Here is a 55,390-nt window from a genome sequence, read left to right as displayed (position 1 = left end):
CGCGGATACCGACTGAGCGGACGCCACCCTTTTTCCCGTCCAGTTTCCAGCGTCGCGCAGCACCGTTGTCTTTGGCGACGCGCAGGCCGAGGTCGAGGGTTTCGTCATCACCGTCATTGGATGCGATGTGATTACGGATGTTCCTGCCGAACTCGTCAGCTAAATCTTGGGCGTAGGAGACGATGGCGATGCGACGGTCAGGGTTGCGGGTGAGGAACCAGAGCGGCCCGATCGTCGTGACGCGGGTGCTCTTGCCTTCCTGGGGCGGCAGGTTGATGATCAGCCGGTCAATCTCCCCCGCTTCGACCTTCACCAGGTACTCGTCAATCAGGTCAAGTGCCGAGGTTTGCAACGTGGTCGGCTCGATCGCTTTCGCGAGAGCTCCGGGAGTCGCCCAATCATGCTCTGGTATCTCGAAGGCTCGGGCCGCGTACTCCGCCCAATCGAATGCGGCGGACACGGCAGCACCTCCAAGAAACACTTACCTTCTACGGGCAATCCGGCTTATAATCATCTGGACGACATCGACCCGAACGCCTGAGGCAAGTACGGTTCGTTTGCAAGCCTCTGGTGTCTACGGACACTACGCCCAAAGGTCATCGAGCCACCGGTGAATAGCCGGTGGCTTCTAATGTTGTTGACGGCGGCTGGCCTACTCGCATCAATGTTTGGTTAGGGGTCGCGCCGTCAAGTTTGGTGGGGCAGGTTGGCCTTGGGCTGTTGAAGACTAGGTTTCCCTACTCGCAGCCGTCATGGGCGCCTTCACACATTGGTGTGTTTACCCCGAGTTCTCCACCGAGGGTTCGAACCTCGATCTACAGGACCAAAACCTGTCGTGCTGCCAACTACACCAGCGGAGATGGTGGTCCGCTTCAATTCGGCGGGGACCATGCCGACCCGTCCATGGGGTGACGGGATTCTACTGGCCATGAGCAAACCAGTGTCGTGCGCTACTCAGTCGTGAGCTGGTGGGGACATACCCGGTAGCGCTCCCCCGGGCTCGTGTGCCTGGGGGCTATTTGGTTGTGCGTGCTGGTGGTGCCGGTCATGGCAGACTGCTCACGCCATGGGGGTGCGTGGCTCTGCTCTCGGCGTTCTTATTGTCGATAAGTGGTTCCGCCTGCTGCGCAGATCTTCACTGGTCACAGTTCTTCGATCTTGGCTTTTAGCCTAGTGACACTTTGGCCGTTTAGCAACTGCTGATAGCAATTGATGTAACGGGTAGTTGCTTATTTGCGCATAACTATGAGAACGTCCGCGGGACTGTGGCCCTCCTGTCGTGTTTTGAGGTCGCATCGGGGGTGGAGTTTGCCGCGGTGCACCCATTGCCTGGCGGTGGCGTATTTGATTGGGTAGCCGGCATCATTCAAGGCCCGGACGACCACGCTCAGTGGTGCGATGTGGTGCCAGGCTTGGGCGAATCGTTCGGTGATGCGGTCGGTGAGGTCGTGTTCTCGGTGGCATTCTTTGCAGCGTCCGGTGGTGGCTGTTTCGTGGCCTTCAACGGTGCCGGCGCAACGGGTGATGACGTTGGTGGCGTCATCCATGAGCAGTGCGCCGCACTCCCCTAGTGGGCGTTTCTGGATTGGCCGGTCAGCTGCTGAGATGACGCGTCGTTCAAGGTCGCGGAGCTCCTGGTAGATGTCGGCGACGTACTCACGCTGGCGCAGGGTGTGGGCGAGGGCGCGTAGGTATTCGGCGGCGTGGAACGTGCTGGTGAAGATCCGCAAGCGGTCCGGTTCCTCGCGTCCGTTCACCCAGTGGGCCAGCTCGGTGAGTCGACGCTCGTATTCGCCAAGCCGTTCAGCCATGTCCAAGTTCAACGGCGCACCAGGAGCGCTAGTGCCAGCGGACCCGACACGGGGCTGCACACCCTGATTCGCCAACGTCGCCGCAGCGGTCCGCAACGTCGCCGGCACACGATCCAGGACGGCACGGAACCGGGTGTCACAGTGGTTGCACAAGTACAGGCCGGCGGCCGTGGTGTACTCACAAGCTAGGCAAGCCATCAGCACCCCTCCTTCGGGTAGTTGATTCGTTCGATGGTAATCGGTTCGATGTATCGGTAGGTTGTGAACCCACGTTCGCCGGTGTGAACAACGAGCCATTCACCGTTGATTCGGTGGCGGCCGGTCATCTTGTAGTAGCGAATTCCCGGTGGCGGGAAGCTTGGCTTGAACGCCTCACCGTTGACTGATGGCTGCCAGTAACCCTCTTGCAAGTAGTTGAGGTCAACTATTGGTGTGCTCACTACTCCTCCTTGAAATGGATTTTGAGTGTTCTCCCGTCGTCCTGCAGATAGATCTTCACTCCCGGTTCACCGTATCTGATCGTGTCCCGCTTGCCGTTGCGGATCAGTTCGATGCATGTTGCTTTTAGAAAGTCAACTGACTGGGATTCGATCAACCGGTTTTTTGGGAGTAAATCCACTAGATGGCTTGGTGTTCCGAACCTGTTGGTCATTACGGCAGTACCGCCCACTCCAATGGGACCAGTTGACTCATTGGCTTGGATGGTGATGATCGCGTCTACTGGAATGGACAAGAAGTACGCCTCTGGCCCGCTCGATAGGTTCAGGTATTCCGCTCTCAAGTCCACGGTTTGGGCGTTGCTTTCGATCTTCTTGATCGTGGCGTAGGTTGCGCCGAGTTTTATTTTCTTGCCGATGTGCATGCCTGAGAGTTCTTTGGCAGTGATGTTCATTGCTGCCCTTTCTGGTCGATCACACTGCGGTAGAGGTTCAAGCCTGGTGGGGTGTCGACGCCGGTGATGGTGACGGGGTGGGTTGGTTCGATGGTGGTCTGGAGTATGCCGTTAGTGACGAGGATTTCGATCATTGTTTTGCCGGGACCGATCTCGTAGCGTGGCATGGTTTCGCAGAGGCGTTCATCGTCGATCAGGTTGGCTCGGTGGCACACACTGGTCAGATGTCCGGTGACAGTGTGCTCTTCGAGGTCGACCGTGATCGCCTTGCCGAGGTCTGCGCCGGATAGGTGGCGGGCTTCACGGGTGGTGGTCACGGTGTTCCTCCAATGAGGTAGTAGACGATGTATTGCGGGATTCCTATCCACCAAAGCGCCAGTACACAGATAACGGAGGCGAGCCCGAGGAAGAAGAACGTAGCTAAACCTCCGTTGCCCATGCCGAGGCTTGCTATCCATCCGCAGATGATGAATACGACGATGCCGAGGACGATCTGGATGACACTCATGGTGTTCCTCCGGTGAGTTGGCGTAGGGCGTTGGGGACGATGGTGGGGAGCATGTCAGCTTGGATCTTGGAGAGATTCAAGGCGGCGAAGATCTGTTTCAACGCGACCACAACGAGTTCTGCTTTTTGCTCTTCGAGTTCGATGCGCCGTTGTTCAATACCGGCTTTGAGTGCCATTGTGGTGAGCTTGGCGAAGTGTTCGCGTTCTTTGGTGTAGAGCGTGTACCAGGTGTTGAATCCTGCTTCTTGTACGGTCATATCAACTGGCCCTTGGGCACCGATACCAACTTCAGTCTTTGTTATGCCCCATACAAGCTCGTTAGGTTCAACCTCGGATACCTTCGTGCGGAGCCATTGGACGTGTGCGTGGCTGATCCGGATCTCTTGCAGCAGTGCTTGGGCGGGGTCGATGTCTGGGTATTTCTCGGTGATTCCGAGTGTGCCTATGGCGTGGTTCAATTCTTGTTCCGCGATCCTTGCTTCTGCTGCTGTTTTGGCTTTCGGGCTGTTGCCTCCGTGCCGGCCGCACCGTACCCCGCCTGGTACTGGTGAGGATCCGCACGCTTCGTCCTTGCCGCGCTTCTTCGCCCCACAGATCAGCTTCCCGTCACGCTCCTGCCCTGGGGCGTAGGTGGGTTCGCCCTTGTATCGTTTGATCGCTTTGCCCAGGTTCTCAGCGGTAACTCTAACGACCATTGGCGAGTTCCTCCTTGTACTGGTTGGCGCGGTCACGAAGCCACGGACGGATCTGTAGTGCGGATGCATGTGGCGGGAAGTCCCAGTGAACTGGCGTTTGATCGGCCGCTTCACGTAGCGCTTCTGCTTTCGCTTCGGCGCGGACAGTTTCCAGCCAGCGGTTGAACTGGGCAGCGCGACCGGGAATAGGGTAACCGTCAGTGTCGCTTGTATAGAACGTTCGTATGGTCGCAGTGTCCGGCGTGAATTCCCCGCCGTGGGTGGTCGCTGCGACCTTGTCATTAGCGGACATCAGAGGACTCCTTTCGCTTCGTCGTTACCCAAGTAGCACCAGCCGCAAATAATCCCGGGTGTTTCGTCACACCAGCAGAAGTCCTTGTCATTCATTACCCATCCACCGGCCTGTAAAGAACACGGGCTTCACCATCGCAGCGCCATCTCAAAACTGCACCGGACGATTCCAGGTTTTCTCCGTCGTCTCGGTCGGAAGGGTCAAGAGCCATCCACGGGGCGTGAGCGTATCCGCATTTGAGGAACAGCTCGGGATGCCCAGGATTCCACCGGCCACCCGTCGCCATGATGACTGTTCCGTGTGGCAGGGCGTCGAGTTCTTCCACGCTGTTCACTACCGGCTGGGCGACGGCGAGAACAGCGCGTGCGTTGCCCCGGTAGTGTTCCATGCTGGTTTCGGTGAGGTCTTCCCAGTTCGGCGGTTCTGGGCATTCAATGCTCGGGGTGTGGTACTTCCGTTCACGCAGGAACAACGCTTTCGCGCCAGCTTCGATCGCATCCGGATTTAGCGGGGGCTGGTTAGTTGTCATTGCTGTATTCGTCCCATCCGTCTGCGACGTCTACGAAAGCTGTTTTCATGGCGCTGCTGGCTTCTTCTTCGGTCAAGTGGCCTTGGGCGATCAGGCTGTCCATTTCGGAGTAGAAGCTGCTCATTGCGTCGTCTACGCCCTGTTGAATGTGGTCGCGGATCCGGGTTGGTCGGGGCTGGTTCTGGACGTGGATGGTGTGGCCTTGGCTCTCTGGTGAAGCCCAGTGCTGGTTCTTGTCCGCTTCGGTGGGCATCGGTTTACTGCAGGTCCGGCAGAATCCGTAATCTTGACCAGGTGTCGGGTCGAATAGGTTGCTCATTTGGTGTCCTCGAATTCGATTGGTTTGGATTTCTCCACGGTGACTTCACAACCCCATTCGCGGAGTTGCGCGGCTTTCCTGGTGGCTGCGTGCCGTGATAGCCAATGCTTACGGCGGGCCACCGGTACCACCATGGGAGGGTCGGTTTGGATATGCACGCCCGCATAATTTGATGGGTACTCGTAGGCCTGCCCGTACCCTGCCTCTTGGTAGATCCATTCCCCGAAATCCCAGTCCATGAAATCGGGTAGCGGTTCCGCCACTGCGTCCCCCGAATATGCGTCTATGCATTCCTGCCAGAACTCCTCCGGCTGCTCATCGAACGGCGCACCGTCCTGGGTGGGGTACTTGTGGACGGTCACTCGGTACAGGTGCAGACTCATTGGGCTTCTCCTGCTGCTTTGATGATTTGGGTTGCGATGATGACGGCTTGCTCTGGTGTCATGCGCATGTAGGTGTTGTTCGGCATCTGCCATATCACTTGGTTGCCGTCGGCGTAGATTTTCCCGGCGCGCTGGCGGGACTCATTCGGCGCGAGGTCACTCATTCGGCTCACCGTCCAAGGCTTCTTGGAAGTCGGCTACGGTGCATTTGCAGCAGTCGCCGTCCGAGTTGCACATGCAGGTCAGGCATTCCGGGTCGTACTGGTGGATAACCTCCCGCACCCTTGCTACCTGCTGTTCAGCCTGTTCGAGGCAGGACAGGAGTGCGAGGACAGTAGGCGGATCGAACGTGGCGATGTGGGTGGCTAGCGGCTCGCGTTCTTCCTCGTTGATCCCGTCCTGTGCAGCGATCATGGCCACATGCTCACCGCCGCTGGAGACGTACCAATGATCACCATGCCAAGGCCCAGTGGTGCGGGGTTCCCAGTCCCCAGCCGGAGCGGCTTCTGCGATCTTGCGCAGAGTGTCCAGGTTGGTGGCGTGCGGCCCTGTGCTGGTTGTTGGCACCCCCATGCTGCCTACACCCGGCACAGAGCCAGAATGCATTCGGCGCTGTTCGCCTGAAGGATTGGCCGTTGGTTGAACTTTTTTGGATGGCTGGCTCATTTCGCACCGCCGTGTGCTGCGTAAACGTTGGCCACGCACTTAGCGAGCGGTGCCGCTGCTGGGTGGTTTGGTGCGTGATCCGCCGGGATCGGGTGCGCTTCCAGGCAGTCGCGTAGGTCGCGTTCAAACTCTGGGCTGGTGCCGTACAGGTCAGCCTTCACCTCGTCGATGGCGACAGGTGCCGTGTCCGCTACCCGGTCAGCCGGCGCACAACCAGCCAGCGTGACCATGGCGGCCGTGACGGCTACCAAAGATTTCTTGTACATGATGGTTCCCCCTCCCCCGCCTGGTTTGCTACCAGCGGGAGTGTTGTTTACTTATCGACAGTTGCAACACTAGCAACTATTGGTTGCAATCACAACCAGCAAATTATGCGTCCAGCGGTTGAATGACCAGCACGAGCTTTTCGGAACCGTACCCGCCGTGATGGACGAACGGGCCGGCCAGGTGGGTGGTGTTGTCGTCTGGGATCAGCCCGTAGTCGACCAGCCCGTCGATCACAGGTTTCAATGTCGGCATAAGATTGTGGGGGTCGTACACTCGGCGGGTTTTCTTCCACACATATGCGTCGACCTGGACCCGCATCAGCCCTTTTGGCAGCCGGGCCTGGCGCGCCATGATGTGCGCACCATGACGCCAGGCCTGGGCGCGCTTGTTACGTGGCGCCCAGTGCTCTTTCTGGTTGAGGTTGAGCCAGTCGGCGAGTTTGGGGAGTTCGAGGGTGAAAGCTTCGGAAGCCGTAGAATCCATTTTGAGAGCCTCGTTTCGTGCTGAATGGGGAAATGCCCACTGGGCGGGTGTTCGCTTGTTCTTGCGCACGTTCTGCGCTTTCTGGTGGCGCATCTAGCGCTTGCTGATAGCAACGGTTGGCACAAAGAGTTTTAGAATGGGGCTACGCCCCGGGTTGTTGCGGAAGGTATTCTTCTCCGTGCTCGGGGCTTTTGAGTGCTTGGAGTGCTTGCTTGACTGCTTGGGCGCCGAAGGCGTTGGGTTTGCCTTCTGCGTGGATTCGTTTGCCGAGCATGTTTTCTGGTCGTTCTCCGAGTTTGATGTCGGCCCAGCAGCAGGCGCAGGTGCGAGCATCGTAGGTCGGGTGTTCTTCGCAGGGTGGTTCTTGGTGGCGTTTGTGCCGGGATCCGGTGGGTGCGGTTTGGTCCCAGTGTTGGCCGGTGGCGGGGTACATGGCCGGGGTGTGCTTGGCATGTGATCCGTCTGGGGCGAGCTGGGTGGTGTAGTGGGCTGCTGCTCGGATGGCGTGGTTCATGTCGTGGGCTGGGATGCCTTCGTTTTGGTTGGCTTTTTGGAGGATGCGGGCGATGCCGTTGGATTCGAAGTCTGGGCGCATGGCGGCGATCATGCGGGTGAGGCGTTCGCCTTGGGATTTGGTGAGGATCATGGATTCTCCTTCATGGATTTTTGCATCAGCATCGTTGCGTGGTCTCGCGTTAAGTTCCTGAACGAATGCTGCTTTTCTTGATTGAATTTCCAAACAGAAAGATGAGAGTTCGAGGTGACCACTTAACTCTTGGTCTTGGTCTTGGTCTTGGGCATTGTTCCGAGCGTGTTCTTGTCTGCGTTTGGAACATGTTCGGAACGCGTTCTAGACACCGTTCCGAACATTGCTAGAACGGTGGCTCTCCCCCACGCTTGGCGCGTTCCTCCTGCTCCTTTTTGAGCTTGTGCTTCTCTTTGCGCGCAGCAGCATCAGCCTTATCCTTGAGAACCTTCTCCTTGGTTCGCTGGTATTCGCCCCACGAAAGAAACTGGTATCCATCTGGAATTTCTTCCCAGAGCCGCACTTCGACAAGGCGTTTGGCGAGAGCTTTCCCGCGGGGCCAGGACTCGATGAACCATGTGGGCACGGCGCCGTCCGTGAGGTAGTCGGTGCAGTAGGTGCCGGACACGAGCCAGAGCCCCATTGCTTCGAGTCCTGCGACACGCATTTTCGGGTGAGAGTGCATCTTGTCGTCTGCGTTGAACCAGGCCACGGTTATCCGTCCTTTCCGTCGATGGTGTGGGTGATTTCGTGGAGCTCGTTTTGTGTGAGCCCGTCGAGTGGGTCGGGGCTGTATGCGATGACACCTTCGGTTTCGGCTACCCAGAAGAGGGCTTCCCGTTCGAGCTTGATGTCATCGTCAATCCAGATCGCAAGGCTGGGTTGCTCCTTGTTGAAGTCGTCGCGGATAGCTTGGAGTTTCCACCAGTGAGCTCCGCCCCAGTCGGTGAGGTCGCCGCCGAGAACTTCCCAATCCCAGCCGAAGAGGCCAATTGCTGGGCAGAGGTTCTTTGGTGCGTCTTCTAGCCATGTGGTGAGCCATTTGATTTCAACGTTTTCGATTTGTGAAATTGCGTTGAGCCAGCCGATGAGTTCCTGGGCGTACTGGATCTGGAAACTACGGACGGTGACGCGTCGGAAGTCTATGAATCCGGTGCGTTTCTGGGATGGGGTGCCGCTGCGGATTGCGTTGATGACACCGTCGACGTCGAGGTAGATGATGGTGTTCATGGGACTCGCACCATGTGTTCTGGGAGGACGTGGACGGGGTTCTTGTTGAGGTTGTAGGCGACGAGGTAGGCGCTGATGTACTTGGTTGGGACAGCGCTGGATCCGTATTCGTAGTCATGTTCGACCCAGTTGTTTTGTACGGTGCGCCGGCCAACAATCACGCCTTGAAGCTTTTTTGGGATCGGCACCCAACGCTTCTCTGTTGCCCCCGAGTACAGCCCGTTCGTTGTGAACTTCTTGTGCGTTTCTGGGTCCCAGGTTTGTTTGTTCAGGCGGTGGCTGATTTCGACTCGATCGCCAAGTTTCCAGTTGCTCACTGTTCCACTCCTCCGGTATAGCGTGCGATGACTTCGGTGCCGTTGCTGTATGCGTCGTATGCGCCGGCGGGGCGGAATGATGCGAGTCCACCGTTTTTGATTTGCCAGGTCATGTTGTATGCCGCGGCGAGGGTGGTTTTGTCGGTGACCTTGACCCACACACCGGGGTTCTTGCGCATGTGTTCGGCGTGGTCTTTGTGGCTTCGGCGTTCGCGGACGTGGGTTGGTCCTGGCCGGTATTCGTAGACTGCACTCATGGCCTCTACTGCTCCTAACTATCTATTAGATTTCCATCATAGCAAGCGCTGATAACACAAATTGCTATCAGCACTTGCATCTTGTTTCACGCTAAAAATACGGCCGTTGAGGCTTATCAAGTAGACGTGTCCAGTGCCAGCCGCCGGCGTGTTCGTAGTATCGGACGTGCTCCGCGGTTGTTCCTTTCTCGGCGATGATCTCTGCGCGTAGCTGCTTTGCTGTGCGTTTGTCTGGCGCCCAAACTTTCGTGCAGCACGGGTCTGGGCATTGGGGCCTTGGCGAACGGTGGGGATGCGGTTGCGCGGTCATGCTGCTAGCAGGCTTTCTACTGCGATGGTGCCCAGGTCGCGGGCTGCTGGCGGGGTGACGCTGTTGCCGGACTGCTTGACCTGCTCACGCTTGTTCCCGGTCATCTGGTAGGTCTTGGGGAACGCCATGCCGGCCATGATTTCGTGTGGCTCCAACATGCGGAACTCGCACTGGTTGATATCCTCCGTAGTCCATTCAGTTAGCCCGTGGTGGTTTCCTCCGGCGGTGAGTGTTCCTAGCGGGTCGCTGGCTGGCCGGGAGCTGTTCGACAGTTGGTTCTCCGCAGTGCCGCGCATGGTGGTGACCATGGCGAACCGGTCCACGGTCGGAATCGTCGGGATCGCCCGCGATACCGGGTGGGTCACGCCGTTGCCGTAGTACTCCATCAGCATGTGATGCCCAGGCGTGGTCAACAATCCGGTTTCGTTGCGGGTGGTTTGCGTGCGCATCACTTCATCGGATGCTTGTGCCCACTTTCCATTGCGCCCTTCGACTGGAACCAGCAGGCTACGGGTATAGCTTGTGGTCTGGGTCGCGAATGGTTCATCGGTGCGGGTGATGATGTTCGAACCGCGTACCGCGTCGATGGCTAGACCGACTGGATCGACCATGCAGTGCCCGGCACCTTCAGTGGTGAGGGTCTGCAGAGTGTCGCTGGTGGAGTAATTTCGGGCACGCCCGGATCGCATGAGGGACAGGAAAGGTTCGGTCTGTCCGTACTTTTCCAGCCCTGCCCGGATGCGTGCCAGGGTCTTGTCTGCCAGCGGTCGTGCACGGTCTCCGATCTTCTGCCCACGAATCGACCAGTCGATGGCGTGCGCTGCCGGCAGCCAGCCAGGTTCGATGATCTGGTTACGGCAAGAGGTGTTCGGGCAGCGGTAGTTGTACTGTGCGCGGTACCGGCCCCAGCGCTCGTTGGGCTTCTTGAAGATCTGCATGGCCCGCACTGTTTCATCGCAGGTTGGGCAGTACGCCATGGGGCGTAGCTTGTCGAAGTCCGGGCAAGGGTTGCCCTTGAGCCAGAACATCACGTACATGCGGTCGCGTGACTGCGGGGCTGGCAGTCCGCCAAGCTGGGCGTGCATCGAGTTCATGTAAACGATGTGGTGGTTGTAGCCCAGGGAGCTCATGGCCATCAGCCACGCATCGAACATGACCCACTTGGCCGCGTCCACAACGTTCTCGGTGATAATCAGCTTGTACTTGTGCTGTTCAGCGAACCGGGGCACATCCCACATGGTTGCGCGGGATTTCTCGGCAGCTTCGTCAGCGATGGAATCCCCGAACAAATCCGGCTGGTTGGTGATCCGCTTCCTCCCCTTGGCCACCGAGTGATTAGTGCACTCCGGTGACGCCCAAAGGATATCCGACGATGCGACGTAGCGCGGGTCAGTCACCTGGATATCCGCAAGCACGTGGTCAGTCGATGGGTGATTCAAGCTGTGGGTCTCCACGGCGCGTTCCCAGTGGTTCATCGCCGTTTTCACGGTCACACCGGGAATCTCTAGCAGCCCGGTGGATGATCCGCCGGCACCGCAGAACATGTCAGTAATGGTTAGCAATTTCGTTTCCCCTTGAGCTGAAGGACCGCATTGGCCCGAGTGATTTCTTCGAATGTGAGCCGCTCGTAAACCAGCCGCGCACTCGTATGGCAACCGCATTCTTTCTTGGTCGCGCACACCTGGAACGGAGTCCAGCAGCAAGACTTCTTGCAGAAGCTCATGATGCTTTCTCCAGCCAGCCGTCAGCCATGACGAACCTCTTGCAGTCCTTGCAGAAGTACTCGTCAACACCATGAGTGACGGCTTTCTCCACGCCGCACCGGTCGCATTCCCGCGCATACTTGTGGTCTACGATCCGGGTCGGCGGGACTTCGGCTACGGGTGACTCGACGATGACAACGAGTGCTGCAGGGCCGGCGCCAGGGATCTCATTTCCTAGGCGGACGAATACTTTCGGTTCGCCGATGGTGATGACTCCGTGACGGCGTGCGACCTTGGGCAGGTCGGCGAGGGCTTCGGCCTTCAGTTCTTCGTATGGGATCGTGCTGTCCACGACTGGCCACACTGCTTGAAAGACACTCATTAGGCTGCGTCCTCTGCGTCTCGTACCAGTGCGTGGTCGGTGATCATGCCCGGCTGGAAGCCGAACCAGTCAGCGATCAGCGTGTTGTGGATGTCGTAAACGGTCACGTACGGCATAGTCGCTGAAACACCGAGTTCGGCTGCTCGTTCGCGGATCGCATCTGCAAGCTGAACCTTGTCAGCTGCATCGGCTTGGATGGTTTCGTATTCGACCCCGGCTTTGTCCAGGACGCGCTTTGTGCTGCGGCATTGCTGGCAGTTTTGGGTGGTGTAGGCGGTGACGATTGGCATGTTTTCTCCTGAAGATTGTTTTGGGTTGGGGTGGCCTGGTCCGACTGCTGGCCAGGCCACCCGGGGTGTTTACTGAGGGTTACTGCTTTGGCGGGATCTCATAGGTGAGAGAGCACTTCTTGCAGACAAGCCACCCGCATAAACGCTTCCTGCAATGCGGGAGTGAATGGTTGGCTGCTGGGCGCTTGCAGCGTGGGCAGATGATTAGTGTTGCCATCGCTTTAGAACGGTGGCTCTTTCTGGGCTGGTGGATTTCCCTAACCCCCACCGGCAGCCGGCGGGCTGTTCCAGCCACCACCGCCACCGCCGTGGCTGGTGCGCCCTGCAGCACCTTCACCGTTGCCCCGCTGAGTGCGGGTGACCTTGGCCGAGGCGAAGCGCAACGACGGGCCAATCTCGTCTACTTCCAGTTCCATGACGGTGCGCCGTTCGCCTTCCTTGGTGTCATAGGAACGCGAGCGCAGGCGCCCCTGGGCAATGACGCGCATGCCCTTGGCGAGGGTTTCGGCCACGTTCTCCGCGGCTTCCTTCCACACCGAGGCCCGGAGGAATAGCGCTTCACCGTCTCTCCACTCATTGGTCTGGCGGTCAAAGGTGCGTGGAGTCGAAGCAATCGTGAAGTTTGCAACCGCCGAACCGGCTGGGGTGAAGCGCAGTTCGGGATCCGCGGTCAGGTTCCCAATTACAGTGATCTGAGTTTCGCCAGCCATGGCTAGGCCACCTGTCCGTCGATGATGGTGTATGCGTCTTCGATGTCGTCGCCGACTACTTCGAGCCAGATCTGGTATCCGTGTTCCTGCGCGGTTTCCTCGATCAGTGCGAGGCTGTCAGAATCCAAAAGGGATCCGTCTTGGATGCGGATGACTTTCAGCTTCGGGTTCAACGCGATGGCCATGGCCATGCTCACGCGGATCTGTTCTGCACTGGATGCTTGCTTGAATGGGACGCCCTGGTAAGTGACGCCTTCATCGGTGAAGCCGAGCCCGTCGACCGGGAATTGTGCTGATGCGAGTCCGTCGGCTTTGGTCTTGGCGATCTGGTCGAGCATCGCGGTGAGCTGGTTTGCTTGCCCCTTGGCTGCTTCAAACTGGAAAGCCAGCGCCCCACGCTCCTGAGCCTTGCGCACAAGCCGGTTCGTTTCCTCCGCCCCATCAATTTGGGCTTGGATCGCAGTGAGGTCGATTGGCTTGGCGTTCGGGTCCACGCTTGCCAGTGCTTCAGATAGATCGTTCTTGGCCTTGGCCAGTTGTTCTTCCAGCTGCTCGATCTCTGCTTGCAGGGTCTCGACGAACTGCTGGCTCCGCTGAAGAACTTCGTTCTTGTTTCGTGCCTCGTGGTATTCGCTGAGCAATCCGGAAACGGAAACCTCCGCGGATGGCAGGTCTGCAGGGAGTTCACCGAATTGTGCGAGTGCGGATTCGAATTCCTTTACCCGCCGGTTCACCGCAGTGCGTTCTTCGAACACCTGCTTGCGTTCGGCTTCCAGCTGGTCGGGATTGAATGGGAGATCGACCAGATCCAGAAGTTGGGCCAGCTGCTTCTTGTCATCAAGCAGGGTGAACGCGAGCGGATCCATAGAGAGGTTGCCGACCAGCTCGTCGAGCTTCGCTTGTGCCTTCGGGTACTTCGCCCCGTCCTTGCTGGTGAGGGTGAGACGTGAACCGGATGGGGTGAAGACCCGGGTGACGGTCAGTTCCTCGGTTTCGAGAACAATCTCGGCCCGGTCTTCCCCGTCGCGGATCGGCTTCGGGGTGGTCTTGGAGTTCGCTCCGCCCAGGGCTGCAGCGATGCTATCGAGCACTGAGCTCTTGCCCTGCCCGTTCTTCCCAGCAACGATGACCAGGTTGCCGTCCGGATCCGGCTTGATTTCCACATGCTTGGCACGCTTGTAGTTCGTGGTGGTTAGGCTGATGACCTTCATGATGTTTGACTCCTACTTGTTGTTGGTGGGTGCCCGGCCCCCAAGACTGGGCACCCACCGGGTTTGGTTAGATGTTGCGGTTAGGCGAACTTGGATCCGGCATCGACGATGCGGGACACCATTTCCTGCGGTGCGCCTTCGGCTACGGCACGGTTCCAGAGGGTGAGCAGTGCATCCCGGCTGCTGCTGGCCTCGGCGAGTTCGGCTTCCCAGTCGGTTTCCAGCACGGCGGCCGGGCCGTCGTCCTGGATCTCGCCGGTGGATTCATCCGCAACCGGTTCTGGTTCTGATGCTGGGGCGGGGCGCGCCGGACGCGCCGGACGCGCCGCGTCCTCCGCCTTCTTCTCGGCAGGCTTACGGGTGAGCTTGCGAGTCTTCACGGGAGCCTCGGCTGCTGCTGGCTTCTCCCCCATGTCTTCCAGTTCCATTTCCTCGGCGCTGTACGGCATACCAGCAAGCACGTCTGGTGCGATGGTTCGGCAAGCTTCTGCCTGCGCCTTGGCGGTCAGCATGGCAATCGGGTCGGACTGGTACTTGCTGTTCGACGTGTACCCGGCGGTCTTGGCGCGGCCAATAGTCCAGGTGAATTCCTGCCAGCGTTCCTGCCCCTTGCGGCGGCCGGCCACAGTCACAGATTCTGGGGTGGCTTCCGTGCGGACCACTTCGTGGCCCTGAGCCATGACCAGCGCGGTCATCGTCCGGGCGTACAGGGCTGGGCGGCCGTGGACAACGAAGATGTTCGACAGTGCGTTCATCGGGTCAAGGCCGAGGCTCTTGCCGGCGAGGATCGCAGCTGCTGCGGCTTCCGGCTTCCCCATGAAATCTCTGGGGACGAAAGCGGTCTTGCACAGGGCGGTTCCGAGCTGGTGTGCGGCGCCCAGCTCGGCGGCCCACTCTGCGAGCTGGATGGTGCCAGTGCTGGTCGGGAGGTTGGTCGGGGTGGCGACTTCGCCTGCGGGGATGAACGGCTGGATGCTCATTGTTTGACTCCTTGTGGTGGTTAGGCGGCGCGGATTTGGCGTGCCCGGATTTCGGTGATCATGTCCTGCAATGCAGTGACCAGGGTTTCGGCGTCGTCCACGGGGATGATGGCTTCGAAGTCAGGGCGGTGGAGCTTGGGGAGCTTCCCCCATACGGCGTGCTTGTCCGTTGGTCCCATATCGACTGCGATCGCATCGTCCTCGTAGTAGAGGGAAAGCTTGCTGTGCTGGGCTTCGCACTCGAACCTGTAGGCGCTCATGCTGCTACCTCCATTTCGGTTGGTGGGTTGATGGGTTCGAGCTTCTGCTTGCCCCGTGCTTTCGCGTCCTCGTGGACTGCCTTGGCGTGCAGGAACTGCTGGAAGTGTTCGTCAATCTCCGCCGGCGACGTAGCCAACGGGTACAAGCTGGTGCCCAACGGTGAACCCTCATACCGGGCGTTGATGCCCTCACGGTCCATGGGGGTGACGTGCCCAACGAAGTTCTTTATGACTTCCGGCATGGGAACTTCCTTGCCGCCGTCCATGTAGAACTCGGCACGGGCATAAGCTGCTGTCTGCAACGCGGTTTCCATGTACACGCCCTTGGACGTTTTCAAGTCGATCTGGATCAACTTGCCAGCATCGATGTCCGCCTGGGACATGAGCAGTGGCGACGTAGCCAAGAGGTCAACCTTGCCCGAGTACCAGTGCTCACGATTCGCCAGCACCACTTCCACCAGGACGGGTGTGATCTGCCACCGGTCAAGGAAATCCAAGTACCCTTCGATGAACCCGACCAGATCCTCTGGTGCGTCGACTTCGCCAGTGGTGGCGAGCTTCTCCGCGAGGTCGTGCACCTCGGTGCCACGCTCGGCAGCGCTGTCGCGTTCCTTGTTCGGAAGCAGCTGCAGGAACTTGATGGACTGGTCCCGGTCGCCAGCGAGAAGTTCGGAGACCTTCCCTGCGTTGTCCGGGTCGGTAACGAATTTGGCGACCACGCCCGGCGCCCACCAGATCAGTGCTGGCTTCGGGATACCGCCACCCAAAATGGTGGTGACCCCACTGACTGGTTTCCCATCCAGGCGGTAGCGGTGGGATGCTTCGTTGAATACGAGCGACATGATCTATGCCCCAATCTGTGTGTTGATGAATGCTTCGAACAGGAACGCCAACCCGCACAGGGCGACGATTCCCAAACCGGCCAAACTGACCATGACTCGCTCCCCCAAGCTGGTGAGCTTCAAACCGTTGCGTTCCATCCACCGGCTCATGCTGCGTACTCCTGCCGGCGCAGGAACCGTTCGATGCTGGATTCGCGGATCTTCCACGTTCCGTGCCGGTTAGCGGATGAAAATTTGATGCCGACCAGGTCGCCACGGCGGAGCATCTGGCGGACTGTTTCCGGATGCGAACGAAGACGTTCAGCGGTTTCCGGGACTGTGAGCAGCGGGTCTGAGTCTGGTTTAGCCAAGGTGATCCCTCCAGGTCCTTCCGATCCATTCGTATTGGTGTCCGCCGTTGCGGGATTTGACCCGGCTGTTGGCGTTGGCGACTTTGGTGATTAGACCGCGGCGTTGCGCGGTGGTGAAGATCGGGCCGACCATGTTTTGGTGCGGTGCTGGCCGTCCGATTTCGGCGCGAAGGGTGTCGGCCGTGAACCGCTTGCCTTGGCGGGCGAGCTTTTCGACGATCTCCAACGCTTCTTCGCGCCATGTGGTGTCTTCAAGGGCCATTGGCTGTGCAGTCACGGCGTGTCCTTTCGTTATTTCTTGCGTGCTACTACCAGAGTTATGCCGCGCAAGTGCTGGTTGCACTTTCGGGGTCGAAGAGGACGGTGACGTCCACTCCGATGACCTCCGCGATGCGTTCTGCGGTTTCTGGTTTGCAGCTGGTCTTCTTGCCCGAGGCGAGCTGGCTGATAAATGCCTGGCTTACGTCCGCACGGCGGGCCAGCGATCGCTGGGTGATCTTGCGGTGATCGATGGGCGAGCCGTTGCGGTAGGCGTCCATGTCTTCCCTGGTGTAGATGAAGGTTCGTAGTCTCTGCGCGGATGATAAACGCATATAGGTTCCCTCCTGCCACTTTCGTTTGGTTCTGAATGGGGACATCTGTAAACCTTTCTAGTTATCACTTCTTGCAACTGCTGGTAGTAATAGTATGCACTACTGGTTATCACTAATGCAACCTCTAGTAGCAAGATTTTCAACTAGATTGCTGGGTTCCGCGTGATTCCGGGGTTTATTTGGTTATCACCAAGTGGCAAGTGCGGCAGAATTAGGGGTTATCAGGTAGAACACGCGTCCGATGGCACGCAACCCCCAACCCGACCGAGGATTCAAAACATGAACACGAACCCAAACCAAGGCATTCGCGAACTAATCCTCAACAAGCGCGGAGACCGCAGCCTCGAATCCCTATCCAAAGCCTGCGGTGGTGTACCCACCCGAGCAAACCTGGACCGCCTGATCAACCGCCCCGTACTGAGCTGGCCCAAAGAGAACGCCGTTATCCTCGGCCTAGCCAAAGGCCTGGGCGTGCGAGTCATCGACGTCGTCACCGCCTACGCCACGTCACTCGGCCTACCCGTCGACACCGACACTTCCAGCCTCACCCTCCCGGGCGCCGGCAACCTCCCGGAAGCATCCCAGCGCATCATTCGCGAAACCGCTGACAACATGCTGTGGTGGCAGGAGCAGTCCGTCATAGCCAATGGCGATCCGGAGGCTATAGGTGAAGTGCGCCAGCTCTTCCCTGCTGACCGGATCGCGGCATCCAAGGGTGAGCCAGGCGTGGACCCGGAGCAGCTTCCCGAGTAATAGATGGCCGACGATTTTCTAACTGTCGGACCCTGCCCCTATATTCGAACATATGTTCGAAGTAGTTCTTGCGCGGCTTGCCCCGCGCATCGTAGAAACTGACCTTCCTGACCAGCTCTGGGGAGCATACGACCTGCTCACCCACACGATCTTCCTCCGCCCACGCCTCGCACCCATACAACGGCGCTCCACGCTATCCCACGAGACCGCACACGCCCTCCTAGGCCACACGGGCCACCACCCACGCCAAGAACGCGCAGCAGAGGAACTCTCAGCCTCCTGGCTAATCCACCCCACCCAATGGGCCGCGGCAACCCGCATCTACAACACGGCCACACCCTTGGCCCACGAACTCGACGTGCTACCCAGAGACACCCACGCATACATGCGCCTACTCAAGCGCACCCAAAAACAGGAGAACCACCCATGGCCACCGGCAGAATAGTCGACCTATGGCACCGCAAAGACCGAACCAGAACCAGCAGATACGGCACCGGCAAACGCTGGCAAGCCGTATGGACCGACAACACCGGAAAAGAAACCAAACGCTCATTCGACTACAAGGATGCCGCACAGGCGTGGCTGGATTCCCGAACCATCGACGTTGCGCTCACCCCAGGCGGCACGAAACAGCCAATCCTATTCGAGGACTACTTCAAACTCTGGTGGAAGAAGCAAGCCCACCAACGACCAAACTCTCTGCGCACCATGGGATCGCACTGCAAAAACTGGATCGAACCATCATTCAAAGGCCACTACTTGCACCAAATCGAACAAGCTCAGGTGCAACGCACGGTCTACGAGTGGCAGGCTAAAAACGCCCTGTCGACAACCAAGCTTATGTACCGATACACGTCGCAAATCTTCGGCGAAGCCGTGCATGACAGATACCTGCGCGAGTCCCCATGCAAACGCGTCAAGTTCATCCAAGATGAGGAACCTGACGATCTACCGGAATTCACTTTGTCCTCAGAAATCTTCAAACAGTTCTGCGCTCTGGCAAAGCCACTCTTCAAGATCGCCGCACAGATCGCAGCCGCGACGGGGCTACGCCCTAACGAGCTCATAGGACTCACGGTGAAAGACATCGATTTTCCCCGCTCGCTAATCAAGTTGACGATGCAGGACGCGTCGCCGAACGTGAACACCGTCCGCCGCGGCCCGCTGAAGACGAAGTACTCGCGGAGAAGCATCAGCTTCGGGCCCGAGGTCCGCGACCTGCTCAAAGCACTGTGTGCCTCACCAGGCGCCGAAGGCCGGCTGTTCCACGTTGACGGCACGCCAGCACTGTATTGGAGGTTCGAGTCGGAGTGGTCTCGTGTGCGCGATCTGCTGCCGGAGATTGGTTCTGGCTGGCATCAGTTGCGGCACTTCCATGCCAGCCTGTTGATCAGTGGTGGAATGTCACCCGTGGCCGTGGCTGCCCGGCTGGGTCATAAGGACGCGACGATCACCCTGCAGAAGTACGCTCACCTCTGGCATGAGGACGTAGGGAGCATGGCTAGGATTGGTGATTCCGTGGTGGCGTTGGGGCGCTCTACCGCTACAGAAACGCCACAGGTCGCATAGTTGCCAGTGTTTGCAAGGGGTCTATGTCTACGCTGGATAGAAATTGATTGAAACTCCCCAGGAGAGGATCACAGTTGAAAAATGGTGATTTGGCTCAATTCAAGACGCTACAATCGCCTGCCCGGCGGCTAGCCATGCACCTTTGCGGCTTCACGCTCCCATCGGATTCTGCTCCTCGAACCGATCTTCCGCAGGCAGCCCCCGCCCCAACCAGCGTTTCCCGCGTACCGTTGCAGCACGCCAAAGTCGACAAGCCGGGAGCCTTCGATGGAATAACCCCGCGCGGCGGGAGAACTCATCCAGTTCCAAATGCCCAACAGCATTTCGGCAGATTGCGCGCGGTCCCCCGGACCCTGCTCCCAAATGAACAAAGATGGCAACTGATGGCCGCTAGTGGAACAAATCTTGTTCTTTGTAGCGTTGGCTGGTTGCCGTGCACCGGCTGGCAGAAGTGCCCGGCCACCCATATCCCCCGGCTGCCACCTGCGCACGAATGCGCAGAATGCCTGAGCAATTCGCTCACGCCGTGGCATGAATAGCCGTATCAAGTCCACCTTCTGCGCAAACCGAATAATTCTGTGTCATCTTGCTAAATCCAACGCCCCAATACGCCTTTTCGCGATAGAGTTGACTCAGATTGCGCCGTCGCGACCTGCATCCCTCTGAATAAAGCACAGCCGGAGGAAGCAGGAGGCGACGGCGTATTGCGTGTCAGCGGGAGATATCTCCCGTCCAAGCCTGAATGGAAGGAACGCCGCTGTGGCGACTGAATCCTTAGTAGAAGAATTCTCACTGACCGAGTTGGACCGTAAGGCCATCGACACCACCCGTGTCCTGGCAGCCGACGCCGTCGAAAAGGTTGGCAATGGCCACCCCGGTACCGCAATGAGCTTGGCTCCGGCCGCCTACTTGATTTTCCAGAAGCACCTGCGCCACGATCCGAAGGATCCGAACTGGATCGGCCGCGACCGTTTCGTGCTTTCCCCGGGCCACACCTCGCTGACCCTGTACCTGCAGCTGTTCCTCTCGGGCTACGGTCTGGAGATGGAAGACATCGAAGCGCTGCGCACCTGGGGCGCCAAGACCCCGGGCCACCCGGAGTTCGGCCACACCGCCGGCGTTGAGATCACCACCGGTCCGCTGGGCCAGGGCCTGGCTTCCGCCGTTGGTTTCGCCTACTCCCAGCGCCGCATGCGCGGCCTGCTGGATCCAGCTGCCGAGGCAGGGACCAGCCCGTTCGACCACACTGTCTACGTCATCGCTTCCGATGGCGACCTGCAGGAAGGCGTCACCTCCGAGGCCTCCTCGCTGGCCGGCCACCAGGAACTGGGCAACCTCGTTGTGATCTACGATGACAACAAGATCTCCATCGAGAACGACACCGACATCGCCTTCACCGAAGACGTGCTGGGCCGCTACGAGTCCTACGGCTGGCACACCCAGCGCGTGGACTGGACCGTCACCGGAGAATACGTCGAGGACATGGCCGCACTCGATGCTGCTGTGCGCGCCGCGAAGGCCGAGACCTCCCGCCCATCGATCATCAGCCTGCGCACCATCATCGGATGGCCATCGCCGACCAAGCAGAACACCGGCGGCATCCACGGCTCGAAGCTGGGTACCGAGGAAGTTTCCGGCCTGAAGACGATCCTGGGCTTCGACCCCGAGAAGAACTTCCAGATCGAGGACGATGTACTGGCTCACGCCCGCGAGGTCGTAACCCGCGGTGCGCAGCTGCACGCCTCGTGGAACGAGACCTTCGAGGCCTGGAAGTCAGCCAATCCGGAAGAAGCCGCCCTGCTTGAGCGCCTGCAGGCTGGCGAATTGCCAGAGGGCTGGACCGAGAAGATCCCGACCTTCGAGCCAGGCTCCACCATGGCTACCCGCGCCGCGTCGGGCAAGGTCATCAACGCGATCGCCGATGAATTGCCAGAACTCTGGGGCGGCTCTGCCGACCTCGCCGGTTCGAACAACACCACCATCGAGACCGCGAAGTCCTTCGCTCCCGAGCGCCGCTCCACCGATTCCTGGTCCGCCAGCCCGTACGGCCGCGTGCTGCACTTCGGCATCCGCGAGCACGCCGCCGCCTCGATCGTGAACGGCATCGTGCTCTCCAGCCCGACCCGTGCATTCTCCGGAACCTTCCTGATCTTCTCGGACTACCAGCGTCCGGCGATCCGCTTGGCCGCGCTGATGGGTGTCCCCTCGATCTTCGTGTGGACCCACGACTCCATCGGCCTGGGCGAAGACGGCCCGACCCACCAGCCAGTGGAGCAGCTCGCTTCGCTGCGCATCATCCCCAACTTCGACGTCGTCCGCCCAGCGGATGCCAACGAAGTCGCCTACGCATGGCGCGGCATCCTCGAGCTGACCGGCACCCCGTCGGGCATCGTCCTCTCCCGCCAGAACCTGCCAATCTACGACCGCGCGGCCACCGGCTTTCGCGGCGCCGAAGGCACGCTGAAGGGCGGCTACATCCTCGCCGAGGCTGTGCGCGATGGCGCGGAGACCACTCCGGATGTCATCTTGCTGGCCACCGGCTCCGAGGTCGAGCTGGCTATCGAAGCCCGCGAAGCCCTGGCTGCCAAGAACGTCGCGGCCCGCGTCGTTTCGCTGCCGTCGCTGGAATGGTTCGCCAAGCAGGACGCGGCCTACCGCGAAGAGGTCCTGCCGGCAGCCATCACCGCCCGCGTTTCGGTTGAAGCCGGCGTGGCCCAGGGCTGGCGCGAGCTGGTCGGCGCGCACGGCGAAATCATTTCGCTGGATCACTTCGGCGCTTCCGCCGATTACAAGAAGCTGTACTCCGAGTTCGGCATCACCACCGAGGCTGTTGTAGCCGCTGCCGAAACCTCCATGCAGAACGCTGCCAAGTAAGGAACCGAAGTAAAGATTATGAGCAACCCGAATACCCAGGCCCTGTCCGATGCCGGCGTCTCCATCTGGCTGGACGACCTTTCGCGTGAACGGCTGACCAGCGGCTCGCTGGCCAAGCTGATCGAAGAGAAGAACGTGGTCGGCGTGACCACCAACCCGGCAATCTTCGCGGCATCGCTGTCCAAGGCAGAGGTGTACGGCGAGGCCATCGCCGAGCAGAAGCACCGCTCGGTGGAAGACGCGATCACCGAAATCACCAGCGACGACGTGGCAGCTGCCTGCGACCTGTTCAAGGGCGTCTACGAGTCCTCCCAGGGCTTCGACGGCCGCGTGTCCATCGAGGTCGATCCCCGCCTGGCTCACGAGACCGCACCAACCATCGCCCAGGCCAAGGCCCTGTACGAACGCGTGAACCGCGAGAACGTGCTGATCAAGATCCCGGCAACCGTCGAGGGCCTGGAAGCCATCACCGAAACCATTGCCGCCGGCATTTCGGTGAACGTCACACTGATCTTCTCGCTGGAACGCTACCGCGAGGTCATCAACGCCTACCTGCTGGGCCTGGAGAAGGCCCACGCTGCCGGCGTGGACCTGTCCAAGATCCACTCGGTCGCTTCCTTCTTCGTTTCCCGCGTGGATTCGGAAATCGACAAGCGCCTGGACGCCATCGGCACCGATGCCGCGGCCGCCGTGCGCGGCCAGGCCGGCGTGGCCAATGCCCGCCTGGCTTACCAGGTCTTCGAAGAGTCCTTCGCTTCGGCACGCTACGAGGTGCTGGCAGCTGCCGGCGCCAACGTCCAGCGTCCGCTGTGGGCTTCGACCGGCGTGAAGGATCCTGCCTACCCATCGACCCTGTACGTGACCGAACTGGTCGCGCCTCAGACCGTGAACACCATGCCGGAGAAGACCCTGGACGCCACCGCGGCTGAAGCCGAGGTGCGCGGCAACGCGATCGCCGGCGGCTACGATGCGGCCAACCGCGTGCTGGACAAGCTCGCTGCACTGGGCATCGACTACAACGAGGTCGTGGACCTGCTCGAGGTCGAAGGCGTTCAGAAGTTCGACGTCGCATGGAACGAGCTGCTTGAGGACATGGCTGTGGCATTGAAGGGAGCCAAGTAGATGGAGCTTGGTCTGGTAACCTCCGGCGAGGCCCTGGCCTCCGTCGATGCGTTGCTCCCGAAGCTGATCGAAGCGAAGATCGGCAGCCGCATCGCCGCCCAGGACCCGACCATTTGGGGTCCTGAGGCAGAAGCTGAATCGGCCATCCGCCTCGGTTGGGTCAACCCCTTCGAGGCAGCTGGCAAACTGATCCCGCAGATCCTGGATCTGCGCGATGAGCTGCAAGAAGAGGGCCTGACCCGCATCGTGCTGTGCGGCATGGGCGGCTCCTCGCTGGCTCCTGAGGTCATCACCGCCCATGACGAGGTGGAACTGGTCATCTGCGACACCACCGATCCGTCGATGGTCAAGCAGATCGTGGAAACCGACCTGCAGCGCACCGTCGTGGTGGTTGCTTCCAAGTCGGGTTCCACCGTGGAAACCGATTCGCAGCGCCGTGCGTTCACCGCAGCTTTCCAGGCTGCCGGCATCGATCCGGCGACCCGCTTGGTGCTGGTCACCGATCCGGGCTCGCCCATGGATAATCCTGATGGCGTGCGCGCGGTATTCACTGCGGATCCGAATGTCGGCGGGCGCTACTCGGCGCTGACCGCTTTCGGCCTGGTCCCTTCGGGCCTGGCCGGCGCGGACATCGAAGCCCTGGTTGAAGAATCCGGGCTGATCAACGATGTGCTGGCTCTGGACGACGAGGACAACCTCGCGCTGCACCTGGGTGCCGCCATGGCTACCGCGGGCCGCGACAAGCTGCTGATTGCCTGTGTGGGCGATGCCCTGCCGGGCTTCGGCGATTGGGCCGAGCAGCTGATCGCCGAGTCCACCGGCAAGGAAGGCAAGGGCGTGCTGCCTGTTGCCGCGCATGTGGATGCACCGGAGCTGGCGAACCCGGCTCAGGACGTGCTGCCGCTGTTCGTCTACGACGCGCTGCCTGAGGATTTCGACGAGGACGCCACCGCCGTGCACTTCAGTGCACCGCTGGGCACCGCCTTCATGATCTTCGAGTACGCCACCGCCGTGGCCGGCTACCTGCTGGGCATCAGCCCCTTCGACCAGCCTGATGTCGAGGCCGCGAAGATCGCCGCCCGTTCCATGCTCGATGCTCCGGCGCAGAGCGCTCCGGATGCAGTGGACGGACCAGTTGAGCTCTACGGCACCGGGGCCAAGACCTTGGAGGCGGCTGTGGAGCAGCTCGCCGCGCAGCTTCCGGCAGACGGCTACCTTGCCATCCAGGCATACCTGAACCGCAATGCGGACCAGGAGCTTGCCGCGCTGCGCGATCTGCTCGCCAAGAAGACCGGCCGTCCAGTCACCTTCGGCTGGGGTCCGCGCTTCTTGCACTCCACCGGCCAGTACCACAAGGGCGGCCCGGCACAGGGCGTGTTCTTGCAGGTCACCGCGGATCACAAGGAAGACCTTGGGATCCCGGAGCGTCCGTACTCCTTCGGCGGCCTGATCACCGCCCAGGCGATCGGCGATGGCGCAGTACTGGCTGACGCCGAACATAACCGCCCAGTGCTGCGCGTGAACCTCACGGACCGCGCCGCCGGAATCGCTGCCCTGCTAGAGGCAGCGAAGTAAGGCACTATGAGCAACCCACTACGCGACGCCCGCGACCGGCGGCTTAACCGCATTGCCGGTCCGGGCGCGCTGGTGTTCTTCGGAATCACCGGCGACCTTGCCCGCAAGAAACTCATGCCAGCGGTCTACGACCTGGCTAACCGCGGACTCCTTCCCCCGAATTTTGCGATTGTCGGCTTCGGCCGCCGCGACTGGACGGCACAGGACTTCGCCGACCAGGCCCGCGAATGGATCCTCGCCAGCGCCCGCACCCCCTTCAACGAAACCGTGTTCGCCCAGCTGGCCGCCGGCATGCGCTTCATCTCCGGCGCCTTCGACGATGATGGCGCCTACGAGAAGCTGGCCGCGACCCTGGACGAACTGGCCGAATCCCGGTCCACCGGGCGCAACCACGCCTTCTACCTCTCGATCCCGCCGAGCTGGTTCGAGGTTGTCTGCCAGAAGCTCTCCGAGCACAAGCTGGCCAAGGACAAGAACCCGGGCTGGGAACGCGTGGTCATCGAGAAGCCCTTCGGCCACGACCTGCAGAGCGCCCGCGAACTGAACGAGATCGTGGAGTCCGTGTTCCCGCCGGACGCGGTGTTCCGCATCGACCACTATCTGGGCAAGGAAACCGTGCAGAACCTGCTGGCTCTGCGTTTCGGCAACCAGATGTTCGAGCCGCTGTGGAACAACAAGTACGTGGACCACGTGCAGATCACCATGGCCGAGGACATCGGCATTGGCGGCCGCGCCAGCTACTACGACGGTGTGGGCGCGGCCCGCGACGTCATCCAGAACCACCTGCTCCAGCTGCTGGCGCTGACCGCCATGGAGGAACCCATTTCCTTCGACGCGGACCACCTGCGCAGCGAAAAGGAGAAGGTGCTCACCGCCGTCCAGCTGCCCGAGGACCTGGGCGCGGCCAGTGCCCGAGGCCAGTACACCTCTGGCTGGCAGGGCGCCGAGGAGGTCGTCGGCTTCCTCGACGAGGAGGGCTTCAACCCGAAGTCCAAAACCGAGACCTACGCGGCGGTGCGCCTGAACATCAATACCCGCCGCTGGTCCGGGGTGCCGTTCTACCTGCGTGCCGGCAAGCGCCTGGGCCGCCGCGTCACCGAAATCGCGGTGGTCTTCAAGAAGGCGCCGAACCTGCTGTTCACCGACCACAAGGACGACGAATTCGGCCAGAACGCGTTCGTGATCCGCGTGCAGCCCGACGAAGGCGCGACCATCCGCTTCTCCTCCAAGGTGCCCGGCACCCAGATGGAGATCCGCGATGTGACCATGGACTTCGGCTACGGCAACGCCTTCACCGAATCCTCGCCCGAGGCCTACGAGCGGCTGATCCTCGATGTGCTGCTCGGTGAGCCGCCGCTGTTCCCGCGCCATGAGGAAGTCGAGCAGTCCTGGCGCATCCTGGATCCTTTTGAGGAGTTCTGGGCCTCGCAGCCCACCCAGCCCGATCCCTACGCTCCGGGCTCCTGGGGACCCGAAAGCAGCGATGAGCTGATGGCCAAGGATGGAAGGACCTGGAGACGACCATGATGATCGATCTTCCCAACACCACCACCTCCAAGGTGGCCAAGAAGCTGATCTCCTCGCGCCGCACCCACGGCGTGGTAGCGCTCTCCCGCGTGATGACCCTGGTGGTCATAACCCGCGAGGGGTTCGCCGAGAACGCGATCGAGGCGGCCAACCTGGCCAGCCGCGAGCACCCCTGCCGGATCATCGTGGTGGTCCGCGGCAACAAGTCCGAGGCCAACCGGCTGGACGTGCAAATCCGCGTGGGCGGGGACGCCGGCGCCTCCGAGGTGATCGTGATGCGCACCTACGGCCCGGATGTCGTGGCCGACGAGGCGCTGATCTCCGCACTGCTGCTGCCCGATGCGCCGATCGTGGCCTGGTGGCCGCATGGCGTGCCGCAGGATCCGGCCGGCACCGCGCTGGGCAAGCTGGCGCACCGCCGCATCACCGATTCGGCGGAAACCGAAGACCCCACCGCCGCGCTGTTCAGCCGCATCGAGACCTACCAGGCCGGCGACACCGACCTCGCCTGGACGCGGCTGACCCTGTGGCGTGCCCAGCTGGCGAGCATCATCGACCTGATCGGCACCGAGGGGCTCTCGGGCATCACCGTGAAGGGCTCGGATAATTCCCCGTCCACCACCTTGCTGGCCGCCTGGCTGACCCTGTGCCTGGACGTCCCGGTGACCATCGCCGCGGACAAGTCCAATGGCGGGCTCTCCAGCGTCCGGCTGGCACGCGAAGCCGGCGACGTGGAGCTTTCGCGCCCTTCCGGCGCGGTAGCCCACCTTTACCTGCCCGGATCGGCCCCGCAACGCATCTCCCTGCCACGGCGTTCGGTGGCCGAATGCCTGGCCGAAGAGATGCGCCGCCTGGACGCCGATGACGTCTTCGGCGAGGTCATCGCCAAGGGCCTGAACCTGACCAACCTGAGGAGCATCAGATCCAGTGATCGCTAGGCAAATACTGATCCATGAGAACCCGGAAGCTACCGCCCACGCCATTGCGGCCCGGCTGATCACCGCGATCGCCGATGCACTGGCCGCCCGCGGAGTTGCCCACGTGGTGGTGACCGGCGGTTCGCTGGGCATCGCCGCCCTGGAAGCCGTCGCGGCCAACCCCGCCAAGGCCTCGGTCAACTGGTCGCAGGTGCACTTCTGGTGGGGCGACGAGCGCTTTGTCGCCACCGATTCAGCAGATCGCAACGTGCTGCAGGCCGCAGCCCTGTTCGACGCGCTGGATGAATTGGGCCTGGACCGCGCCACCGTGCACGCCATGGGCGCCAGCGACAAGTACGAGTCCGCCGAGCAGGCCGCCGCGGCCTACGCCGAGGAACTGGCCGGGGAAGCCGAAGACAGCGCCTTGAACCCCGCGTTCGATGTGCTGATGCTGGGCATGGGCCCGGACTCGCATGTCGCCTCGCTCTTCCCGAACCACACCCGGTCCGATGAGCCAGGAGTCATCGCGGTCCACGACTCCCCCAAGCCGCCTGCGCACCGCGTCACGCTCACCATGGGCACCATCAACACCGCCAAGGAGGTCTGGCTGATCGTGGCCGGTGCCGACAAGGCGCCGGCGCTGGCCAAGGCCCAGCACGAGGTCAACGAGACTGCTGTCCCGGCCTCCGCCGTGCACGGCACCCAAGCGACCCGCTGGATCATCGACCGCGCCGCGGCCACCTTGCTCTAGCCTGCACCGCATCGCCGGTGCCGCGATCCTGCACTCCAGGATCACGGCACCGGCCTTTGCTTTCCCCTCGCCACCTGCCCGAAAGGTTCCCATGCATTCCGCCCCGCTGCCCGATGCCGCGCAGCCATCCCGCAAGGTCACGGTGATCGGCGCCGGCGTCATCGGGCTCTCCACCGCCCATGAGCTGGCTGCCGCCGGCCACCAGGTCACCGTCATCGCCGACCAGCTGCCGCTGCAGACCGTCTCCGCGGTGGCCGCAGCCATCTGGTTCCCGTACCACTCGGAGAACTCCGCAGCCGCCGATCTGCTGCTCGCCCGTTCGCTGGCACGCTTCGAGGAGCTCTCCGGCATCAAGGAAACCGGCATCGACCTGCGCCGCGGCCTGAATCTGGAAGCGTCCCCGGAGGAAGACCGCTCTTGGGCACAGATCATCGCCAACGCCGCCGAAGCCCCAGCAGAAGACATCCCGCGCATTGCCGCCGCCGGCATGCGTGCCACCGTCCCGGTGATCACTATGCCTCTCTACCTCTCCTGGCTGCATGAACAAGCCTTGGCCAAGGGCGTCAAGTTCATCCAGCGCACCATCGAATCCATCGACGAGTTGCAGGAGGAGGCCGACGCCGTCGTATTGGCCGCGGGCCTGCGTGGCGGCGAACTCACCGGGGATGACGGCACTGTCTACCCCATCCGAGGCCAGGTGATTCGCCTGGCAAACACCGCAGGGTTGGTCCACTGGCTCTGCTATGACGAGCATCCCCAGGGCGTCACCTACATCATTCCGCGCCGCGATGACATCATTGTTGGCGGTACCGACGTGGCCAACGACTTCAACGCCGAGGTCGACCCGCAGACCGCCACCGACATGCTGCGCCGTGCCATCGGCCTGGTCCCCCAGCTGGCCGGCTGCGAGATCCTGGAGCACAAGGTGGGGCTGCGCCCGGCACGCGAGACGATCCGCTTGGAGCGCGTCGACGGGCACGCGGTGCCTGTCATTGCGGCCTACGGCCACGGCGGGGCTGGGGTCACCCTTTCTTGGGGTACCGCACAGCGGGTCGTGGAATTGCTCGGTACCTAGCAGTACCAGCGGCAAACCGGCAGCCACGCGTTTTCCGCGTGGCTGCCGGTCTGCTTTAACCGGCGGCGGGACTGTGGCAGAACGGACCAGGCGCTCCCGCAGGTCCGCTATCAACTACGGGCCAAGTGACGGGAATCACCATTGACACCCGCTTTTCCGAGCGTATTATTTCATTCGTACTACTCGTCCCACGGTTTCGCGAGACGTTATTTCGACCATTGCGATCTCCATGAATCTTCCCAATGCGCGGTCCGCCGCGCAGCACAGCGTGCTGGCCAAACCCGCACGCGCAGTAGCCGTCGCCTTTGCCGGCGCAATCCTCATTGGCGGATTGCTCCTGTCTTCACCGGCGGCCAACACGCAAGGCACCTTCACATCCTTGGTGGACGGGATCTTCACCGCGACGTCAGCGGTGTGCGTCACTGGCCTGACTGTCTTGGATACGGCAACCCACTACACCCTCTTCGGCAAGATCGTCATCCTGGTCCTGATCCAGGTCGGCGGCCTGGGCCTGATGCTCGTCGCATCGTTGCTGAGCATGCTGGTCATGGGCCGCATCGGCTACCTCACCCGGCTCTCCACGCAGCGCGAAAGCTCCGCCGTTTCGGGCGCCGACGTGCGCACCTCGGCATTGATGATCATCAAGCTGTCACTGGCCATCGAATCCGCAGTGGCCCTCGTCTTGGCCCTCCGCTTCTGGCTGGCCTACGACTACGAACCCGCCAGGGCGATCTGGCATGGCCTGTTCCATGCGGTCTCTTCCTTCAATAACGCGGGATTCGCCCTCTACTCGAATAACCTGATGGATTTCGTCGCGGACCCGTGGCTATGCATCCCCATCAGCATCGCCATCATCCTCGGCGGCTTGGGCTTCCCGGTTCTGGTCCAGCTCAGGCATCACTGGCGGAATTCGCTGAAGTGGACGATGAACACTCGCCTGGTCCTGCTCATGACCGCATTGCTGCTGCTTGGCGGCACCATCTTCATCACCGCCATGGAATGGTCCAATCCGAAGACGCTGGGCGAGCTTGAACCTGCCCAGCGGATCCTGGCTGGATTCTTCCAATCGGTGCAGACACGTACCGCTGGCTTCAATTCCATCGATATCGGCGCGATGCATCCAGCCTCCTGGCTGGGCATGGATGTGCTGATGTTCATCGGCGGAGGGCCTGCCGGCACCGCCGGCGGCATTAAGATCACCACGGCTGCGATCCTGCTGTTCATCATCATGACCGAACTTCGCGGCGAGACCGCCGTCAATGTCCTAGGCAAGCGCCTGTCCCGCTCGGTGCACCGGCAGGCCATCACGGTGGCGCTGATGGGCGTAGCGGCGGTATTCGTCGGCACCATGGGCCTGCTGCTGCTGACCGGCTATTCCCTGGACCGCTGCCTCTTTGAAGCCACCTCCGCATTCGGCACCGTCGGGCTGTCCACCGGCATTACCCCGGATTTGCCGGACCCTGCCAAGGGCATCCTCATTGCATTGATGTACCTGGGCCGCGTCGGGGTCCTCTCGCTGGGCTCCGCGCTGGCCCTGCGCGATCGAAAAGCGCTCTACGAACTCCCCAAGGAAAGGCCTTCAATTGGCTAAGCTACTGAATTTTCGAAATGACGCCAAGGGCCTGTCTAAGGCGGACTCCGTTGCAGTGATCGGGCTCGGGCGATTTGGCGAATCCCTGGCCCTGGAACTGATGAAGTCCGGTACCCATGTCCTGGGCATTGACGTGCACGAGAACATCGTCCAGTCCCTGAATGGGGAATTGACTCAGGTGGTTCGCGCCGACGCCTCAAGCCGGGAAATCCTTGAACAGCTCTCGATCCACGAGTTCGACCGCGTGGTGGTTGCCGTAGGCAGCCACCTGCAGTCATCCATCCTGTGCTGCTCGCTCTTGGTCAGCATGGGGATCCCGCAGATCTGGGCCAAGGCGCAGGACGATCGGCACGGTCTGATCCTGGAGCAGCTCGGAATCCACCACATCGTCTACCCGGAGAAGGATATGGGCAAGCGAGTCGCCCACCTGGTGCGCGGATCCATGATGGACTACCTGGAAGTCGATCCAGGCTATGCCATGGTGAAAATGAGCGCACCAGCCACATTGCACGGTGTGAAACTCAGTGATGCCGGGGTACGCAATAAATACCGGGTGACCATCGCTGCCACGACCAATGCGGCCGGCGAATGGAAGAACACGGACGGAAACACCGTCCTGCAGACCGGAGACAAGATCCTCGTGCTGGGATCGATTGCCGATACCGAGAAGTTCGGGCAACTGGCCTGAGACGCGCAATAGGCGCCTTCCACATGATGTGCAAGGCGCCTATTGACTGCTACGGAAGGGTACTGCCTAGGCTTCGATGCTGAATCGCAGGACCAGAGCGAGGCCGATAATCACGGCACCCCAGATCAGACCAAGAATAATGGTGATGCGGTTCAGGTTGCGCTCGGCTACACCCGAAGATCCCATTGAGCTGGTCATGCCGCCGCCGAACATGTCGGACATACCGCCACCACGGCCCTTGTGCAAAAGGATCAGCAGGGTCAGCAGGACGCTTGTAATGCCCAGCAATACCTGCAAAATGATCTTGATAATATCCAAGTCGACGGTTCCTTAGTTAGATTCAGTCGGTGACGAGATGATGCTCGAACCTGACAATATTAGCAAATTCCTCGGCATCCAGGCTGGCACCGCCAACCAACACGCCATCAACATCGCGTTCGCGCATGATCGATGCGGCATTTGCTGCCTTAACACTACCGCCATAGAGCAGTTGAGTCTTCTCGGCAATCTCTGCACCGAAGCGTTCAGCCAGCGCACCGCGAATTGCGGCGCACATTTCCTGCGCGTCAGCTGGTCCGGCAACTTCGCCCGTACCGATGGCCCAGACTGGTTCGTAGGCGATGACCAGGCTTGCGGCCTGCTCAGCGGTTACGCCTTCCAGCGACTGAGCCAACTGGTCCAGGGTGAATGCCACATGCTCGCCGGCCTTGCGTACTTCCAGGCCTTCGCCGACGCAGAGCATCGGGGTCAGGTCGTGGCGGTAGGCAGCAGCCAGCTTGGCGGCAATCACCTGGTTGGTTTCATTGTGGTACTCGCGACGCTCGGAGTGGCCTACCAAAACGTAGGTGCAGCCGAGCTTCTTGAGGAACTGGCCCGAAATTTCACCAGTGTACGCACCTGAGTCCTGTGCGGACAGATCCTGGGCACCGTAAACGATATCCAGTTTGTCGCCCAGGGTCAGTGTCTGCACGCCGCGGATGTCGGTGAAGGGAGGGAACACTGCGACCTCGGCACGATCGTAATCGTGCTCATGGTCCTTCAGGGTCCACGCCAGCTTCTGCACCAGGGTGATGCCCTGGACGTGGTCCATGTTCATCTTCCAGTTGCCGGCAATCAGCGGCTGGCGCACAAAGGCGCCGTTCTGCGAAATGGTCATTATTAGCCTTCCAATGCGGCAACACCCGGCAGGGTCTTGCCTTCGAGGTACTCCAGCGAAGCGCCGCCACCGGTGGAGATATGGCCGAAGTCATCCTCCGAGAAGCCCAGTGCGCGCACGGCTGCAGCGGAATCGCCGCCGCCTACGACGCTGAACGCTTCCGAGTCCGCCAGAGCCTGCGCGACGGTACGGGTACCTTCGGCGAAAGCAGGGATCTCGAAGACGCCCATCGGGCCATTCCAGAACACGGTATTTGCGCTGGTGATGTAGCTTGCGAACAGTTCAGCGGACTTTGGTCCGATGTCCAGGCCAAGGCCGTTGGAGCCGAAGCTGGCTTCTTCGATCATGTCTGCGGCCAGCACCTCGTGCTCTGCGTCGGCACCGAACTTGCTTGCCACTACGACGTCGCTAGGCACGATGATGTCGCAGCCGAGCTTCTCGGCCCGCTGCAGGTATTCCTGGCAGGTCGCGATCTGGTCTTCTTCAAGCAGCGAGCTGCCAATGGCGAAGCCCTGCGCCTTGAGGAAAGTGAAGGCCATGCCGCCACCGATCAGCAGCTGATCGGCCTTGCCCAGTAGGTTGTCGATGACAGCGAGCTTGTCCGATACCTTGGACCCTCCGAGCACCACAACGTATGGGCGCTTCGGGGCCTCGGTCAGGGTCTTGAGGACCTTGACCTCGGTAGCAACCAGGTCGCCCTGGTAGCTAGGGAGCAGACTGGCGATGTCGTAGACCGAAGCGTGCTTCCGGTGCACAGCACCGAAAGCGTCGTTCACGTAAGCGCCGTTCTGACCGGTCAGCGCAGCCAATTCCTTGGCGAACTCTTCGCGCTGCGCATCATCCTTGGAGGTTTCGCGAGCATCGAAGCGGACGTTCTCCAGAACCAGCACGGAGCCCTCTTCGAGGTTTGCCGCCAACTGGCGAGCGGAGTCGCCCACCACGTCTTCGGCAACAGCTACGTCGAAGTCAGCCAGTTCGTCCAGGCGGTTAGCCGCAGGAGCGATGGAGTACTTGGCATCGACCTGGCCCTTGGGGCGTCCCAAGTGGGCCATTACGATGACCTTTGCGCCAGCTTCAGCCAGCTTGCCGATGACTGGCAGCGACGCGCGGACGCGGCCATCATCGGTCACAGTTGCACCGTCGAGCGGTACGTTCAGGTCACTGCGGACCAGAACGTACCGTCCGCGGACGCCGTTGTCAGCGATCAATTCGTCAATGGTGTGAGAAGACATGTCTCTAGGTTATCGACTAGAGGCTGGATCCCACGAATTCAACGAGGTCAACAAGTCGCGAGGAGTAGCCCCACTCGTTGTCGTACCACGCGACGACCTTCACGCTGTTGCCCATCACGGTGGTCAGACCGGAGTCGAAAACTGCCGAGTGGGGGTTGGTCACGATGTCCGAAGAAACCAGTGGATCGGTGGAGTACTCAAGGTATCCGCTCAATGCACCCTCGGCAGCTGCCTTCTCGAATGCTGCGTTGATTTCTTCCACGGTTGCGGTGCGGGCCAGGTTCACGGTCAGGTCGGTGGCCGAACCGGTTGGAACGGGTACGCGCATAGCGTAACCGTGCAGCTTGCCCTTCAGCTCTGGGAGCACCACGCCGATGGCCTTGGCGGCACCGGTGGAGGTCGGGATGACGTTCAGTGCTGCGGCACGGGCACGGCGTGGGTCGCTGTGCGGCGCGTCCTGCAGGCGCTGGTCTGCGGTGTAAGCGTGGATGGTGGTCATCAGGCCATCAACAATGCCGAATTCTTCGTTCAGCACCTTGGCTACTGGAGCCAGGCAGTTGGTGGTGCATGACGCGTTCGAAATGATGGCGTGGTTTGCAGGATCGTACTTGTCCTGGTTGACGCCCATCACGATGGTGATGTCTTCATTCTTGGCAGGAGCCGAGATGATGACCTTCTTTGCGCCAGCAGCTACGTGCTGCTTGGCGTCTTCTGCGTTGGTGAAGAATCCGGTCGATTCAATGACGACATCGACGTTCAATTCGCCCCATGGAAGGTTGGCTGGCTCGCGCTCAGACAGAACCTTGATACGGCGTTCTCCGACGACGATGGTATCGCCGTCCACGGATACGGGCTCGCCCACTGGGCCGAGCACGGAATCGAACTTCACCAGGTGAGCAAGCGAATCGATTGAACCAAGGTCATTGACGGCGACGATTTCAATGTCTGCCTTATGGGCCAGAACTGCACGCAGGAAGTTGCGTCCGATACGACCGAAACCATTGATTCCAACACGGGTTGTCACGTGACTATCTCCTCTAAATGGGATGATGATGCCACGACCGCACGCGAGCGGAGGTGGCCTTCTTTAAGAGGACACTCCGTTGTGCCGTGCTTGCGGATCCCAACGAATTGCCGGGATCCGCAACACACTTGAAACATACTACGCTACATTAGCGCAGAATGTGAGCTAACTTACCAGATAAGTCTTACTTACCTGGAAGGATCAGCGCTGCTGCGCCGTTGCGGGCAGCTTCGAAACGATCCTGGACATCTGCCCAGTTCACGATGTTCCAGAATGCCTTGACGTAGTCAGCCTTGACGTTGACGTAGTCCAGGTAGAAGGCGTGCTCCCACATGTCCAGCATCAGCAGCGGGGTGGTTGCCACTGGGATGTTGCCCTGCTGGTCGTACAGCTGCTCGATGACCAGCTGGCCGCCCAGTGCGTCGTAAGCCAGCACTGCCCAGCCCGAGCCCTGCAGGCTCATGGCCGAAGCGGTGAAGTGGCCACGGAAAGCGTCGAACGAACCGAAGAAGTCGTCGATGGCCGCTGCCAGCTCGCCCTCAGGCTTGTCGCCACCCTCTGGGGACAGGTTGTTCCAGAAGATCGAGTGGTTGGTGTGGCCACCCAGGTGGAACGCCAGGTCCTTGGACAGCTTAGGGATATTGCCGAATTCGCCCTTTTCGCGAGCTTCAGCCAACTGCTCCAGTGCCGAGTTTGCGCCAGCAACGTAAGTTGCATGGTGCTTGGAGTGGTGCAGTTCCATGATGCGAGCCGAGATGTTCGGCTCCAGTGCGGCGTAGTCGTACTGCAGTTCTGGCAGTGAATAAACAGCCATGATTCTCCTCAATCTTCTCAATTGGTTGAATCTCCGCGGGAGGGCTCCCGCGGGGACATTTTAATGTTCCAGTTCATCTCCTGGAACGCTGGACTCCGTACCTGGTATTCCCAGATCGCTCGCCTTTTTATCCGCCATAGCCAAAAGGCGGCGGATTCGGCCAGCGATGGCGTCCTTGGTCATTGGCGGTTCGGCCATGCGGCCGAGCTCATCCAAGGAGGCTTGCTTGTGCTCAAGGCGCAGCAGTCCCGCATAGCGCAAGTGCTCGGGAACCTCGTCGCCCAAGATGCCCAGTGCACGCTCAACGCGGGCACCGGCAGCTACCGCTGCCTGGGCACTGCGCCGCAGGTTGGCGTCGTCGAAGTTCGCCAAGCGGTTCGCCGTCGCGCGCACTTCCTTGCGCATGCGCCGTTCTTCCCAGACCATGAGCGCATCGTGAGCGCCCATGCGGGTCAGCAGTTGGGCGATGGCATCGCCATCACGGATCACAACGCGGTCCACACCGCGCACTTCACGCGCCTTGACCGTCAGTCCCAGGCGGCGAGCTGCACCGACCAGCGCCAAAGCGGCTTCTGGCCCAGGGCAGGTGATTTCCAAAGCGGAGCTGCGTCCGGGTTCGGTCAACGATCCGTGGGACAGGAATGCGCCGCGCCATACAGCTTCAGCGTCGGCGGTGGAACCGTTGACGATCACCGAGGGCAGGCCGCGTACCGGCCGGCCGCGCTGGTCAAGCAGGCCAGTTTGGCGTGCAAGCACTTCGCCGTCCTTGGAAACACGCACAATGTAGCGGCTCCCCTTGCGGATGCCCGATCCGGAAACCATGACGATTTCGGCATCGTGGCCGTACAGCTCGCCGATAGCAATCTTCAACCGCCGGGCCGTCGCCGCGAGGTCCACTTCTGCTTCGATGACAATTCGTCCGGAGACGATGTGCAGCCCGCCGCTGAAGCGGAGCATGGTCGAAACCTCGGCCTTGCGGACCGATGGCTTGCGAATCTCTACCCGCGACAGCTCGTCTTTGACGGAAGCCGTCAATGCCATGAATCAAACTCCCTTACTTGGATCTTCCTAAGACCCGATCGCGGTAAACACCTCGTGATAGGCCGCCGCTAGTCGCAACGGGTCGTGCACAGCACGACCGTCAGATACTCCTACTGTACTAAAAAAGACACGCGCACCGAGTTTTTGCGCTGCCAGCTCAAATCGATCCCTGTTAAGAATCTTTGATTCGTCGGCAATAATTGCATCGAATTTGACCTCGGGTGCGTAACGTCCCAGCACCTCCAAGTGCGCCGCGGCGTCCATCCCGGAAGTCTCTGCCGTATCAAAGGCCAGGTTCATGGTCAGCAGCTTCTTGGCCGTGGTCGATGCCAGGGCCTGGCGCATATCCGGCAGCAGCAGATGCGGGAGCACCGAGGTGTACCAGGAACCGGGACCGAGAATCACCCAGTCCGCCAGATCGATGGATTCCAGCGCTTCGGAGCAGGCCGGCGCATCGGACGGTTCCAGGTACACGTGGGTAACCAGGCCGCCGGAACCGGCGCGAGCCAGCTTGGCCTGCCCATCGATTCGGCGACGCACCAAGGTGTCGTTCACCGGGTCGGATTCAAGAACCTCGCCATGGATGGACAGCGGAACCGTGCTCATTGGCAGGACCTGCCCGCGCGCGCCAAGCAGGGCACCTGCCCAACGCAGGCCAGCTACCGGGTTATCGAGCAACTCCCACAGCGCCAGGATCAGCAAATTGCCAACGGCATGGCCGTTCAATGGCTCGTCGGCGTTTTCGGTCGATTCAAAGCGGTACTGCATGACATCGCGCCAGGTACGGCCCCAGTCATTGTCGTCGCACAGCGCAGCCAGCGCCATGCGCAAGTCTCCCGGGGGCAGCACATCGAAGGATCCCCGAAGCCGCCCGGAACTGCCGCCGTCATCGGCCACCGTTACTACGGCGGTGAGGTCGGTAGTCAGACGGCGCAGGGCAGAGAGCGACGAGGACAGCCCGTGTCCCCCGCCCAAGGCCACCACCGATGGGTTGCGGTAATCATCACTTCGAGTCAGTCCCTGGATCGGGATCGGACCTGTAGCAAAGGCCATGGCGGCTACTCACGCCCCAGATCACGGTGGCTGATATTCACCCTGACGTTCGGGAACTGCGCCAGGCGCCGGCCCAGCTCAATGGTGGTTGCTACCGAGCGGTGCTTGCCGCCGGTGCAGCCCACGGCAATAGTCGCGTAGTGCTTATTCTCGCGGCGGTAACCTTCAAAGACCGGTTCCAATGCCTTGAGGTAGTTCTCGATGAACTCGCTCGTGCCTTCCTGGCTCAGCACATAGTCCGACACTTCCTTGTCCTTGCCTGTCTGCGGGCGCAGTTCAGGTACCCAATGGGGGTTGGGGATGAAACGGACATCTGCCACGTAGTTGGCATCAGCGGGCAGGCCGTACTTGAACCCGAAGCTCATCACGTTGATGCGCAGGATGATCGGCCCGGATTCGCTGAACAGTTCGTTGACTGCACGTGCCAGGTCGTGCACCGACATGGTCGTGGAATCCAAGATGATTTCGGCAGCTTCACGCAATTGATCGGTGATCCCGCGTTCGCGCTTGATGCCGTCGACAATGCGGCCGTCATCCTGCAGCGGATGCGGCCGGCGACCCTGCTCGAAGCGGCGGATCAGCACCTCGTCGCTGGCGTCGAGGTAGACCAGGCGGAACTTCACCCCGCTGGCTGTCAGGTTCGCCAAGGCATCGCGGATTTCCGGGAACATTTCCTTGGAGCGCACGTCCATCACGACAGCCATCTTCGGGATGGAGCCCTGCGAACGGCTCATCATCTCCGTCAAGGGTCCAAGCATGGCCGGTGGAAGGTTCTCCACTACGTACCAGCCCTGGTCTTCCAGAGCATGCGCGACTGTGGTGCGACCGGCACCTGACATGCCGGTTACGATCACGAGTTCGGACTCAGGGGGTTTTACTGCTTCATACTCAGCGGTCATATCACAAGGCTAGTCGACAATTTCGCCTGTAGTCATATTCACACCGGTTAATGAAGCGTCTTCTAGGGACTCTTTGATGGAAGTCGCAAGTTTTTCACCGACTCCTGGCACGTCCATCAGCTCCTCGATGCTCGCCGCACGGATCTTTTTCATCGACCCGAAGTGCTTGCGCAGGGCAGCCTGCTTGGACTTGCCCAGCCCCGGGATCGCGTCCAAATCCGAGGCGATCATGGATTTAGCACGCTTGGCGCGGTGGAAGTTGATCGCAAAACGGTGCGCCTCGTCGCGAAGCCGCTGCACCAAATACAGGGCAGCTGAGGCACGCGGCAGGATCACCGGGAACGGATCGTCGGGCAGCCACAGTTCTTCCAAGCGCTTAGCCAGGCCGACCACTGGAATGTCATCGATTCCCAGGTCGTCCATGGCCTTCTGCGCCGCGGCCACCTGGGGCGGTCCGCCGTCAACGATTACCAGAGATGGCGGGTAGGAGAATCGCTTCTTTTCCTGCTCACCGGTTTCTTCATTCATTTCCCCGGTTGCAAAGCTCTTGGGGTCGATCTTCTCCTTCAGATAGCGGCTGAAACGACGGTAGATCACGTCGTACATGCTGGCGGTATCATCGCGTGCTGCATCACCGGTGATGGAGAACTTTCGATATTCGCTCTTCTTGGGCAATCCATCTTCAAAGACCACCATGGAAGCAACCACGTTGGTGCCTTGGGTATGCGACGCGTCATAGCATTCGATGCGAAGCAGTGCTTGTTCGGCTCCCAGTGCATCCTGCAGTTCCTGCATCGCCAGCGAACGCGTGGTGATATCACCTGCTCGCTTCGATTTGTGCAGGCGCAGCGCTTGTTCGGCGTTCTCCACGACGGTGGATGCCAGTGCCGCCTTGTCGCCGCGTTGGGCGACGCGCAAGGACACTTTGGAACCGCGCAGCTCAGTGAGCCAGGTCGTGACATCCTCAATGTCTTCGGGCAGAGTCGGAACCAGGATTTCCTTGGGAATCCGGTCCGCGTGATCTGCGTAGACCTGGGTGAGAAGCTGCTCGACGAATTCAGCGCCGGTGGTATCCGCAACCTTTTCGACGACCCAGCCTCGTTGCGAACGGATACGGCCGTCGCGGACATGGAATACCTGCACGGCGGCTTCCAATTCATCGCCATGAATGCCGAAGATATCAGCTTCGGTACGGTCATCAAGGACCACGGCGTTGCGTTCAAAAACTCTGTTCAGTGCGGCAATGTCATCGCGATAGCGGGCGGCCTTCTCGTATTCGAGTTCTGCCACCGCCTCTTGCATCTTGGCTGTCAGGGCCTTGGTGAACTTAGTAGCCTCACCGCTCATGAAGGTGCATAGGTCATCAGCCAGTTGACGGTGGTCTTCTTCGCTGATGCGCCCCACGCAGGGCGCCGAGCATTTGTCTATGTACCCCAAGAGGCAAGGGCGACCCGATGCTTCGGCACGCTTGAACACGCCCGGCGCACAGCTGCGCACAGGAAAGACCCGCAACAGCGTATCGAGGGTTTCCCGGATGGCCTTGGCCGGATAGAACGGCCCGAAATACTTCACGCCCTTGCGCTTGTCCCCGCGCATGACCAGGGCGCGCGGGTACTTTTCGTTCAAGGTGACAGCAAGGTACGGGTAGGTCTTGTCATCACGGAAAACAATATTGAACCGGGGATTGTATTCCTTGATCCAGGAGTACTCCAGCTGCAACGCTTCCAATTCGGAACCCACCACGGTCCACTCCACGCTGCCGGCGGTGAATACCATGGCCCGGGTTTTGGGCGTGAGCCGGTCAGGATTGGCGAAGTAGGAGGTCAAGCGGTTGCGCAGGACCTTGGCCTTGCCAACGTAGATGACACGGCCGTGTTCATCGCGGAAACGGTACACGCCCGGTTTCGTGGGAATGTCCGAAGTTCTCGGACGGTAACTTGCCGGATCAGCCATGGTCTATTTCGCGTCCGGTGGCAGCTGGTTGTAGGAATCGACCCGTTCCTGGCCGGAAAGCTCGGCAATCGCATCAACGATCCGGTCCGTGGCCTGGCGGCGCTGCGGCAACGGGTGCTTGCGTCCCAACTGGTCGAAGTACAGCGGCTCGCCATAGTGGATATGGAATTTGGCAGGACGGAAACCCTTTGAACCAGCAGGCTGCAGCTTCTCCGTGCCGATCAAGCCCACCGGCACCACTGGTACACCGGTGGTCAGCGCCAGCCAGCCCACGCCGGTGCGTCCGCGGTACAACTTGCCATCGCGCGAGCGAGTGCCCTCGGGGTAGATGCCGATGCCCTTGCCGCCTTCGACGATTTCCACCAGGGAATCGAGGGCGGCAACCGAAGCTGCCTGTTCGCCACGCTGCACCGGAATGGATCCCACGGATTCGAAGAAGGTCTTCATCACCTTGCCCTTCAGTCCCGGGGTGGTGAAGTATTCCGCCTTGGCGAAGAACGCCACGTCGCGCGGGGTCAGCGCCTGAATGATCAAGGAGTCGAAGAATGACAGGTGGTTGGAGGCGACAATGAAGCCGCCTTCCTTGGGAACGTTCTCAAGCCCGGTCACTTCCGCACGGCATACACCGTGGATGACGCCCCGAATCGACGAACGGGTCATGGTGTAGATGCTCATCTACTTTGCACCTTCCTGCATGAGGTCATCGTCGAGGTTCAGCGTGTTTGCCAGCTGTGCTCCGAGCAGGAGCTCAGCAAGGTCCCGGGTTGTCGCCACAGTTGCGCCTGCCTGCTGCAGTTCATCGTCCTGGGCAAAGCCCCACGCGACGCCGACCGAAGCCACCGAATTCTCGCGGGCGGCATCCCAATCGTAGTAGCGGTCCCCCACAACTACGCTGCTCGCCGGGTCCAGCTGCCCGTGCTCCAAAGCCTCAGCGACAATGTGCGTCTTGCTCGAACCCATGCTCCCGTGCTCATCCGCGTTGCCGTGAATCGCATCGAGATGCTCATCCAGCCCCTTGCGTGCAATGAGCTGGCGCGCAATGTTGATGGGCTTGGCCGTGGTCACTGCGACGTAGATCCCGGCCGCGCGCAACGCGTCCAGGAGCGCCACAATGCCCGGGTAGATCACGGATTCTGCCATGCCCACCTCGGCATAGCGGGCGCGGTAGGCCGCGATGATGGAGTCGATGTTCTCGTCGGTGACGCCGTCAAGCGTACGCAGCCCGATTTGGAGGGGCGGGCCTACCAGCGCTTCAACTCGTGCTTCGCCCGGATCGGCCAAACCATGGGAGGTGACCGCGTGGCGGATACCCGAAGTTATGGCACCGGCAGGGTCCACGAGGGTCCCATCCAGATCGAAGAGCACACTTGTTACCGACATATTCACCTAGCCATCTTCCCATGAAGCGGACGCGGGTTAGCAATCCATAACTGAAATCGCATATGTCGAACATTCTCCGCCAGGCATTACAGGATCTCGGAGAGGAACTTCCCGGTGTGCGATTCGCTCACCTTGGCCACCTTTTCCGGGGTGCCAGCAGCCAGGATCGTACCGCCGCCTGAGCCGCCTTCCGGGCCGAGGTCGATGACCCAGTCAGCCGACTTGATGACATCCAGGTTGTGCTCGATGGTCAACACGGTGTTGCCCTTGTCGACCAATCCCTGCAGCACCTTGAGCAGCTTGCGGATATCTTCGAAGTGCAGACCGGTGGTGGGCTCGTCCAGGACGTAGATGGAGCGGCCATTGGAACGCTTCTGCAGTTCCGCAGCCAGCTTCACGCGCTGGGCCTCGCCGCCGGAGAGGGTGGTTGCCGGCTGACCCAGGCGCACGTAGCCCAAACCCACGTCCACCAGCGTGCGCAGGTGGCGGGCGATCGGGGTGAAGGCACTGAAGAACTCGGCGCCTTCGGCAATCGGCATATCCAGCACATCGGCAATGTTCTTGCCCTTGTACAGCACCTGCAGGGTTTCGCGGTTGTAGCGGGCGCCCTGGCAGACCTCGCAGGGCACGTAGACGTCCGGCAGGAAGTTCATCTCGATCTTCAGCGTGCCGTCACCCGAGCAGGATTCGCAGCGTCCGCCCTTGACGTTGAAGGAGAAACGGCCCGGCTGGTAGCCGCGCAGCTTCGCCTCATTGGTCTCCGCAAACAGCTTGCGGATGTGGTCGAACACGCCGGTATAGGTCGCAGGGTTCGAACGCGGGGTCCGGCCGATCGGCGACTGGTCAACGTGGACCACCTTGTCCAGGTGCTCCAGGCCCTGCACGCGGGTGTGGCGGCCGGGCACCTGCTTGGCGCCGTTGAGCTTGTTGGCCAGCACCTTGTACAGGATGTCGTTGACCAGGGTGGACTTGCCCGAGCCGGACACGCCGGTCACCGCGGTCAGCACGCCCAGCGGGAACTCCACCGACACATTCTGCAGGTTGTTCTCGTTGGCACCGACCACCTTGAGCTTGCGCTCCTTGTCGATCTTGCGGCGCTTGGACGGGATGTCGATCTGCTTGCGGCCCGAAAGGTAGTCTCCGGTCAGCGACTTGGTGTTCTGCTTCAGGCCCTCCAGGGATCCGGAGTGCACCACTTCGCCGCCGTGCTCGCCGGCGCCCGGGCCGATGTCCACGATCCAGTCAGCTTCGGCAATGGTGTCTTCGTCGTGCTCCACCACGATCAGGGTGTTGCCCAGCGATCGCAGGTGCAGCAGGGTGTCGATCAGGCGGCGGTTATCGCGCTGGTGCAGGCCGATGGACGGCTCGTCCAGAACGTAGAGCACGCCGACCAGGCCCGAACCAATCTGCGTAGCCAGGCGAATGCGCTGCGCCTCGCCGCCGGACAGGGTGCCGGCAGCGCGTTCCAGGGTCAGGTACTCCAGCCCGACGTCCAGCAGGAACTTCATGCGCGCGTCGATTTCCTTGAGCACCTGCGCGGCGATCTGCGCCTCGCGTGCGGTGAGCACGATCGTGGAGAGGAATTCCGCGGCGCTACGCAGGTCCATGGCGGCAACTTCAGCGATGGAACGCCCGCCCACCAAGACCGAGAGCGACGCCGGGTTCAGGCGCGCGCCGCCGCAGGTAGGGCACGGGATCTGGCGCATGTACTGCTCGTAGCGGTCGCGGGCGTGATCCGATTCGGTTTCCTGGTGCTTGCGGTGCACGTAGGAGATGACGCCCTCGAAGCCGGTGGAGTACTTGCGCTCGCGGCCGAAGCGGTTCTTGTACTGCACGACCACCTTGTGGTCCTTGCCATTCAGGATCGCTTCGCGGGCGGCAGCCGGCAGCTCCTGCCACTGGGTATCCATGGTGAAGCCCAGCTCATGGCCCAGGCCTTCGATCAAGCGGTTCCAGTATTCGGTGGTTGCCTTGCCTAGCGACCATGGGGCGATCGCGCCCTCGGCCAAGGTGACCTCGCCGTCCGGAACGATCAGGTGCTCATCGACCTCCAGCTTGGTGCCGATGCCGGAACAGGCCGAACAAGCACCGAACGGGTTGTTGAAGGAGAAAGTGCGCGGCTCGATCTCATCGATGGCCAGCGGATGCTCATTGGGGCAGGCCAGGTTCTCGGAGAACGCGCGCACGCGCTGGGGATCATCCTCGTCCAGGTCCACGAAGTCGGCCAGCACGCGTCCTTCGGCGATGCCCAGGGCCGTTTCGATGGAGTCAGTCAAGCGCTGGCGGGCATCTTCCTTGATGGCCAGGCGGTCGACGACCACCTCAATGGTGTGCTTGACCTGCTTGGCCAGCTTCGGCGGATCGTTCAGCTGGATGGTGGTGCCGTCAACGCGGGCACGGGCGAAGCCCTTGGAAGAGAGCTCCGCGAACAGGTCGACGAATTCGCCCTTGCGCGAACGCACTACCGGGGCGAGGATCTGGAAGCGGGTTTTCTCCGGTAGCTCCATCAGCTGGTCGACGATCTGCTGCGGAGTCTGCTTGGAGATCGGTTCGTGGCAGATCGGGCAATGCGGACGGCCCACGCGTGCCCACAACAGACGCATGTAGTCGTACACTTCGGTAATCGTGCCCACGGTGGAACGCGGGTTGCGGCTGGTCGACTTCTGGTCTATGGACACCGCTGGCGACAGTCCCTCGATGAAATCCACATCGGGCTTGTCCACCTGGCCGAGGAACATGCGGGCGTAGGCAGAGAGCGATTCGACGTAGCGGCGCTGGCCTTCGGCAAAGATGGTGTCGAAGGCCAAGGAGGACTTGCCCGAGCCGGACAGGCCGGTAAAGACAATCATTGCGTCACGCGGGAGATCAATGTCCACGTTTTTCAGGTTATGCTCGCGTGCACCCTTGACGACCAGGCGAGTCAGATCAGTTCTTTTACTCTGCGATGAAATAGCCACGAGGCAATACTAATCGAAAACTACTTCGAATACGTGTACGAATGGACGCAACTCACAGTTAATTCTCCAAACCCCTGATCCGGCGCACGGCGAGCGCTATGCGTGCCCGGCCACCCACCCGGAATGTCGACCGGTGAGCCAGCGTCCCCATGAATCCAGATCGGACCGCGACGTCCCATTCGAGGTGCCGGGGCCCTTGGAACCCTTGCGCTCACGCGATGGACTTGGCCGGCTCCCAAGTTTCCCGCTGGCATGCTGCCTCAACGCCGGCACATGCCGGACCTCCCCGAAGCTTGCTGTTCCGGACCGGAACCGATGGGCCCTATGGTCGAATACGCTGGCTGGCGAATCACCTAACCGGTCGAGATCCACCGACCGCTGCCAGCCTGCCGCACTCAACGCTGGAATACACCCACCCGGTGGCCGCCTTCGGCTCAAGTCGCTTCAGCAACATCATGAACCATCCCGCTCCTGCGCCTGCCACGTGTGCGATACCTCCCCAAGATCGCAGCTATCTCGTAGATGCCAATGAGCGGCGAGCGCATGCCCCGTGTTGCACGAGCGGGAAAACGGATAAATTCGTCGTTCGACTCACGCCGTCAACCGGGGCACCGCAATCACTGATCTGCAACGCAACTACATCGCGAACCTCGCCAAACGTTCCGCCTAGCGGCGTCATCCGCGGTGTCGAGGCCATCGGACAGCAATTCTCTTCCGTGGAGGCATTCAACACCATGAAGTAGCGCCAGATCGTTTCCTTTCGCGCCCCCTCACCGGTCACTACACCAGACGGGGTATACGGAACGGCCAGCTTTCCCGTGAATCCATGGAACTTCTACCATCCAGGTCACAACGCGGTGCGTTCCGATAGCCGACCCCCTTACGGAACGATCCGAAATGCCAATCCGAACAAACCCCTATAGGGACGAAACGACTGTCCCTGTAGCTATGAGACGCATCTTTCTGATGCCTCGAGCGAAGCACGGTTAAAGGTCGCGGCGCGCGACGAGGCTTCCGGAATTATGCCGGATAGCTCGACGCGTCCGCGCTGTCACCAGTGACTCTAGGACGGCATCCTTGGGGTCGCGTTTTCGATGACCCTCTGGTCGTTCAGAGTGATTGTGTAGGAAATCGCCGGAGCGGGTCCACCGTTGCCCTCCAATTCGTCACCGAGGGCCTTGCCCGGCCACCACGCGGCGTATCTGCCGTCCTGAACGGTGGCTTCGACCAATTGGCCGTCCGGGGTCGTGATCGTTACAGCTGTTACATCCTCACCTACGTTTCCGTGGGTGAGGGCAATTTCGGGGCGATCACCGAACCCGAATATATTGCCACCGCGAAATTCGGCGATGTTTCCTTGAGTGAATTCCCCCGCAACCGGGAGAAAGCCTTGATCGCCGCCTCCCCTACTGAAATCAATGTTGTCGGCCTTTTGCGCTCCGGCAGGCAAGTGGGCTAGACACATACCTGCCATGTGTTCGGAAGCGGTGTAAAGCAACACCACCCAATCACCCCGTCGCTCGGCAAGATCCAATTGCGGGGAGGATAGGTCCAGACTGCCACGGCAGGCCGCATCGGCTACAGCCCTATCGGGGCTACTGATGGAACCCGGCACAGCATTCCATGACGCATACGCCGCATCATTGCTTCCCGCCCCCGGTAGGAGCACCACCGATGCGGTGATGGCAGCCACCGCGGCCAGAGCAATAGGGGCCGCTATCCGACGTACAGGTCTGGATCGGCGTTTGCCGATAGCATCGTTCGCGGTATTTCCGTTGTCCGGATCGCTGGCGAGAATTTGTTGCAGCCTCGCGTTCGCCCTGATCTGTCCGGCCTCGTCCAGATCTACTTGGGGAGCGGAATCCAGGGGTCGAAATGCGTCTAGTTCCAGGTATTTGTTCTTATCCATGTCAGTCACTCCGTCATGAGGGATCCGGCGAGGTGTGCCGGGAAGGGGGAAGCATCGAGTTCGTGTCGCAACGATTTGCGCGCACGATGAAGTCGGATGCGGTAGGCCGCCGATGAAATCCCTAGTACTTGGCCCGCCTGTGACGAAGAAAGATCTTCCCAAATCGTCATGGCCAGGACTTCTTGGTATTCAGGGCGCAGCCGTTGCCAGGCAGAGGTCAGGTCAATACGTTGATGGGTCAGCTCGGCTTCGGCGTCAGTGTAGATAGGTGTCCGGGCTGCGATCCGGACCGCCAGCGCTCCTTGGCGTGCCTGCCCACGTTGATTGTTAAGCAGGCAGTTCCGCGCGGTTGCGAACAGCCAGGCTCTGGCATCCTCGTGCTTAATAGGGAGTTCGTCCAAACGCCGCCAGGCGGCAAGAAAGGCCTCGTGGACGATGTCCTCCGCGTGGTCTGGACCTGCCCGTCGTTGGATGAATCGCAGGACATCGGTGTAGGCCAGTTCATACAATCTGGAGAACCGTGCCTCCCGATTCTGCTTTATTTCTGGGGTGCTCATACCTATACATGTCCAGTCGATGCGAGTTGTTACCCCGAGACGGGATCCAATTTTTGTGGGCCCGGTCCATACCCAGGAGCGGGGCCAGGGACTGTTGACGGAATCCGCTCATTCCCGAAGCCAGCGCACGCTGAAAGCCCCGGAATCCCACTGGCCAATATAGCTGGACTGCACCACGGTCCGAGAATCGGTATCGATGATATCCCTTACCTCGTCTGGCAGGTTGATTCTGGTGCATTGGCGTCCCGTAGAGCGCTCCCCTTGCGGGCGCGCAACGCAGAAGATATCGGACTGTCATTGCAATTGCTATTGAGCGAAATAACATGCAGAAGCATTCACGTTTCTTTGCAAAGCCCAATAACCTATCGATCTTCCTGTAGATTCGGGGCTTGGAAGACCTTTCAATTCGCGTTGCGAACCTTGATGATGTGCAAGCCATTCGGTCAATTGGACTCGTTACATGGCCAGCTACTTATCTGAGTTTCACAAGTCCGGATTTCGTCATGGAAAACTTCAATACATGGTGGTCTCACGGCTCGGTGAGCGCATCCATCACGGAAGACACGACGTTCATTGCTTCTCAGGATGGTCAGGCAGTTGGCACGCTAACCTTCGGGCTGTTTGAGGGCGAACCTGTGATCTGGAAAATCTATGTCGTGCCCGAAGCCCACGGACGCGGTATTGGAACTGCTCTTATGGACGTCGCCTTTACCACTATTGGCCCTGCCCATGATGTAAGGATCGAATTTTTGAAAGGAAACTCCGCTGCCCAGTCATTTTATGAACGACGTGGCTTCAAATTCGATTTCGAAGAAGACATGGCAGAGGGCTTCACAACAGTTTGGCTTCGTAGACCTGCTGGCCCAATTACTTCAGCAATTTAAATTATGTCCCGCAGAAGGTTCCCCTACTGAAAGCGAGTTACCGCTGATGCGGCAAGCTGGTCAGTCCGCGGAGACGAGCGTTGACCAGGCAACATCGATCACGCATAGCCCCTCGTCGGTCTCACGGTAAAAGACGTCTCCTGGGAAGTGCGTGCCTGGCACTACTCCCTTGGGAAGACCTTCTAGATTGATGCTCCACTGAGGATCGAGCGCCACTTGGTCAACCCAATACCCCGCGAAGAATTCTTCCGGTTCGCCTGCGGAAAGCCCTGACCAATCGCTGGGCGTACCGAGATCCGCAACGGATTCCGTGCAGACAATGTCTGAAGTTTCGCCCGAAGCTAAGTCGTTCACAAGCTTCTCGGTCGTTTGAATCACCTGTGCGCCATCGTTTCCCCAGATCAGTGAGTTAATTGAGCATCCAGTCAATAGTGCCGCGAGAGCTCCCACTGAAAGTCCGTAAACAGATCTGCGAATCTTTGTCATGCTTCAAACCTACTGCCCCGCTTACCCGAACCGTGTATGAAAGCTAAACAAGGAATGTCGTGCCCGGTAAAGGTTCGGCGACTGGAACGCATGCTTGATTTGACCTGATTGCGACTCTCCGTAGTGCTGAACGTCCTCGATAGACGCCGGTGTGAAGATCTGGAAGAGTTGCAGCATGGAAAACACCTGGCTGCTCGTAGTTCTAATTCTCGTTAATCTCTTCGCGAGCATAAGCATCATTGGCGCGTTGAATCGGATCAGGAACGCCAGCGAAAAAGCCCTAGTGCTCCTTGAAGAACAATCCGCGCAGAAAGGTGCAGGGAAAACGTCCCAGTAACGCTTCCCTTTAGGGGTGTGTCAGCGCAGTGCCAGCATCTTCGGATCTGGGAACTGAATCCGATGGTCGTGTAGCTACGGATGCAACTGAAAAATGAATTGGTCATCAGGAGACCAACGGTGCAGGTCATCGCAGCGGTAGCCACGTAGCCAAAGCTGCCCATTTACTGCACGTAGGTAGAAACCTTTTGGATACTCGTCCTCGTCGCTAAGTGTCGGAGCGGCCACTGTGTAAGAACCTTCGGGTGCATGGCCTCGACTCATCACGACGTCTGTGGACGATTCCTGATTGGTCATAGCTAGACGTAGATATGGACCAGCGGTCGGAGGACATAGTTTCAATCCGTGCATTTGAGCCACGTCGAATACTTGCTCAAGTGTTCCGCCATTTGGCAAGCCTAAATCACACACACTGCGTTCAACCACGCTAATGACGTGTTGCTTACTGGTATCGCCAAACACCGCATCGTCGAGCAAAATCTGTGCGTGGGTGTTGAGCTGTATCTGCTGCGAGTTGAGTGCGGCGATAAGGTCATACCGGGAAAGCCCGCCAACCGTAACTTCAAGTGAACCGCCATCGGGACGAGTGTTCAAGTTATTCACACGTTCAGCTTATAGTGGGCAATTCGCACTTAGCGTTCCCCTTGCGGAAGGTGCAGTGTTGAGGACTATATACAGAGGTGCTGACGACTTCGGAATTGAAAAATTAGGCAATGAGACACACCGTATACGCATGATCAGGAACCATTACGGTTCGCAAACCCAACAGCATTCGGCGGAGTCCCAATAAAGGCACGACGAGCGGCAATGCCCTGGCGATCAAAAAATCGGCGATTTGCGCCAAATCGCACACCCGTTACATTTTTGACAGCTTATTAACCCCGAGGAACATTGGAGCTGTCAACAGCAAAACGTGCCCCTACGCCGATTCGCATTCATCAGGTTCCACCTGCGGCTGGTTCCCGGAATCACTTCCAGAGGCGCCTTGGGCCTACCTTGGCAGGGAGCTGAACGCAGCGCGCAGGTACTTTACCGCGGTTGCTTCGTCGACCGACCACAGTTGGGCGATGCGGGCCAGATCGGCGGCCGCATCGCTGACTTCCTGTTCTGCACGATTCTCCGCGGCTTGGACCACGGTTCCATGGCGGCCGCGGGTGACCACTGCGCCCTGCAGCTCAAGTTCCTTGTAGACCTTGGCGACGGTATTCACCGCGAGGTTCAAGGTGCCCGAGAGCGCACGAACCGACGGCAATTTGGTGCCCGGAGCTAGTTTGCCCTTGGCAATTGCTGAGAGGATCTGCTCGCGGACCTGCTGATACGGCGCCACGCCCGAGTTCGGCTCAATCTTGATGAATTCCAGTTCGGACATCCTGCACTCCATCCTTTGGACTGTGTTTGGCATTTATCCGAGCCTATCGCGTCAGCCGGGATCTGCACCGTAGTCTGGTTGCATGAACGAACTATTACTGAACGATGTGACCGTCCGTTGGGTCTCAGTATCCGACATGGCAAACAACGTGTACCTGGTGACCAATCGGAAGACCGGCGAGCAGCTGCTGGTGGATGCGGCGGATGACATGCAGGCCATCGAGCGGCTCATCCAGGCAGCCAGTGAAGACGCCAGCGATCCGCGCATTATCGGCATCGCCACGACGCATCAGCACTGGGACCACGTGCGCGCGCTGGCCGACGCCGTGGAGAAGTACCCGGTGCCAACCTACGCCGGTGCAGACGACGTGGCCGGCATCGCTGAAGAATCCGGGGTCAAGATCGACCATGCGCTGAATCACGGCGACCAGCTGAAGCTGGGCGATGTGATCATCGAGGCGATCCACCTGCGAGGGCATACGCCGGGTTCGCTCGGCTATGCGCTGGTTGATTCCTCCGGCCAGCCGGTGGTGCTCAGCGGCGACAGCTTGTTCCCCGGAGGCGTGGGCAACACATGGAAGGACCCGCAGCGGTTCCTCTCTTTGCTCACCGACGTCACCGAACGCATCTTCGACCGCTTCCCGGACGAAACCAAGGTTTTGCCGGGGCACGGAGATTCGACGACACTGGGGGCAGAACGCCCGAATTTGGAGCAGTGGCGCGAACGCGGGTGGTAGCCCCTGGCTGCGTTGCCAGCGGCTGACGTGCCGCTGGCACCAGCCTCCTCTGGCAGAGGCTCTTCTTACTTCTGGTGCCTGCAGCCGGATCAGATCCGTATAATCTCCACTGTGACTTCACCCTCCCCCGCACGAATCGCCATCACCCCTTCACGGCCAGCCATCTTCATTGCGGTCCTCGCGTTGATGGCGATGGCCGCCTATCCGGTGCGTGATGCCTTGTATCTGGGGATTTCAGGAACAGTTGCGCAGTCAGCGCAGCTCTCCGCGGCAGCTGTGTTCTTTTCCGAGACCTTGCTCATGCTGCTGATGGCCGGAGCCTGCACGCTCGCAGTCCTCTGCTGGTTCCGTGACCGCGTTGCGTTCTGGCGCCTGGTTCCAGGCGCCATTGGCGCGGTAGCGGCCTATGGCCTGAGCGAGCTGGCCAAGATTCTGGTTACCGAAGAACGCCCCTGCCGCGCCCTGGATGCCGTCACCGCGGTGGCCTGCCCGGAGGCAGGCGACTGGTCCTGGCCGTCCAACCATTCGGTCGTCGCCGCGGGCATTGCCGCAGCCTGCACGCTGGCCCTTCCGAAGCTGGCCATATACGCGATACCTGCCGTCTTGCTCATTGCCCTCTCCCGCGTGGGCGTAGGCGTCCACTTCGTCCACGACGTCTTCTCCGGGGCGGCGCTGGGCACCCTGGTCGTCCTAGTCTGCGTCCATGTGCTGCCGCGACTGGTGCAAAGGCACACCCCAGGAACCGTCCGCTGAAGCAGCGCGCCCCCACGGCTATCCCGTTGCCGGTCCTGGAGCAAATCAGCCGAGCTTGTGCCCGATCATGAAAATCCTGCGGAACGGGAAGTTCGTCAGGACGGTACCGTCCTGCGAAGCAAATGACGGATAGTGCGTGGAGACTTCGGCCCGGTAGTCGTTTTCGAACTCCCGATAGTCTTCGTCGCTGAGCGTGTGGCGAATGGGCAGCAGCGCCGTCCCGCGAACCCAGTTCAGGATCGGGTCCTCCCCCGCGAGCAGCTGATGGTAGGTGGTTTCCCAGACATTAGCCTGGAACCCCGCGTCCAGGAAGATCCGCTGGTATTCGCCGGGCTCGCCCACCACGTCGTCATGGCGCAGCACCCCTGCCAGCTGGCCGGACCACTTCGGGCTATCGGCAACTGCGCGCATCACCGCATGCGACGGAGAGCCGAAATTGCCCGGGACCTGGATGGCCACGTTCGCTCCGGGCTTCAGGTGCTCCAGCCAACCGGCCAGCAACTCGCGGTGCCCCGGAAGCCATTGCAGCATCGCGTTGGAGAACAGCAGGTCCGTGTCGGAGTCAGGGGTCCACGCCGTGGCATCGGCCAGCGCGAAGCCCAGGTTTTCCTCGTGCTCGCTCTGCGTGGCCCTGGCGATCATCTCCGGTGAGGAATCAAGTCCGGTGACCTGCGCTTGCGGCCAGCGCTGGGCCAGCAGCCGGGTCATATTTCCCGGCCCGCACCCCAGATCGATGACCTTCGACGCGTCAACCGAGACCAGCTGCCCCAGCAAATCCAGGTACGGGCGGCCCCGGTAATCGGAGAATTCGGTGTATTTCGTCGGATCCCATTTCATATTCCCGAGCCTAAACGAGAGGCGCACGCAACAACTAGCCCCCAGTCATAGTTCTCAACCGATAGGCTAGGAACATCATGTTGCTCACCGATTATCTGCCAGCAGACGCCAAGAACGTATCCGACGACGAAATCTACGAGGCTTTCGGCCAATGGGTCGCAACCCGTGGCATCAACCTCTACCCCGCACAGGACGAAGCGTCGATGGCGCTGGCCGGCGGCAACAACGTCATCCTGGCCACCCCCACCGGCTCGGGCAAGTCCCTGGTTGCCATCGCAGCCCACTTCTACGCCATGGCCCGCGACCAGATCAGCTTCTACACCGCGCCGATCAAGGCGCTGGTCTCCGAGAAGTTCTTCGACCTGTGCAAGATCTTCGGCGCAGAGAACGTCGGCATGGTCACCGGTGATTCCTCGGTGAACGCCGATGCCCCGATCATCTGCTGCACCGCTGAGATCCTGGCGAACATCGCCCTGCGCGAAGGCTCCAAGGCGGACGTGGGCTGCGTGATCATGGACGAGTTCCACTTCTACGCCGATCCGCAGCGCGGCTGGGCCTGGCAGGTGCCGCTGATCGAACTGCCGCAGGCGCAGTTCCTGCTGATGAGCGCCACCCTGGGCGATGTCACCCGCTTCGAGCAGGAACTCGAAGAGCGCACCGGCACCCCGACGGTGACCGTCGCGCACACCGAGCGCCCAATCCCGCTGCACTTCTACTACTCCATGGAGCCGGTGCAGGAGGCCGTGGAGGAACTGATCAAGACCAAGCAGGTGCCGATCTACATCGTGCACTTCTCCCAGCTCGATGCCATCGACCGCGCCACCGGGCTGATGAGCGTGAATGTGGCCACGCGCGAGGAGAAGGAAAAGATCTCCGAGATGATCGGCGGATTCCGCTTTGCCGCCGGGTTCGGCAAGACGCTGAACCGCCTGGTGCGCCACGGCATCGGCATCCACCACGCCGGCATGCTGCCCAAGTACCGCCGCCTGGTCGAGCAGCTGGCACAGGCCGGCCTGCTCAAGGTCATCTGCGGCACCGACACCCTGGGGGTGGGCATCAATGTGCCGATCCGCACCGTGGTGATCACCGCGCTGTCCAAGTTCGACGGCACCCGTACGCGCATCGTGAACGCCCGCGAATTCCACCAGATTGCCGGGCGCGCGGGCCGCGCAGGTTTCGATACCGCAGGCACCGTGCTGGTGCAGGCTCCGGAGCATGCGATCGAGAACCACAAGGCCATGGAAAAGGCGCTGAAGAAGCACGGCGAGGGCTCTTCCAAGCTCAAGCAGATCCCGAAGAAGAAGCCGCCGCAGAACTTCGTGACCTGGGGCGAGAAGACCTTCGAGAAGATCGTCGAGGCCGCCCCCGAGACGCTGAAGTCCTCATTCCAGGTCTCGCACTCGATGCTGCTGAACCTGCTGGAGCGCGAGGACAATTCGTTCGAGGCCGCCCAGCGCCTGCTCAGCGAAAACCACGAGACCCCGGCGTCCCAGCGCAAGCTGAAGCTGCGCGCCCTGGGAATCCTGCGCGAACTGATCGCCACCGAGGTGGTCGTGCGCCGCAATGAGCCAGACGAATACGGCAACTACTATGAGCTGACCGTGCACCTGCAGCAGAACTTCGCGCTGAACCAGCCGCTCTCGCCCTTCGCGCTGGCCGCCCTGGACCTGCTGGATCCGGATTCGGCCAGCTATGCGCTGGATGTCGTTTCGGTGATCGAGGCGACCTTGGAAAAGCCGCGCCAGGTGCTCTCCGGCCAGGAGAAGAAGGCCCGCGGCGAGGCCATCGCCGCGATGAAGGCCGAAGGCATGGACTACAACGACCGCATGAACGCACTGGATGAAATCACCTATGCGATGCCGCTGGCCGAGAAGCTGGAAAGCGCCTTCGAGCAGTACCGCTCCGGCGCGCCGTGGCTCTCGGACTTCGAACTGGCGCCGAAGTCGATCGTGCGCGACATGTACGAACGCGCCATGGGCTTCTCCGATTTCGTCCAGTACTACCAGCTGGCCCGCTCCGAGGGCGTGCTGCTGCGCTACCTCACCGATGCCTACAAGGCCCTGCGACAGACCGTTCCCCAGGACGCGCTGCGCGAGGACCTCGAAGACCTGATCGAATGGCTCGGCGAGATGATCCGCCAGATCGACTCCTCGCTGCTGGACGAATGGGAAGAGCTCTCCCGCGGCGAGCTGAGCGAGGCAACCGAAACCGCACCGCCTCCGGCACCGGAAAAGCTGACCAGCAATGTGCGCGCCTTCCGCGTAATGGTCCGCAACGAGATGTTCCGCCGGGTGAAGCTCTTCGCCGATGAGCAGGACAAGGCCCTAGGCGAGCTCGACGGGCATAGCGGCTTCGACGCGGACACCTGGGCCGATGCCATGGACGACTACTTCGACGAGCACGAGGACATCGACGACGGTCCCGCCGGACGCGGCTCGAAGCTGTTCATCATCAAGGACATGCCCCAGCGCACCTGGGAGGTGCACCAGATCTTCGCCGACCCATCCGAGCACCACGACTGGGGCATCACCGCCACCATCTCGCTGGATGACTCGGACGAGGCCGGCGAACCTGTGGTCAAGGTGACTTCGGTGGGCCGCCTGGACTCCTGATGCCCGCCATCAGCTACGCCATCTTGCGGCGCGCCGACGAAGTCCTGCTTCAACTGAGGTCGGGAACCGGCTACATGGACGGGTTCTGGAGCACGGCGGCCGCCGGGCACGTTGAGCCCGGCGAGGCTGCCGTTGCCGCCGCCGTTCGCGAAGC

At 60.7% G+C, this 55,390-nt stretch carries 66 protein-coding genes and 1 pseudogene (2 of these 67 cut by a window edge); 17 read left to right on the top strand and 50 right to left on the bottom strand.

Features of this window, described 5'->3' with window-relative positions:
• The 32 genes and pseudogenes from terL to ACIOJF_RS03570 form a co-directional block, all read right to left on the bottom strand.
• Window positions 1-481: the beginning of a phage terminase large subunit gene (gene terL / locus ACIOJF_RS03725; protein WP_402741239.1), read on the bottom strand. Its footprint begins 1,046 nt before the window's first position; only the first 481 of its 1,527 coding nucleotides appear in the window; its start codon is at window positions 479-481; its stop codon lies off the left edge, out of view.
• A gap of 748 nt (window positions 482-1,229) precedes the next feature.
• Complete coding sequence (locus ACIOJF_RS03720) at window positions 1,230-1,811, bottom strand: hypothetical protein (protein ID WP_402741238.1); 582 nt, start codon at window positions 1,809-1,811, stop codon at window positions 1,230-1,232.
• Window positions 1,812-2,008: 197 nt separating this feature from the next.
• Window positions 2,009-2,251, bottom strand: coding sequence for a hypothetical protein (locus ACIOJF_RS03715; protein ID WP_402741237.1), 243 nt, complete (start codon window positions 2,249-2,251; stop codon window positions 2,009-2,011).
• Complete coding sequence (locus ACIOJF_RS03710) at window positions 2,251-2,703, bottom strand: hypothetical protein (protein ID WP_402741236.1); 453 nt, start codon at window positions 2,701-2,703, stop codon at window positions 2,251-2,253. Before ACIOJF_RS03710 ends, ACIOJF_RS03715 begins: the two co-directional genes overlap by 1 nt.
• A complete protein-coding gene (locus tag ACIOJF_RS03705) occupies window positions 2,700-3,020 on the bottom strand; it encodes a hypothetical protein (RefSeq protein ID WP_402741235.1) in 321 nt (106 codons plus the stop codon). The genes ACIOJF_RS03710 and ACIOJF_RS03705 overlap by 4 nt, the downstream gene beginning before the upstream one ends.
• Window positions 3,017-3,211, bottom strand: coding sequence for a hypothetical protein (locus ACIOJF_RS03700; protein WP_402741234.1), 195 nt, complete (start codon window positions 3,209-3,211; stop codon window positions 3,017-3,019). Before ACIOJF_RS03700 ends, ACIOJF_RS03705 begins: the two co-directional genes overlap by 4 nt.
• Complete coding sequence (locus ACIOJF_RS03695) at window positions 3,208-3,906, bottom strand: hypothetical protein (protein ID WP_402741233.1); 699 nt, start codon at window positions 3,904-3,906, stop codon at window positions 3,208-3,210. The genes ACIOJF_RS03700 and ACIOJF_RS03695 overlap by 4 nt, the downstream gene beginning before the upstream one ends.
• On the bottom strand, window positions 3,896-4,198 hold the full coding sequence (locus ACIOJF_RS03690; protein WP_402741232.1) for a hypothetical protein: 303 nt from the start codon (window positions 4,196-4,198) through the stop codon (window positions 3,896-3,898). The genes ACIOJF_RS03695 and ACIOJF_RS03690 overlap by 11 nt, the downstream gene beginning before the upstream one ends.
• Window positions 4,199-4,292: 94 nt before the next feature.
• On the bottom strand, window positions 4,293-4,727 hold the full coding sequence (locus tag ACIOJF_RS03685) for a hypothetical protein (protein ID WP_402741231.1): 435 nt from the start codon (window positions 4,725-4,727) through the stop codon (window positions 4,293-4,295).
• Window positions 4,717-5,046 (bottom strand): hypothetical protein, encoded by a 330-nt coding sequence (locus tag ACIOJF_RS03680; RefSeq protein ID WP_402741230.1) that lies wholly within the window; start codon window positions 5,044-5,046, stop codon window positions 4,717-4,719. The genes ACIOJF_RS03685 and ACIOJF_RS03680 overlap by 11 nt, the downstream gene beginning before the upstream one ends.
• Entirely contained in the window at window positions 5,043-5,429 is a 387-nt protein-coding gene (locus ACIOJF_RS03675; protein ID WP_402741229.1) for a hypothetical protein, read from the bottom strand. The genes ACIOJF_RS03680 and ACIOJF_RS03675 overlap by 4 nt, the downstream gene beginning before the upstream one ends.
• A complete protein-coding gene (locus ACIOJF_RS03670; protein WP_402741228.1) occupies window positions 5,426-5,593 on the bottom strand; it encodes a hypothetical protein in 168 nt (55 codons plus the stop codon). Before ACIOJF_RS03670 ends, ACIOJF_RS03675 begins: the two co-directional genes overlap by 4 nt.
• Window positions 5,586-5,996 carry an ead/Ea22-like family protein gene (locus ACIOJF_RS03665; protein ID WP_402741227.1) on the bottom strand — a complete coding sequence of 137 codons (411 nt, stop codon included), beginning with the start codon at window positions 5,994-5,996 and terminating at the stop codon, window positions 5,586-5,588. The genes ACIOJF_RS03670 and ACIOJF_RS03665 overlap by 8 nt, the downstream gene beginning before the upstream one ends.
• Before the next feature lie 95 nt (window positions 5,997-6,091).
• The gene (locus ACIOJF_RS03660) at window positions 6,092-6,361 is read right to left on the bottom strand and encodes a hypothetical protein (protein ID WP_402741226.1); all 270 of its coding nucleotides are present in this window, start codon (window positions 6,359-6,361) and stop codon (window positions 6,092-6,094) included.
• A 103-nt stretch (window positions 6,362-6,464) separates the two neighbouring features.
• Window positions 6,465-6,938 carry a hypothetical protein gene (locus ACIOJF_RS03655; protein ID WP_402741225.1) on the bottom strand — a complete coding sequence of 158 codons (474 nt, stop codon included), beginning with the start codon at window positions 6,936-6,938 and terminating at the stop codon, window positions 6,465-6,467.
• 49 nt (window positions 6,939-6,987) lie between these two features.
• Window positions 6,988-7,491: a hypothetical protein gene (locus ACIOJF_RS03650; protein WP_402741224.1), complete on the bottom strand. Its 504-nt coding sequence runs from the start codon at window positions 7,489-7,491 to the stop codon at window positions 6,988-6,990.
• A 226-nt stretch (window positions 7,492-7,717) separates the two neighbouring features.
• The gene (locus ACIOJF_RS03645) at window positions 7,718-8,083 is read right to left on the bottom strand and encodes a hypothetical protein (protein WP_402741223.1); all 366 of its coding nucleotides are present in this window, start codon (window positions 8,081-8,083) and stop codon (window positions 7,718-7,720) included.
• 2 nt (window positions 8,084-8,085) lie between these two features.
• Entirely contained in the window at window positions 8,086-8,601 is a 516-nt protein-coding gene (locus tag ACIOJF_RS03640; RefSeq protein WP_402741222.1) for an HAD domain-containing protein, read from the bottom strand.
• Window positions 8,598-8,918, bottom strand: a complete 321-nt coding sequence (locus ACIOJF_RS03635) for a hypothetical protein (RefSeq protein WP_402741221.1) — start codon at window positions 8,916-8,918, stop codon at window positions 8,598-8,600. The genes ACIOJF_RS03640 and ACIOJF_RS03635 overlap by 4 nt, the downstream gene beginning before the upstream one ends.
• Complete coding sequence (locus tag ACIOJF_RS03630) at window positions 8,915-9,175, bottom strand: hypothetical protein (RefSeq protein WP_402741220.1); 261 nt, start codon at window positions 9,173-9,175, stop codon at window positions 8,915-8,917. The genes ACIOJF_RS03635 and ACIOJF_RS03630 overlap by 4 nt, the downstream gene beginning before the upstream one ends.
• Window positions 9,176-9,481: 306 nt before the next feature.
• Complete coding sequence (locus tag ACIOJF_RS03625) at window positions 9,482-11,047, bottom strand: DNA cytosine methyltransferase (RefSeq protein ID WP_402741219.1); 1,566 nt, start codon at window positions 11,045-11,047, stop codon at window positions 9,482-9,484.
• A 157-nt stretch (window positions 11,048-11,204) separates the two neighbouring features.
• Window positions 11,205-11,570, bottom strand: a complete 366-nt coding sequence (locus tag ACIOJF_RS03620; protein ID WP_402741218.1) for a hypothetical protein — start codon at window positions 11,568-11,570, stop codon at window positions 11,205-11,207.
• Window positions 11,570-11,860: a glutaredoxin domain-containing protein gene (locus tag ACIOJF_RS03615; protein WP_402741217.1), complete on the bottom strand. Its 291-nt coding sequence runs from the start codon at window positions 11,858-11,860 to the stop codon at window positions 11,570-11,572. Before ACIOJF_RS03615 ends, ACIOJF_RS03620 begins: the two co-directional genes overlap by 1 nt.
• 260 nt (window positions 11,861-12,120) lie before the next feature.
• Window positions 12,121-12,570: pseudogene (locus ACIOJF_RS03610) on the bottom strand (single-stranded DNA-binding protein); the annotation flags it as partial.
• A gap of 2 nt (window positions 12,571-12,572) precedes the next feature.
• The gene (locus tag ACIOJF_RS03605; protein WP_402741216.1) at window positions 12,573-13,781 is read right to left on the bottom strand and encodes an AAA family ATPase; all 1,209 of its coding nucleotides are present in this window, start codon (window positions 13,779-13,781) and stop codon (window positions 12,573-12,575) included.
• 80 nt (window positions 13,782-13,861) lie between these two features.
• Complete coding sequence (locus ACIOJF_RS03600; protein ID WP_402741215.1) at window positions 13,862-14,761, bottom strand: hypothetical protein; 900 nt, start codon at window positions 14,759-14,761, stop codon at window positions 13,862-13,864.
• A gap of 20 nt (window positions 14,762-14,781) precedes the next feature.
• On the bottom strand, window positions 14,782-15,021 hold the full coding sequence (locus ACIOJF_RS03595; RefSeq protein ID WP_402741214.1) for a hypothetical protein: 240 nt from the start codon (window positions 15,019-15,021) through the stop codon (window positions 14,782-14,784).
• A complete protein-coding gene (locus ACIOJF_RS03590; protein ID WP_402741213.1) occupies window positions 15,018-15,863 on the bottom strand; it encodes a hypothetical protein in 846 nt (281 codons plus the stop codon). The genes ACIOJF_RS03595 and ACIOJF_RS03590 overlap by 4 nt, the downstream gene beginning before the upstream one ends.
• Before the next feature lie 3 nt (window positions 15,864-15,866).
• Window positions 15,867-16,013 carry a hypothetical protein gene (locus ACIOJF_RS03585; protein WP_402741212.1) on the bottom strand — a complete coding sequence of 49 codons (147 nt, stop codon included), beginning with the start codon at window positions 16,011-16,013 and terminating at the stop codon, window positions 15,867-15,869.
• Window positions 16,010-16,213 carry a helix-turn-helix domain-containing protein gene (locus ACIOJF_RS03580; protein WP_402741211.1) on the bottom strand — a complete coding sequence of 68 codons (204 nt, stop codon included), beginning with the start codon at window positions 16,211-16,213 and terminating at the stop codon, window positions 16,010-16,012. The genes ACIOJF_RS03585 and ACIOJF_RS03580 overlap by 4 nt, the downstream gene beginning before the upstream one ends.
• Complete coding sequence (locus ACIOJF_RS03575; RefSeq protein ID WP_402741210.1) at window positions 16,206-16,490, bottom strand: hypothetical protein; 285 nt, start codon at window positions 16,488-16,490, stop codon at window positions 16,206-16,208. Before ACIOJF_RS03575 ends, ACIOJF_RS03580 begins: the two co-directional genes overlap by 8 nt.
• Window positions 16,491-16,530: 40 nt before the next feature.
• Window positions 16,531-16,806: a helix-turn-helix domain-containing protein gene (locus ACIOJF_RS03570; protein ID WP_402741209.1), complete on the bottom strand. Its 276-nt coding sequence runs from the start codon at window positions 16,804-16,806 to the stop codon at window positions 16,531-16,533.
• A 279-nt stretch (window positions 16,807-17,085) separates the two neighbouring features.
• Between ACIOJF_RS03570 and ACIOJF_RS03565 the strand changes: the two genes are divergently transcribed.
• From ACIOJF_RS03565 to ACIOJF_RS03510, 12 genes are all read left to right on the top strand, one after another.
• Window positions 17,086-17,559 carry a hypothetical protein gene (locus tag ACIOJF_RS03565; RefSeq protein WP_402741208.1) on the top strand — a complete coding sequence of 158 codons (474 nt, stop codon included), beginning with the start codon at window positions 17,086-17,088 and terminating at the stop codon, window positions 17,557-17,559.
• Between the two features lie 52 nt (window positions 17,560-17,611).
• Window positions 17,612-18,004: an ImmA/IrrE family metallo-endopeptidase gene (locus ACIOJF_RS03560; protein ID WP_402741207.1), complete on the top strand. Its 393-nt coding sequence runs from the start codon at window positions 17,612-17,614 to the stop codon at window positions 18,002-18,004.
• Window positions 17,986-19,128 (top strand): tyrosine-type recombinase/integrase, encoded by a 1,143-nt coding sequence (locus ACIOJF_RS03555; protein WP_402741206.1) that lies wholly within the window; start codon window positions 17,986-17,988, stop codon window positions 19,126-19,128. The genes ACIOJF_RS03560 and ACIOJF_RS03555 overlap by 19 nt, the downstream gene beginning before the upstream one ends.
• Window positions 19,129-19,887: 759 nt before the next feature.
• Window positions 19,888-22,002: a transketolase gene (gene tkt / locus ACIOJF_RS03550; RefSeq protein WP_402741205.1), complete on the top strand. Its 2,115-nt coding sequence runs from the start codon at window positions 19,888-19,890 to the stop codon at window positions 22,000-22,002.
• 18 nt (window positions 22,003-22,020) lie between these two features.
• Entirely contained in the window at window positions 22,021-23,124 is a 1,104-nt protein-coding gene (gene tal / locus ACIOJF_RS03545; RefSeq protein WP_105656655.1) for a transaldolase, read from the top strand.
• Window positions 23,125-24,699 (top strand): glucose-6-phosphate isomerase, encoded by a 1,575-nt coding sequence (locus ACIOJF_RS03540; RefSeq protein ID WP_105656656.1) that lies wholly within the window; start codon window positions 23,125-23,127, stop codon window positions 24,697-24,699.
• A gap of 6 nt (window positions 24,700-24,705) precedes the next feature.
• Entirely contained in the window at window positions 24,706-26,226 is a 1,521-nt protein-coding gene (gene zwf, locus ACIOJF_RS03535; protein ID WP_105656657.1) for a glucose-6-phosphate dehydrogenase, read from the top strand.
• Window positions 26,223-27,164: a glucose-6-phosphate dehydrogenase assembly protein OpcA gene (locus ACIOJF_RS03530; protein WP_402741204.1), complete on the top strand. Its 942-nt coding sequence runs from the start codon at window positions 26,223-26,225 to the stop codon at window positions 27,162-27,164. Before zwf ends, ACIOJF_RS03530 begins: the two co-directional genes overlap by 4 nt.
• Window positions 27,154-27,894, top strand: coding sequence for a 6-phosphogluconolactonase (gene pgl, locus ACIOJF_RS03525; protein WP_105656659.1), 741 nt, complete (start codon window positions 27,154-27,156; stop codon window positions 27,892-27,894). Before ACIOJF_RS03530 ends, pgl begins: the two co-directional genes overlap by 11 nt.
• Before the next feature lie 91 nt (window positions 27,895-27,985).
• Window positions 27,986-28,969: an FAD-dependent oxidoreductase gene (locus ACIOJF_RS03520; protein WP_402741203.1), complete on the top strand. Its 984-nt coding sequence runs from the start codon at window positions 27,986-27,988 to the stop codon at window positions 28,967-28,969.
• Between the two features lie 229 nt (window positions 28,970-29,198).
• The gene (locus ACIOJF_RS03515) at window positions 29,199-30,560 is read left to right on the top strand and encodes a TrkH family potassium uptake protein (protein ID WP_133834205.1); all 1,362 of its coding nucleotides are present in this window, start codon (window positions 29,199-29,201) and stop codon (window positions 30,558-30,560) included.
• The gene (locus tag ACIOJF_RS03510) at window positions 30,553-31,248 is read left to right on the top strand and encodes a TrkA family potassium uptake protein (RefSeq protein WP_181148794.1); all 696 of its coding nucleotides are present in this window, start codon (window positions 30,553-30,555) and stop codon (window positions 31,246-31,248) included. Before ACIOJF_RS03515 ends, ACIOJF_RS03510 begins: the two co-directional genes overlap by 8 nt.
• 66 nt (window positions 31,249-31,314) lie before the next feature.
• Here the strand turns inward: ACIOJF_RS03510 and secG are convergent, their stop codons facing one another.
• From secG to ACIOJF_RS03440, 14 genes are all read right to left on the bottom strand, one after another.
• Window positions 31,315-31,566 carry a preprotein translocase subunit SecG gene (gene secG / locus ACIOJF_RS03505; RefSeq protein ID WP_105656662.1) on the bottom strand — a complete coding sequence of 84 codons (252 nt, stop codon included), beginning with the start codon at window positions 31,564-31,566 and terminating at the stop codon, window positions 31,315-31,317.
• A gap of 22 nt (window positions 31,567-31,588) precedes the next feature.
• Window positions 31,589-32,404, bottom strand: coding sequence for a triose-phosphate isomerase (tpiA, locus tag ACIOJF_RS03500; RefSeq protein ID WP_105656663.1), 816 nt, complete (start codon window positions 32,402-32,404; stop codon window positions 31,589-31,591).
• A gap of 2 nt (window positions 32,405-32,406) precedes the next feature.
• Window positions 32,407-33,636, bottom strand: coding sequence for a phosphoglycerate kinase (locus ACIOJF_RS03495; RefSeq protein WP_133834207.1), 1,230 nt, complete (start codon window positions 33,634-33,636; stop codon window positions 32,407-32,409).
• Window positions 33,637-33,652: 16 nt separating this feature from the next.
• Window positions 33,653-34,660: a type I glyceraldehyde-3-phosphate dehydrogenase gene (gene gap, locus ACIOJF_RS03490; protein ID WP_402741202.1), complete on the bottom strand. Its 1,008-nt coding sequence runs from the start codon at window positions 34,658-34,660 to the stop codon at window positions 33,653-33,655.
• Between the two features lie 184 nt (window positions 34,661-34,844).
• Entirely contained in the window at window positions 34,845-35,474 is a 630-nt protein-coding gene (locus ACIOJF_RS03485) for a superoxide dismutase (RefSeq protein ID WP_402741201.1), read from the bottom strand.
• 60 nt (window positions 35,475-35,534) lie between these two features.
• Entirely contained in the window at window positions 35,535-36,515 is a 981-nt protein-coding gene (whiA, locus tag ACIOJF_RS03480) for a DNA-binding protein WhiA (protein ID WP_105656667.1), read from the bottom strand.
• 27 nt (window positions 36,516-36,542) lie between these two features.
• Complete coding sequence (gene yvcK / locus ACIOJF_RS03475) at window positions 36,543-37,568, bottom strand: uridine diphosphate-N-acetylglucosamine-binding protein YvcK (protein ID WP_105656668.1); 1,026 nt, start codon at window positions 37,566-37,568, stop codon at window positions 36,543-36,545.
• Between the two features lie 5 nt (window positions 37,569-37,573).
• Window positions 37,574-38,467, bottom strand: a complete 894-nt coding sequence (gene rapZ / locus ACIOJF_RS03470) for an RNase adapter RapZ (protein WP_105656669.1) — start codon at window positions 38,465-38,467, stop codon at window positions 37,574-37,576.
• Between the two features lie 9 nt (window positions 38,468-38,476).
• Entirely contained in the window at window positions 38,477-40,420 is a 1,944-nt protein-coding gene (gene uvrC / locus ACIOJF_RS03465; protein WP_332486786.1) for an excinuclease ABC subunit UvrC, read from the bottom strand.
• A 3-nt stretch (window positions 40,421-40,423) separates the two neighbouring features.
• A complete protein-coding gene (locus tag ACIOJF_RS03460) occupies window positions 40,424-41,095 on the bottom strand; it encodes a 1-acyl-sn-glycerol-3-phosphate acyltransferase (protein WP_105656671.1) in 672 nt (223 codons plus the stop codon).
• Window positions 41,096-41,800 (bottom strand): HAD hydrolase-like protein, encoded by a 705-nt coding sequence (locus tag ACIOJF_RS03455; RefSeq protein ID WP_332498358.1) that lies wholly within the window; start codon window positions 41,798-41,800, stop codon window positions 41,096-41,098. It abuts the gene before it with no gap.
• An 86-nt stretch (window positions 41,801-41,886) separates the two neighbouring features.
• A complete protein-coding gene (gene uvrA, locus ACIOJF_RS03450; RefSeq protein WP_286134096.1) occupies window positions 41,887-44,757 on the bottom strand; it encodes an excinuclease ABC subunit UvrA in 2,871 nt (956 codons plus the stop codon).
• Between the two features lie 1,063 nt (window positions 44,758-45,820).
• Entirely contained in the window at window positions 45,821-46,666 is an 846-nt protein-coding gene (locus ACIOJF_RS03445; protein ID WP_402741200.1) for a hypothetical protein, read from the bottom strand.
• Window positions 46,667-46,671: 5 nt separating this feature from the next.
• Window positions 46,672-47,223 (bottom strand): RNA polymerase sigma factor, encoded by a 552-nt coding sequence (locus ACIOJF_RS03440; RefSeq protein WP_402741199.1) that lies wholly within the window; start codon window positions 47,221-47,223, stop codon window positions 46,672-46,674.
• Between the two features lie 389 nt (window positions 47,224-47,612).
• Here ACIOJF_RS03440 and ACIOJF_RS03435 point away from each other — a divergent pair, with 389 nt between their 5' ends.
• Window positions 47,613-48,107: a GNAT family N-acetyltransferase gene (locus ACIOJF_RS03435; protein WP_402741198.1), complete on the top strand. Its 495-nt coding sequence runs from the start codon at window positions 47,613-47,615 to the stop codon at window positions 48,105-48,107.
• A gap of 60 nt (window positions 48,108-48,167) precedes the next feature.
• Here ACIOJF_RS03435 and ACIOJF_RS03430 read toward each other — a convergent pair whose 3' ends face one another.
• The 3 genes from ACIOJF_RS03430 to ACIOJF_RS03420 form a co-directional block, all read right to left on the bottom strand.
• Complete coding sequence (locus ACIOJF_RS03430) at window positions 48,168-48,593, bottom strand: hypothetical protein (protein ID WP_402741197.1); 426 nt, start codon at window positions 48,591-48,593, stop codon at window positions 48,168-48,170.
• A 411-nt stretch (window positions 48,594-49,004) separates the two neighbouring features.
• Window positions 49,005-49,532: a hypothetical protein gene (locus tag ACIOJF_RS03425; protein ID WP_402741196.1), complete on the bottom strand. Its 528-nt coding sequence runs from the start codon at window positions 49,530-49,532 to the stop codon at window positions 49,005-49,007.
• A gap of 388 nt (window positions 49,533-49,920) precedes the next feature.
• A complete protein-coding gene (locus tag ACIOJF_RS03420) occupies window positions 49,921-50,298 on the bottom strand; it encodes a GntR family transcriptional regulator (RefSeq protein ID WP_402741195.1) in 378 nt (125 codons plus the stop codon).
• 82 nt (window positions 50,299-50,380) lie between these two features.
• Between ACIOJF_RS03420 and ACIOJF_RS03415 the strand changes: the two genes are divergently transcribed.
• Window positions 50,381-51,034, top strand: coding sequence for an MBL fold metallo-hydrolase (locus tag ACIOJF_RS03415; RefSeq protein WP_402741194.1), 654 nt, complete (start codon window positions 50,381-50,383; stop codon window positions 51,032-51,034).
• A gap of 111 nt (window positions 51,035-51,145) precedes the next feature.
• Window positions 51,146-51,787 (top strand): phosphatase PAP2 family protein, encoded by a 642-nt coding sequence (locus ACIOJF_RS03410; RefSeq protein WP_402741193.1) that lies wholly within the window; start codon window positions 51,146-51,148, stop codon window positions 51,785-51,787.
• A 45-nt stretch (window positions 51,788-51,832) separates the two neighbouring features.
• On the opposite strand, the gene ACIOJF_RS03405 is transcribed toward ACIOJF_RS03410, so the two are convergent.
• Window positions 51,833-52,624, bottom strand: a complete 792-nt coding sequence (locus ACIOJF_RS03405; RefSeq protein ID WP_105656680.1) for a trans-aconitate 2-methyltransferase — start codon at window positions 52,622-52,624, stop codon at window positions 51,833-51,835.
• Between the two features lie 77 nt (window positions 52,625-52,701).
• Here ACIOJF_RS03405 and ACIOJF_RS03400 point away from each other — a divergent pair, with 77 nt between their 5' ends.
• Window positions 52,702-55,236, top strand: a complete 2,535-nt coding sequence (locus ACIOJF_RS03400) for a DEAD/DEAH box helicase (protein ID WP_402741192.1) — start codon at window positions 52,702-52,704, stop codon at window positions 55,234-55,236.
• Window positions 55,236-55,390, top strand: the 5' end (the start) of a protein-coding gene (locus ACIOJF_RS03395) for an NUDIX domain-containing protein (RefSeq protein ID WP_402741191.1). The gene runs 313 nt beyond the window's last position; the window shows 155 of its 468 coding nt (coding positions 1-155); its start codon is at window positions 55,236-55,238; its stop codon lies beyond the right edge, outside the window. Before ACIOJF_RS03400 ends, ACIOJF_RS03395 begins: the two co-directional genes overlap by 1 nt.

Origin of the sequence: Glutamicibacter sp. NPDC087831 (assembly GCF_044742845.1) — a bacterium.
GTDB lineage: Bacteria > Actinomycetota > Actinomycetes > Actinomycetales > Micrococcaceae > Glutamicibacter.
This window is presented reverse-complemented; position numbering and strand designations above follow the sequence as displayed.

Coding starts and splice junctions, on each gene's coding strand:
- ACIOJF_RS03615 (WP_402741217.1), bottom strand. CDS start 11,860: ATGCCAATCGTCACCGCCTACACCACCCAAAACTGCCAGCAATGCCGC.
- ACIOJF_RS03690 (WP_402741232.1), bottom strand. CDS start 4,198: ATGTCCGCTAATGACAAGGTCGCAGCGACCACCCACGGCGGGGAATTC.
- ACIOJF_RS03570 (WP_402741209.1), bottom strand. CDS start 16,806: ATGCGTTTATCATCCGCGCAGAGACTACGAACCTTCATCTACACCAGG.
- ACIOJF_RS03405 (WP_105656680.1), bottom strand. CDS start 52,624: ATGAAATGGGATCCGACGAAATACACCGAATTCTCCGATTACCGGGGC.
- ACIOJF_RS03590 (WP_402741213.1), bottom strand. CDS start 15,863: ATGTCGCTCGTATTCAACGAAGCATCCCACCGCTACCGCCTGGATGGG.
- ACIOJF_RS03655 (WP_402741225.1), bottom strand. CDS start 6,938: ATGCGCCACCAGAAAGCGCAGAACGTGCGCAAGAACAAGCGAACACCC.
- ACIOJF_RS03455 (WP_332498358.1), bottom strand. CDS start 41,800: ATGTCGGTAACAAGTGTGCTCTTCGATCTGGATGGGACCCTCGTGGAC.
- ACIOJF_RS03460 (WP_105656671.1), bottom strand. CDS start 41,095: ATGAGCATCTACACCATGACCCGTTCGTCGATTCGGGGCGTCATCCAC.
- ACIOJF_RS03485 (WP_402741201.1), bottom strand. CDS start 35,474: ATGGCTGTTTATTCACTGCCAGAACTGCAGTACGACTACGCCGCACTG.
- ACIOJF_RS03515 (WP_133834205.1), top strand. CDS start 29,199: ATGAATCTTCCCAATGCGCGGTCCGCCGCGCAGCACAGCGTGCTGGCC.
- ACIOJF_RS03605 (WP_402741216.1), bottom strand. CDS start 13,781: ATGAAGGTCATCAGCCTAACCACCACGAACTACAAGCGTGCCAAGCAT.
- ACIOJF_RS03415 (WP_402741194.1), top strand. CDS start 50,381: ATGAACGAACTATTACTGAACGATGTGACCGTCCGTTGGGTCTCAGTA.
- zwf (WP_105656657.1), top strand. CDS start 24,706: ATGAGCAACCCACTACGCGACGCCCGCGACCGGCGGCTTAACCGCATT.
- ACIOJF_RS03540 (WP_105656656.1), top strand. CDS start 23,125: ATGGAGCTTGGTCTGGTAACCTCCGGCGAGGCCCTGGCCTCCGTCGAT.
- rapZ (WP_105656669.1), bottom strand. CDS start 38,467: ATGACCGCTGAGTATGAAGCAGTAAAACCCCCTGAGTCCGAACTCGTG.
- ACIOJF_RS03420 (WP_402741195.1), bottom strand. CDS start 50,298: ATGTCCGAACTGGAATTCATCAAGATTGAGCCGAACTCGGGCGTGGCG.
- uvrC (WP_332486786.1), bottom strand. CDS start 40,420: ATGGCTGATCCGGCAAGTTACCGTCCGAGAACTTCGGACATTCCCACG.
- ACIOJF_RS03680 (WP_402741230.1), bottom strand. CDS start 5,046: ATGAGCAACCTATTCGACCCGACACCTGGTCAAGATTACGGATTCTGC.
- ACIOJF_RS03700 (WP_402741234.1), bottom strand. CDS start 3,211: ATGAGTGTCATCCAGATCGTCCTCGGCATCGTCGTATTCATCATCTGC.
- ACIOJF_RS03520 (WP_402741203.1), top strand. CDS start 27,986: ATGCATTCCGCCCCGCTGCCCGATGCCGCGCAGCCATCCCGCAAGGTC.
- tpiA (WP_105656663.1), bottom strand. CDS start 32,404: ATGACCATTTCGCAGAACGGCGCCTTTGTGCGCCAGCCGCTGATTGCC.
- ACIOJF_RS03400 (WP_402741192.1), top strand. CDS start 52,702: ATGTTGCTCACCGATTATCTGCCAGCAGACGCCAAGAACGTATCCGAC.
- ACIOJF_RS03710 (WP_402741236.1), bottom strand. CDS start 2,703: ATGAACATCACTGCCAAAGAACTCTCAGGCATGCACATCGGCAAGAAA.
- ACIOJF_RS03530 (WP_402741204.1), top strand. CDS start 26,223: ATGATGATCGATCTTCCCAACACCACCACCTCCAAGGTGGCCAAGAAG.
- ACIOJF_RS03675 (WP_402741229.1), bottom strand. CDS start 5,429: ATGAGTCTGCACCTGTACCGAGTGACCGTCCACAAGTACCCCACCCAG.
- whiA (WP_105656667.1), bottom strand. CDS start 36,515: ATGGCATTGACGGCTTCCGTCAAAGACGAGCTGTCGCGGGTAGAGATT.
- ACIOJF_RS03695 (WP_402741233.1), bottom strand. CDS start 3,906: ATGGTCGTTAGAGTTACCGCTGAGAACCTGGGCAAAGCGATCAAACGA.
- ACIOJF_RS03630 (WP_402741220.1), bottom strand. CDS start 9,175: ATGAGTGCAGTCTACGAATACCGGCCAGGACCAACCCACGTCCGCGAA.
- ACIOJF_RS03555 (WP_402741206.1), top strand. CDS start 17,986: ATGGCCACCGGCAGAATAGTCGACCTATGGCACCGCAAAGACCGAACC.
- ACIOJF_RS03445 (WP_402741200.1), bottom strand. CDS start 46,666: ATGGATAAGAACAAATACCTGGAACTAGACGCATTTCGACCCCTGGAT.
- ACIOJF_RS03650 (WP_402741224.1), bottom strand. CDS start 7,491: ATGATCCTCACCAAATCCCAAGGCGAACGCCTCACCCGCATGATCGCC.
- ACIOJF_RS03585 (WP_402741212.1), bottom strand. CDS start 16,013: ATGAGCCGGTGGATGGAACGCAACGGTTTGAAGCTCACCAGCTTGGGG.
- ACIOJF_RS03660 (WP_402741226.1), bottom strand. CDS start 6,361: ATGTACAAGAAATCTTTGGTAGCCGTCACGGCCGCCATGGTCACGCTG.
- ACIOJF_RS03600 (WP_402741215.1), bottom strand. CDS start 14,761: ATGAGCATCCAGCCGTTCATCCCCGCAGGCGAAGTCGCCACCCCGACC.
- yvcK (WP_105656668.1), bottom strand. CDS start 37,568: ATGGCCTTTGCTACAGGTCCGATCCCGATCCAGGGACTGACTCGAAGT.
- ACIOJF_RS03440 (WP_402741199.1), bottom strand. CDS start 47,223: ATGAGCACCCCAGAAATAAAGCAGAATCGGGAGGCACGGTTCTCCAGA.
- ACIOJF_RS03685 (WP_402741231.1), bottom strand. CDS start 4,727: ATGACAACTAACCAGCCCCCGCTAAATCCGGATGCGATCGAAGCTGGC.
- ACIOJF_RS03640 (WP_402741222.1), bottom strand. CDS start 8,601: ATGAACACCATCATCTACCTCGACGTCGACGGTGTCATCAACGCAATC.
- ACIOJF_RS03720 (WP_402741238.1), bottom strand. CDS start 1,811: ATGGCTGAACGGCTTGGCGAATACGAGCGTCGACTCACCGAGCTGGCC.
- ACIOJF_RS03670 (WP_402741228.1), bottom strand. CDS start 5,593: ATGAGTGACCTCGCGCCGAATGAGTCCCGCCAGCGCGCCGGGAAAATC.
- tal (WP_105656655.1), top strand. CDS start 22,021: ATGAGCAACCCGAATACCCAGGCCCTGTCCGATGCCGGCGTCTCCATC.
- ACIOJF_RS03565 (WP_402741208.1), top strand. CDS start 17,086: ATGAACACGAACCCAAACCAAGGCATTCGCGAACTAATCCTCAACAAG.
- ACIOJF_RS03595 (WP_402741214.1), bottom strand. CDS start 15,021: ATGAGCGCCTACAGGTTCGAGTGCGAAGCCCAGCACAGCAAGCTTTCC.
- ACIOJF_RS03495 (WP_133834207.1), bottom strand. CDS start 33,636: ATGTCTTCTCACACCATTGACGAATTGATCGCTGACAACGGCGTCCGC.
- ACIOJF_RS03560 (WP_402741207.1), top strand. CDS start 17,612: ATGTTCGAAGTAGTTCTTGCGCGGCTTGCCCCGCGCATCGTAGAAACT.
- ACIOJF_RS03620 (WP_402741218.1), bottom strand. CDS start 11,570: ATGAGTGTCTTTCAAGCAGTGTGGCCAGTCGTGGACAGCACGATCCCA.
- ACIOJF_RS03430 (WP_402741197.1), bottom strand. CDS start 48,593: ATGACAAAGATTCGCAGATCTGTTTACGGACTTTCAGTGGGAGCTCTC.